Origin of the sequence: Paenibacillus sepulcri, from assembly GCF_042647105.1 — a bacterium.
Classification (GTDB): domain Bacteria; phylum Bacillota; class Bacilli; order Paenibacillales; family Paenibacillaceae; genus Paenibacillus_Z; species Paenibacillus_Z sepulcri.
On record NZ_JBHRUP010000001.1, the window covers coordinates 2,537,541 to 2,592,500 of the forward strand.

Here is a 54,960-nt window from a genome sequence, read left to right on the forward strand (position 1 = left end):
GTCGAAGCCGTGATACAGCGCATTTTCCACAAGCGGTTGAAGAATGAACCGCGGAATCGGAACATCAAGGCAGTCCGGGTCTACGAGCAGCTTCACATTGAAGGAATGATCATACCGGATATTCTGGAGCTCGATATAATCGCGGACGGCGTCTACCTCTTCCTTCACGGTAACGATAATATTCTTCTTGCCCAGATTATAATGCAATACCCTCGTAAAAATCGATACCAGCCTCGCAATATTTGTCTGACCCTCCAATCTGGCCAGCCATTGAATCGTATTCAACGTGTTATGAAGAAAATGCGGATTGATCTGCACAAGCAGCTTCTCCACCTCGAGCTGGCCTCTTCGCTTTTCCTTGTCCTCCACATCCGAGATCAGCTCCGATATGCGCCGGCTCATTTGGTGAAAGTTAGCCAGTATGTGATTGAACTCCGCAAGCCCGGTTGCCGATACGCTCGTCAGAGACGGATTGTAGCTGAATCTCGTGATTTCCCTGTTGATGATGCGTATAGGTCTGTACACCATCCGCCAGATCAGCCAGGCGAGAACGATGCCCAGAATGAGCGAGAACGAAGCAAACAGGATAAACTGCGACAGCCATTTGTTCATCTCGCGGTTGTATGCATCCTTGGGAATAAGCTGGTATAGCGTCCAGCCCTGCCTTCCTGCAGCCTGAAAGGTCTGATACGTCCCTTCTGGCACAGCAAATGTTGTCCCGATATCAACCGACTCATCCGCCATATTGCTGAATGCAGCCTGCCCCGTCGGCGTCGTCAGCACATGATATACGGGATAATCCACCGTGGAATCCGGCTCGGCTGCAGCAGTGAACAGCGCTTCGAGTCCGACGACCTTCGTCTCAATATAGGCATAGATCGAGCGCCCATTCCCATATTCCAGCTTGCGGAGCAGAGAGAACACGAGCTCCTGCTGATTTCCTTGGTCCAGTGATTCATAAGGCCCATAATAAGTGAACAGCTTCTGCTTGAAGAACGCTTTCAGATTTTCCGGCTTGAAATTAATCTTCACACTGGCATTGGGAAATAATAAAGGCTCCGCCAGCTCCGGCGCGTAATAGAACATAACCCCCAAATTGGGGTTGGAGAAATTCACGTTCGCTACGGACTGATTAATATTGCGGAACAGGATCGAACGGTTGAACGAATCCTTGCTGGTTATGAACGTAACAACGTCCCGGCCGATCCCGCCCTCGATATCCATCAGCTGCGACACCCTGCCGAGTTCATCGAGCTTCCGTTCAAGCTCGTCCCGCTCCCGCTGCACCGTATCCAGCCAATCCGCCTCGATCTTCTGGGTTTGCACAATATAGATCCACCGGTAAGAGATATACCCGGTCAGCAATATAGGAATGATCGTCGCGATCGTCAATATAATGGCCAGTCTGCCCTTGAGAGACCTGATCAATGAAAAGCGGTGGTCCTGTTCCATGCGCCAGGCGCCTCCAATGCGATGAGTGTAGAGAACAGGATTATCTTATCACAAGGGTGGTGGGTAATGCAGTGTGGAACTTTTAGCATGAATTTTTGCAGCTGAATTGTTTCATGGTGATTATTGTTTCCGGCATACCGAAAAACCCGCCGTGTGAGGTCGGGCTTTTTTGGTGTGGAGGCAAGGGAGAGAATTGGATAAAATGACCCGAACGCTGCTTGCGCAGCATCGGAAGCGCCGCTCGTGTTACGTTTACGACACCGAAGAGGTTCGTCTCGATCTGGGTACGAAAGTCCTCCCCCTCCATTTCTTCAATCGGAGCACTATTGGCATAACAAATCACGGCTTTACCTGGTTCAAACGTTACATCGCCGTCTTCCCGGGATCCCATAATTCACGGGTAATACTATATATATTATGATGTTCCCACTTTCCATTAATTTTCAAATAATATTCTGAGAAACCCTCATAACGAAATCCTGCTTTTTCAAGAACCCGAATGGATCCGACGTTCCTGGGCATAACGGCGCCTTGTACCCTATGTAATGCTGCGTGCCCGAATGCAAACTGGACAGCCAAATAAACGGCTTCGGTGGTTAATCCCCTTCCGTTAAATGCTTCATCCAGAAAATAACCAATTGTACAACTTTCCCATGCGCCAAGAACAACATTGCTTAAATTAACCCTTCCGACCAAGCGACTATTATCATTTAAGAAGATTCCAAAACCATATCCAGATCCGTTCTCCCAGCTTTGATGCACTTTTTCAAGTAATTCTCTTTGTCCTTCTGGGCTATAGTGAGAATCCGCAATGATAGGTTCAAATGGCTGAAAAAACTGTCGATTTCGAACACGCAGATCAAGCAAGGAATTCATGTCCTCCATTTGAAGTCGACGAATAAAAATTTGTTTAGAGCTAAGCTGCATGTTATCCCTCCTATCAATATCATATCACTCAAACAGCCTTCCCGTTATACTCCCGCAGATGAAAGAAGAGGTGCTGCTTGGCACCCCCTTGGAGCTGAAATTTCGATCTTCGGTACCTGCACATTCTTGAAAAAACAACCTCAAACGTGTTCTGAATTACAATTCCTGTTAGTTATAATATCATTTGAGACAAAAAAAGCCCATTCTAGATGGACCGGCTCCTCTGAAGTAGTCGGCCACTGAACGGATTGTCTGCTCGCGGCAAATAGCCGGCTGCCCTGGAGTTCAGGACAACCGGCTTAATTCGTCGGGTCATCTTCAAGCGCTGCCCGTACCGGGCAGAGTCGGTTGCCGCAACACTTGTAAGTTTATCCGACTCGGATTTCATTTTAACTACAAGCGATCCTACAGCTCCGGACATCCACCATAACATTGGCTGTTCCAGCAAATTCAGTTACGGCCGTTAGTCTTGCATATTGCCGGTTAAACTCTCTTTAAGATAAATACGAAATACCGGTAAGGGACTCCGACACATCCCACAACTGTTTGGTAATCTGCGGATCATATAATTTCAGAACGGACGTGTCCACCTTCGGATACCCTTTGTTTCCGCCTTTTCCATCCGGACCGATGTATTCGCCTCCCTTGAGTACGGGATAAGTTGCCGCATACAAGGTCGGTAAAGCACCCATCTCCGCGGATTGCGGGGCTAAGAGTGCCTTAACAATTTTCATAAGGGGTCCTGTTTTTTCGGATCCAAGCGAGAACAGATTGGTATTCGCTCTTCCCGGGTGGCTGCCCAGACTGATGGTATTCGAGCCGCTTGCCCTCAACCGTACATTTAACTCTTGGGCAAATAATGAATTGGCTAGCTTGCTTTGACCATAAAATTTCACTCTGTTGTAGCCATTGCTGCCATCGAGATTATCGAAATTAATTTTGGCTCCTCTTATAGCGGTACTGCTTAGAGTGACGACGCGAGAAGAAGGGACATGACTCATCATCGGCAACATAAGTCCAGTAAGCGCAAAATGACCGAGATGATTACTGCCGAACTGGAGCTCGAAACCATCCTTGGTTTTTTGAAAAGGCGGGGTCATGACGCCGGCATTATTGATGAGAAGCTTAAGCGAATCATAAGATTGCTTATACTCTTGGGCAAATCGGCGGACGCTGGAAAGATCGCTAAGGTCCAGCTTCATCATTTTCAGCGATGCGTTCGGATACTCTTTTTTAAGTTGTCTGGCGATCTCCTCTCCTTTTTCTAAATTTCGAATGGCAAACACCACCTCGGCGTCTTTCGATGCAAAAGCCCGAGCGGTTTCATAACCGATACCGCTGCTCGCGCCGGTAATCACCACTCTCGTCCCTTGTTGATTCGGCATTTTTTCGGCTGTCCAAATGTTTTCCACAATGATTCCCCCCGTCATATTATTAATTCAACTATCGTTGTTTATTTAACTTATGTTGATTATTATATAGAATTGACAAGCTAATTCAATCGCTAATCAACGCAGTTTTGTTTCATATCCAACAACTTCGCCGGAAATGTTCAATAATAAAAAAGAAGGAGTCCCTAAAGGCTCCTTCTTTCGGCTAGATGCTGGTCTGTGAATATGAAACTCACATTTTTAGTAAATAATTACCATATTTCCAAAATCGATAAACTTCACTATAAAAGACTCACATAAACCAAATGGCAGCAAACCCTTGTGGTACAAGGATCTGCTGCCATCCAGCCGTTTCATTTTGATATTATAAACAGTCGCAAACTATCTTATAAATCAGTTTCCATTTTACCTTATAATTCACAGCGGACAGGAATTATTATTCGTTTAAAATTCCCGCTGTCTCAGCGCCTCATACAGCAGCACCGTGGCTGCCATAGCCACGTTCAGCGACTCCGATTGCCCGCGCATGGGAATAATAACGCTGGTGCTGACCGATTCAAGCGCAAGCGGCGACAAACCGTGCGACTCGCTGCCCAGCAGCAGCCACGTCGGCACCGTCCAGTTATGGCTGTAGCAGCTCTTCTCCGCCTGCAGACTGGTGCCAACCAGCTGAATTCCTCTGCTTGCCGCCTCCGGCAGATAGTCCGACAGACTTCCTTCAACAATAGGCAAATGAAACAGCGATCCCATCGTGGAACGGACGGTCTTGGGATTGTATAAATCCACACTGCCATCGCCTATCAGCACCGCATCCGCTCCCACTGCATCCGCGCTGCGGATAATGGTCCCGACATTGCCGGGATCGCGGACGCCGTCAAGCACCACAACCAGCGAATGCTCCCGGTATAAAGCGGACAAGTCGGGCTTAAGCTTGGCAACGATGCCGAATACCGGCGGCGGGCTGTCGGTTCCCGTGCATTTGGACATAACTGCGGAAGAAGCGGCAATCAGCTCGCAGCTGCTTTGTTCCAGCAGCTCCCGAAGCTCGGCCGGGATGCCGCGTGCAGCATCATAGACAACCTTCAGGACGTCAGCGCCGGCAAGCAGCGACTCCTGGACAAGATGAACACCCTCAACCAGAAAAGCATCGCTGCGGTCACGATGCTTCTTGTCCAGCAAGGCGGCCATCGCCTTCACGGTATCATTTTGTATGGAAGTAATATGGGATATTGGTTTATTCACAGATTGGTTCAGCCTTCCGCATATACGATTTCAAGATCTGTCAAATCCTGATTTTTACCGACGATAACCAGAATATCGTTGTCCTTTATAATATCGTCCGCATAAGGAGATATATTCATGTGATTATCGGTTTTTATCGCCAGCACATTGCATTTATATTTAGCCCGGATATCCAGCTGCTTCAGGTTCTTCCCAACCGCTTGGGCAGGCGCCTTCATCTCGACAATGCTGTAGTCATCCGACAGCTCGATAAAATCCAGAATATTGGGCGAAATCAGATGATGTGCAACCCGAAGGCCCATATCCCGTTCCGGAAAAATAACCTTGTCTGCGCCAATTTTGCTGAGTACCTTGCCGTGCAGCTCATTTTGCGCCTTGACGATCAGCTTGGGCACGCCCAGATCCTTCAAGATCAGGGTGGTCAAAATGCTCGCTTGGATATCCGCTCCAATCGCGACGACAACCACGTCAAAGTTGCGGATGCCGAGCGCCCGAAGCGCGTCCTCATCCGTCGTATCCGCCGAAACGGCATGAGTCACTATACTCGCGACATCCTGCGTTTTTTGTTCATCCGAATCGATGGCCAGCACTTCAAAACCCAGATTGGACAAAGCGCTGGCGACACTTGAACCGAAACGTCCCATTCCAATGACTGCAAATTGCTTCTTTGCCAAAAGTCCGCACACTCCTTGTATTCAGGTGAACACACTTTTCTTATTATACCACAGCTTTCCTCTATATCCGATACGAGGGAGGCGGGATGAAACCAGACGCTGCGGGATATATTAAACCCGAAATCGATAATGGAGGGATCCCCTTGAACATACTTGATTTGCGTCAGGCCATCGTCCAGCGCGTACATGACAAAACAGGTGAAGAACTTACGGAGGTTATCGAAGGGTCCATCGGCACCGATGAAAAGGCGCTTCCAGGTCTAGGCGTCCTGTTCGAAATGATCTGGAAGAACAGCCCTTCTCCCGATCAGAACCGAATGGTGCAAACCTTATATAACCATCTGCGTTCCGCAGAAAACGCTCCTCCAAGTCCGAGTTAAGGATCGAATCCAGTTCCATATCCGGTGTTTTCTGCCGCCAGTAAAACAGAATTGATTCCTCTCCTTCTTCATGACGGGCCGCGCCGGCTATGATTCTTTGGCGCGCCCGGATATACATAACGAACCGCCATAACGCCAATTCTTTTTCCATATCCTATGCTCCTGAGTCATACAAAAAAACCAGCTTGCCGGGAAGGCAAGCTGATTGATTGTTTGCTTATTTGGATTGGGTTTCAAGCGCCGGCATCGGCTGAGGACGCTCGCAGGTGCTCTCCATGTTGTAGTGCTTGCCGTCACGGGAAGCATCATGGAACCCATGCATAGCCTCAAGCACATGATAGGCAAGCTCCCCGTTCGCACGATGCGGTCCGCCTTCATTGATGGCCCGGGCCATATCGGCAACGCCGATTCCCCTGTTGTTGTCGGTGTAGCCGTGAGTCAACGCAATCTCTTCCCATTCTCCGCCCGCTTTTCTCAGCTTCACTTTGCCGCCGAAACCGTTCGGGTCCGGCACCAGCAGGGTCCCTGCGCTGCCGTGTATTTCAATGTTCGGCAGCGATGTTCCTCCCTTGGCGTCAAAGCTGGTAATCAGCGTTCCGACCGCGCCGCTTTCAAAATCCAGCACACCCGCGATATGCGTCGGCGTCTCGACCTTGATCTTCTGGCCGCGTTTCTTCTCGCTTGTGATGGTGCGCTCCGGATAAGAGATAACGGCAGAGCCCGTTACGCGTCTGATCGGCCCCAGCAAATTAACAAAAGCGGTCAAATAATACGGTCCCATATCAAACATCGGACCGCCGCCAACCTCATAATAAAACTCCGGATCCGGATGCCAGCTCTCATGTCCGCCGCCAATCATAAACCCGCTAACCGCGATCGGCGTTCCGATTGCGCCGTCGTCGATCAGCTTGCGGCAGGTTTGAATGCCCCCGCCCAGAAACGTTTCAGGCGCGCTTGCAACGCGCAGCCCCTTCTCCTTCGCCAGCTTGAGCACCTGCTGCCCTTCTTCGCGGGTTACAGCCAGCGGCTTCTCTACGTAAACATGCTTGCCGGACTCCAATGCCTGAAGACATACCGATGCATGCGCTTTGGGAATCGTCAGATTCACGACAATTTCAATCTCGGGATCGGCCATCAGCTGATCGACGGTATAGGCTTTATCCAGATTAAATTCCTGCGCGCGCTGCTCGGCACGGGATAGATCCAGATCAGCCGCAGCGACAAGCTCGAGCTCTGGATATTTTTGCAAATTGGTGAAATAAATTTTGCTGATATTACCGCAGCCGACAATACCGACTTTAACCCGCTTCATAATAGGGAACCCTCCTAAGGTTATGACAATGAATACATGCCGTGAAGCCGCGGCGGCCTGCTCCGTGCAGAACGCCGCAAGTATAAATGAAGAAACGGCTGACCCCGTTAGACATTAACTAACCGCGCGCAGCCCACAAGAAGCCGCGGCGCATGAGCTCAAGCACCTGCGGGATTTCCACAATACTGGCCTGATGTCCCAATGTGTTATGGAATACGCGGCCCTCTCCCCAGGTCTTGCTCCAGACAATCGGCATCTTGACATCGCCGAAAGAGGTTGTCGCATGAACCCGGACTGCAGGGTCGATATGCATATAATATTTCTCCGAAGAAACTTCAAAATCGCCGATTCCCTGCGTAAGCGGATCCTCGGCATCCACCATATTCACCTCATACAGCACCCCGTCATTGCCCGGGTGAGCCACCCATTGGCCGCCGACCATGTACTGGTATTCCACCTCATTGCGGAAGGAATCCGACATCCCGCCATGACAGCCGGCAATCCCGCAGCCGGCTTGAACGGTATCCAGCAGCGGACGCAGCTGCTCCTTCTCAATCGTCCCCATGGTCCACACGGGAACAATCAGATCCAGCTGCGCCATTAGATCGGCATCCTTATAGGCGTCAAGCGTATCGGACACGGTTACCTCGAAGTTCTCCTTGCGCAGCAAATCGGCGAAAATAGCCGCTACTTCCTTTGGCTGATGGCCATCCCATCCACCCCATACGATCAATGCCTTTCTCATTTCAACACACCTTTCTTCATCTGACTCGTTTTCTAGCGCAGCTCGGAAATCGCGACCCAGCGGCGTTCCTCAATTGATTTGTCTACGGCCTCCAGTACTGCCTGGCACGCTACCCCGTCATGGAAATTCGGAACCGGCTGACGGTCTTCCGACAGAGCCAGCATGAACTCATGCAGCTCATGCGTGAAGGTATGCTCGTATCCGATCGTGTGGCCCGGCGGCCACCAGGCTTCGCTGTACGCATGCGCCGGATCGGTTGCCAGCACACGCCGGAAACCCTGAACATCTGCGGCATCATCCGTGAAATAAACCTGAAGCTCGTTGACCCGCTCGAAATCGAACTTGATGCTGCCCTTGCTGCCGTTGATTTCAAAGGAGTTCGTGCAGCGGTGTCCGGGAGCAAAACGCGTCGCTTCAATGCTGCCAAGCGCCCCGTTATCGAATCGTGACAGGAACAGCGTGGCATCATCGACGGTAACAGGACCGCGCGGAGCATCCTTGTCGCCTTTGGCGCTGAGTCCGGTCATGGCGGATGGAAGCGGACGCTCTTTAATGAAAGTTTCATTCATGCCGATCACTTCCTGAAACTCACCTACCAGGAAGCGGGCCATATCGATCACATGCGCGCCAAGATCGCCAAGCGAGCCGGAGCCGGCAATTTCCTTCTGCAGACGCCAGACAAGAGGAAAGTCCGGATCCACGATAAAATCCTGCAGAAACATGCCGCGGAAATGATAAATCTTGCCGATCCGCCCTTCCGCGATCAGCTTCTTCGCAAGCTGAACCGCAGGCGCAAACCGATAGTTGAAGCCAACCAGATGCTTGATTCCCACTTTCTCCGCAGCTTCCAGCATTTCCACAGAATCAGCCAGGTTAAGCGCCAACGGCTTCTCGCAGAAGATATGCTTGCCCGCGGCCGCTGCAGCAAGCGCGATCTCCTTATGGGCGTCGCTTGGGGCGTTGATATCGATCAGATCAATATCATCGCGGGCGATCAGAGCGCGCCAATCGGTCTCGGACGATTCCCAGCCGAATTGGGCTCGTGCCTGCTCCAGCCCTTCCGGATCGCGGCCGCAGATCGCCTTCATCTCCGGCTTCGGCACATTCGGGAAGAACATCGGCAGCGCCCGGTAGGCGTTGCTGTGGGCTTTGCCCATAAATTTATAACCAATCATACCGACACGAATATTACTCATACATTGTGCCCTCCTCATTCAATTGGATATCTAAGTCCGGGTTCCGCCGCAGATAGAAAGTGGCAGGTTCCGCATTAAGAATCAAACACGTTTATGTCGGAGTCCTGGATGATGCCCGTACCACGAGCCGTACGGGCAGTTTGACATGAATAACCTCCTGCCGGTCCTGATCATTGCTATCCGCCGTAATAATACCTAGCAGTTGGGAAGCAGCCTCGCACCCGATCTGATAAAAAGGGACCATAATGGAGGACAGCGGCGGATCCGTCAATCTTGCGCCTTCGGAGTCATCGCAGCCAATAATGGCGGCATCCACGCCGGCGCGCATTCCGCGCTCCTTCAAGCCTTGCAGCAGACCAATCGCCATCCGGTCATTGGCGGCGATAACCGCGTCCGCGAGACCTGCGCCTATCATGGCGGCAACGGCTTCCGCATGCTGATAGCCGCTTGTCCGGCTGTAATTGCCGGTCAGCACCATCGCGGGATCGAAGGGCAATCCGGCTTCTTCCAGCGCCTGCTTGTAGCCGTCCAGACGATCCACGCTGTTGGAGTACACATCCGGACCATTCAGAAACAGGATTCGTCTGCAGCCCTGTCCGATGAGAGTTCTCGCAGCCTCATGGCTGCCCATGCCCTGGTCGGCGTCAATCGTATTATAGGCTTCGCCGTCGAACCGCTGATTCACCAGACAAAAAGGATAATTCCCCTCCTGCAGCTCTGCTAATGCCGCACGCTCGCCCGGTACATCCTGTGCGCCAAGAATAATACAGCCGTCCACCTTCTGAGTGCGGAACAAGTTCGCGTAATCCCTGGACTCATCCGGTTTTCGGAACAAGAGCAGCAGATCGTAGCCGCGTTCCTTGGCCGTTACGCCGATCCCGCTCAGAATTTCCGAGAAATAATAGGTCGAGAACAGATTGACCTTGGGCAGCAGAGGCAGTATGACGCCCAGATTGCCGCTTTTGCTGCGTGCAAACCGCTGCGCCAGCGCACTGGGAACATAATTCAGCTGCCTGGCCGCGGCCAGCACCCGCTCCCTCGTGTCCTCCTTAACCGGTCCGACCCCATTAAGCACCCGCGAAACGGTAGCTTCCGACACACCCGCAAGCCTAGCGACCTCTCTTCTGCGAATAAGTCCTTCCTCCCAATTCTGCTTGGGTTTAATCCGCGATTAAACCTCGTTTCATTGTGTCTTGTCAGATGGAAAACCCACGCAGTGTACACGCGTACATTTTCTCATGTAAGCGCCTCCCTGTCAATCCTAAATAAGGCGTCCGCTCCCGGCAGTTTCATGCCTTCTCGCGGCCCTGGTAAGCATGTCAAGAAGAAACGGCTCCGCCGTCCTTTGCGGCAGAGTTATGAATTCAATTAAAGAAGCGGAAATCCGGCACTGCGCCTGATTCCCGCTTCTCATGTTTATCTTTGAACCCCGGTCTGATGCGCCCGGGGTTTCATTTGAAACGGTTCACCCAGCCCACAAGCCTCTCCTGCTCACTGATGCTCAACTGGCCCTGCTTCAATATTTGCAGGTTACCCCTCACATATTCCGGTTTGCGCATGGAAACGATCACTTTATCGACAAGCGTGCTTTGCGCAACCCAGCGCAGCAGAATGCCTGGAGCATTCTCTTTCTCCCCGATCTCCTCCAGCTTCCAGCCGCGTATGAAGGGAGATAGGGCAAGCACCTCCATACCCGCAGTCCTGGCCAGCTTGAAGACTTCCTCCGCGCCCAGGTTAAACGCGTTATAAGGCGCAAGCACACAGGATACGGGATGCTTGTCCGGCAGCCCCTTCAGATCCTCCGCACGAGCCATGCCCAGAGCCACACGCTTGATCTTGCCCGCGGACAGCCATTCCTGCGCCAGCTTCAGTTCTTGCCCGAACCTGCTTCTATCGTTGTGTACATGAATCACAAGCGTGTCGATCCGGTTGGTTCCAAGCTCCTCCAGCATAATATCGATATGCTCCGCCTCATAAGGCGTCGGCCCCGGAAGCTCATCTGATTCAACTGCGGGCTTGAAGAAATTCCAGGCCATAATATGCGCCTCATCCCGCCGGCCCAGCTGCTCCAGAACTCTGCCCAGCGCCACGCGCTCCTGATAATAGGTCGTATCGATAACCGCGATGCCGTTATCCAGACAAGCAGCGACGATAGCGCACTGCTCCTCGAAGGAAGCAAGCGGATCGCTTCCAAGCGCTTCGATAAACGAGTGGCCTCCAAGACCCATTCCAAAACTCCGGTTCATCGGTCATCGTCCTCTCGACTATCTGTATTTTCTATACAAAAGCAAGCGCGCGCATCGGCGCGCCAGAACCTTGCTTTACCTTAAGCGGCGCTACCATAACATAGGATTCACCAAGAATCTGATCCAGCCGGGTCAGATTTTCGATAATGTTCACCCCATTGCCCAGCAGCACATAATGGGCAGGTGATTTATCGGCGCTGCTGCCATCGATGGCAATAGCGTCACAGCCGACAACTTTAATGTCCCGCGCCACCAGAAGCTCAGCCGCTTCTTTATTAATACCCGGCCAGGCAACGCTGAAATCAAGACTTTTGGTCCGGGGAACCCAATAACGGTCCCAGCCGAAGCGGAAGAATACAATATCGCCCGCTAGAATCGGCTGATTATCCCGCTCCCACCGCTCAATTTCCTCTGCTGTTACTTCATCCTTGGCTGTGTAATGGGAGAAATCCAGCGTCAGCGCGCGGCCGTAAAACTTGGCGACCGGCGTTTCATCCATATACAGGTGGGCGGGGTGCCCTTCCTGAATAAAATGCGCAGTCGCATCCATATGCGTCCCGCAATGCTCGCTCATCATCAGCTGATAGGCCAGGGCGATGCTTCCCGTTTCGAAAGAATCCAGAAGCGTGTGGTAATAACGGGAATGAGACTGAACGACCGGCATATTTTCCTCCAGCGTGTGGGACAGATCCACGACCTTCATCGTGGACAATAGCTCCGCCAGCTGGCTGACTTTAGACATATTGATCCCCTCCTTGTAAATATTGTGGCATGGATCAGATTTGCGGAATCGTGATCGGCACCTTGCGGCTTCTCTTCAGGCTTCTCATGACGCCATGCAGCAAGGCAAGACTTTTAGTTTGGAAAAAAGCCCTCTCAGATCATGTTCAATTTCCCCGTCGCTTTGACGGGATGAGATGAATTCACGCCTCGCCAACTTTGATATAAAGTCCGGTATACTCATAGATTTTCGGAATTGCGATTCGCAGCAAGAGGCTGCCGTCATCCCGGGTATCGGAGGAGATGAGCTGAACCGGCGCATCCTCATGCAGGCTGCGGAATTCCTGAACCCGCGAGCCCGCAAGCGTCAGCGAAACCTCCACATCCGTTACGGGAATCGTCTCCAGAATGGGGCGTCTTGGCAGCGATGTTGTGTTCACCGCATGCAAAATGTAGGCATCCCCGTCTGAACCGCTGCGATTCAGGCTGAAATGAACGCTGGATGGCGCAGTCGTGCTGACTTTATAATGGCTGCCAAGCAAATAATCCACGCTGCCCGCCAGCAGCCCGGCAAAATCGGCATGGCCGTGCAGCCAGATATTCCGGTCCGCGCCATACGGGAAGAACACCGATTCGCCAAGTCCATAACGGTTCAATAGAAGCGTCGGATATTCGGTATCGTAGCTTCTCAGCCAGGAGCGCTCAGGCGGCTGAGGGAAAATTTGCGGCACATAGGTTACGATGGACTCTGCGGTATCCGCCGTTCTGCGGACCAGACGCTGCGGTCCCCAGCTTGCCAGCAGCTCCGTATCCTCGAACCCTTGGGTCAGGGGATGACGCTCTCTTATCTTCTGGTAGCCGAACGTCGAATTATCCTTGACAATCCCCGTGAACGAGCAGCCAAACACATCGCCAAGCGCGTAATCATGGCGTTCCGATCCATCTTCGCGGAGCAGCGAGGTGCGGTCGGTCGAAATCAGCTTGCCCCCGGCCTTCACATAGCTGCGGATCGTCTCTGTCTCCCTATCGGACAGACAAGCCGCATTGGCGAGAATCAGCACGCGGGTTTGAGCCAGCGTCTCCAGGTTCAGCCGGTCATCCGTCAGCAGCCGGTATTGAATCCGGCGGTCGGTAAGCACCTGCTCCAGCCCGATCAGATGCGTCATATAAGCGTCCTTGGAACGGTCATGGTTACCCAGCGCCGCATTGGATGCTCTTGAATAGAGAACCGTTACTTCAGGGTCTGTATTCTGAATGGTCAGAACATCCTCATGGCGTTCCATATAGTCATAAATATCCGCGGAAAGCATGGCGTTGCGGCGGTCATAGGTCGATCCGGGATGCGCTCCGTTGAAGATTACATTCCAGAACGAACCGCCGGCGCTGATGGCTTCCCACATCCACAGCCTCGTCTCCTGCTTCGGAGAAGAGATGTAGCGCAAATTGTTGTTGGTGCCCAGGTGGCCGAACAGCATGACCGGCGTTTTGTCCGGCGACAGGCTCTTCAGAAATTTGATCAGCGTGGATGGCCCGTTAAGCGGTTCATGATCGGCAGTGAACAACGGCGTGACCAGGAAATCAAAATGCTCCCTGATGGCGTACAGATCATGGCTGCTGCCCTTGAACTGGTCATGATACAGGCCGAATATCTCCGCAGCGAAAGCTTTGTCCTCTCCGTATTTCTTCACAACGGCGCGGCAGTCGCGCAAATGCTCCTCGACGCAGGCCGCTTTCCAGACGCGGTACTCGTCGTAATGGGGATCGAAGAAATCCCCGCCGCGCGGCAGCTCTTTGCCGATTTCGCTGCGGTAGCGGTCCGAGCAGCTTTTGCAGTAACAGATGCCCCACTGGTTATAGGAATTTTCCCATACCCCGTCGATATCGTAATTCTGAAACAGGTAATCTATAAAGGCATAGGCATGCTCATTGCGGTATTTGCTCTGATAGCAGGGTTGAAAAATAGCCGAATGCAGCGGATTGTCGCGGATAAGCGGCTCCCCCTGCGCATTGATGCTGAACCAGTCGGGACGCAGCTCATAAATCCTTTTGTCCACGCCGCGAAAATCAACCCGGACAACCACTTTGATGCCTTTTGCATGACAGGCATCCGTGAGGTCCTTCAGAATATCTTCGCCTTGCATAAAGGGATTGGGATTGGCGGTGACCAGATTATGCCGGAAGAAGTCGACAATCCCGCCGCCGTTAACAATAATGCAGTTGGAGTGAATGCTCTCCAAATACGCCACCACCGATTGGGCGTCATAATCGACGATATCGGGCTCGCGAAGCACGGTCTGCAGAATGCGCAGCTGCTTCTGGTACCAGAAGGTATTATCCGTCATGGGTCATTTCCTTTCCTTAGTAACCATAGTAGCCTGTATATCCAACGTCCCGTTCAACTTTTTATCGAAGCCTATACGTAGCGGCTGTGCAGCTCATCGAGGCTGATCCGCCCTTCGAAATCATTGCAGATGTTCACATTGCTGCGCACAATCTCCGCATCGCGCATGCCCATGAGGGCCACGTCCACATAAGGGTTGGACAGCACGAACTGGATCAGCGCTGGCGTATAGTCGAAGGTATTGCCGGGGTTCACCATTTGAATCCAGCGCTGGAAGGTGCCCGAGGTCGGGGTGCGCATCGTCAGAATGCCCATCCCGGCCTTCTCCGCTTCCAGCAGGCTGCCGAAGGGTCGGCTAGGCTCATAGGGATGCTGGAAAATAAAATTGTAGCAGAGCTGTACCGTATCAAAAGCGCCGCTGCGGATCAGACGGTACACCGCGTCATTATTATCTTCGCTTGTGAAGCCGATATGGCCGACAAGCCCTTCTTCCTTTAACCGAAGCATCTGCTCTGCCATGCCGCCGCTGCTGAGGATATCGTCGGTCTGCTCCGGCTTGAAGGAGTCGCCGTGGATTTGCAGCAAATCAATCCGGTCCCGGCGAAGCCGCTTCAAGCTTGCCTCAAGCGAGGCGCGCAGCTCCCCGCGCTGGCGGTAGGCGATCTTGGTAGAGAGGAACAGCGGATAAGAGCCGCTCGCCTTGACTCCTTCAAGAGCCTCGCCCAGTATCGCTTCGCTTTGACCATCACCATAGGCAGGCGCTGTGTCGTAATAGTTAATGCCCGAAGCAAGCGACTCTTCGATGGAAGCGATGATGCGGCGCCGGTCTTCGGTATTTTCCGGGTCAAAGGCATGCAAATAATTTTTCAGTCCGGCCGCCGCCCCGCCATAGCCGACGCGGCTGACGGTTGCACCTGTTTTGCCAAGTTTCGTGTACTCCATATCAGCTGGCTGCCTCCTTACATATCGCTTTTCCAGGTCTTCAGCAAATAATCCGACATGCTTGCGCCCTGGCTGAACGCAGGTGAATTCATATAAGCCGCCAGAAGCCGTTCGTAATCGTCAACAGGCAGCTCAAGCCCCTTCGGAAAGAAGGTCACATTGCGGTTCCTGCGGAACTGCTCCTCTACCCATCCCGGAATTTCGATCGCCCGGGATGCCGGAGGCTCGCCGGAGAAGAACTGCTCATTCGCATTAGTACCGGCGATCAGGCGGAACTGCTCCTCGCTGCATGTGTCCATAAATCCGCGGAACAGCTCAAGCGCCGCTTCCGCGCGCTCATTGCGCCAGAAGAGGACAGGATACTCGCTGCCCCACATGAGATGCTCCGCTCCGCAATGCTCCAGCACATAGTTGATCCACGCTTTATATTCGTCATGCGGGGGAATAGAACCGCACATCCCCAGGTTCCGTACCAGAATACCGTAGAAACGCGGATGACCCATCAGCTCCGTGATGAAACCTCCTGCACGCTCGGCATCATTTGACTGAAAGCCGGCGTACATGAAGTGCGGCGCAGCCAGCCTCGCATCCGGATAACGGGCCAGCCATTCCAGATAAAGCTTCGCTATCCGCTGGTCGCGGCATGCGTCGATTCCGTAAGCCCACCGCCCCCTTTCCCCGACGATATCCAGCACCTCCGGGTCTTCCATCGCTTCGCGGTATTCGAACCGGATCGCCATCGCCCCGGCATCCAGCTGGAGCCGGATAATCTCCTGGCGCTGCGCCTTCGTTTCCCCGAAAGGGATGCCGACACACCGCAGACGATCGGCATGCTCCGCGCTTGCCCGTGCCAGCGACTGAAGGTCCGGCACAAGCGGACCCAGCACCGTGACCGCGCGCTCTATCTCATGAACATCCATATAGTGAAGCAGCTGCTCAACCGAACCGAAACGAGGCAGACCGAAATGAGAGTATGCATCTGTCGCTTGCCATTTCATCATCTATTCCCCCTTCAGACATGATTCCATCTACTATGAAATTCTTTTATGGAAAAATAGCTCTAGCGTATCTTCGGGGCAAGCTCTGCGGCATAGCGGATTGCCGCGATCATGCTGCGTTCGTCAGCCTTGTTCGTGCCCGCGATATCGAACGCCGTACCATGATCGACCGATGTGCGGATCACGCCGCCCTTCAGTCCGACGGTAATATTAACCCCGGCCTCGATTCCGAGCACCTTGATCGGCGCATGCCCCTGGTCGTGATAGCAAGCCACCACCATCTGAAAATCGCCGCGGGCCGCCCGGTAGAACAGCGTGTCCGCCGGATAAGGACCGGATACCTGAATACCCTCTTCAAGCGCACGCTTGATGCCGGGAACCAGCTTCTCTTCTTCTTCGCCGTATCCGAACAATCCGTTCTCCCCGGCATGAGGATTAATGCCGCACACCGCGATCGTCGGATTAGGGAAGCCCGCCTGCTCCAATGTGTCGTGTGCCAGTTTGATTACGCGGTAGGTCCGCTCCGGATTGATACTTGCGATCGCATCGATAAGTCCAAGATGCGTTGTCAGATGGATAACTTTCAGATTTGGCGTGGCCAGCATCATGGAGTAATCCTCGGTTTCCGTTAAATGGGCCAGAATCTCCGTGTGCCCCGGAAACCGGTGGCCGCCCATATGGAGCGCCTCTTTATTGAGCGGAGCCGTGCAGATGGCATCGATTTCCCCAGCCTGCGCCAGTTCCACCGCCTTGGCGATAAAGCGGTATGCGGCATCGCCCGCGCTTGCCGACAGAACGCCGAAGGGCAGATCATCCGGCAGCACATTCAGATCGATGCAATCGATGCTCCCCTTGTCATATAACGCCTCGCTCATGTACTGGACGCGTCTGATCACCACGGGCGACCCTGTTACCCGAACGGCCCGCTCCAGAATTCCGGCATCCCCGATAACAACTGACCGGCACAGGTCGAACACCTCTTGGGTTGCCAGTGCTTTTACAATTACCTCCGGGCCCACACCCGCCGCATCGCCCATCGTAATACCAATAATCGGCTTCATATCCGACTCGCCTCCTTAATTCGTTTCATTGCCTGCAGCAGCACTGCCTTCGTGCCAAATCCGCCCGCCTTGGTCACTGCCGTCCATTGCTTGTCCCTGCAGATCAGACGCCCCAACGGAACGCCCGTCTCCACTTCGCCCAGCAGGTCGAATCGTTTCGCCCCGATCAGCGAGCAGATATGTCCCGCGGTATCGCCGCCAGTCATGACAAAGCCGGCCGGCTCACACTCTGGCAGCGCTTCCACCAATGCCTCGGCAAGCCCCTCGGCAATGACAGCCCCCACCTCTGTGGGACGCAGTCCCTGCCGCTCTCCCATCGCCTTCGCGCGAATGATATCTTCTTCACTGGCGGAGCAGTACAATACGGTGTCCTTCCCGCTTGACAGGGAAGCTCCAACTTCAACCGCCGCACGGTGAATCTCCTGATTGCGGGCGCCGCCGCCGCCAACAAGCAAATCGGATTGAACGGCCACACCGTTCACTCCCGCTTCCAGCATATAGGTCAGTTGTCCTCTGGAGATGCCGCTGACACTGCCGATAACGGCAAGCGCCGGCTGTGTCCCCATTCCGGAGGATGGGCCTTGTCCGGTCCCCGGTTTCTGTGACTTCAATCCGGCCCCGCCGCCCCATGCCCGATCCGCAGCTTGCAGCGCCAGGCTGCGGGCAAGCCCTGCCGAGCCTGCCCAGACGATGCGCAGACCGCTGCCCGCCATCGACCTTGCCACATGATCCAGATCCTCATCATATAGGGCATCGAACAGAAGGTACGCAACCGCGGCCTTGTGCAGCAGCTCCAACTTTACGGTCAGCGCAGACTGATCCATCAGCTCATCGCGGGTGATGAGCGCACACGCCCGCTGGCTTTGCATTCCCACCAGCTTTGGTATATAGGATTCCGTCACCGGCGTTACCGGGTCATGGGCTGCTTCTGTATTATGAACAAGCGTCCCGCTCCGGTACTGGTACCCGTTCTCGGTTGTCCGGCCATTGCCGGGGTATGCCGGCGCAAGCACAATAAAATCCGGCTTGAACGCGTCGTACACCGCATCAAGCTCGGCTCCGATATTTCCCCGAAGCGTTGAATCGAGCTTCTTGTATACGATTCCGGCGGATAGCCTGCTCACATAATCGGCAGCATTCCTCACCTTGGCGTAGGCAGTTTGGGGCGAATCCGCACGGCTGTCCGTATTGAGCACAACCGCATCAACACTGCCCGGGGCTTCCTCGTCAAGCCGGAACAGCACCGACGCGCTGTAGCCGCTCGCTGCCAGCTGCACGCCGCTGTCGTTAGCACCTGTAAGATCATCGGCGATCATAGCAAATTCCATAGCTTCTCCTTTCGTAATCAAAGAGGATCACTTGCCCGCAGCCCGGTTGGCTTGCAGGCTCAAAAAAGTCGGCTGCGCATGCTGGTAAATTCGAGGAACAAAGCTCCGCAAGCGCAATGCTGCTAATTCGAGACACTTTGCTCGCAAGCGCAATGCTGCTAATTCGAGGCACTTTGCTCGCAAGCGCATGCTGCTAATTCGAGGCACATTGCTCGCAACCAGAAGCTTACAAGGCAGCTTTCCACAGGCAGCTTGCAGCTTTACCATTCTGTTTCCGCCTGCTTCACCGGATTATCACCGGCCTGTTAGAATGACGGTAAATTCCCGTCCTCGTCGAACCGGAATTCCTCCCACCCGCCTTCGGTCTCGATGTTCGGCGAAGCTTGAATTTCCTCATAAACGGACTCCGATACATAGACATGCTCGACGTGAAGCGTGCTTACGATACGGGCAATTCTCGCCCGCTCCTCCGGTACGTTCCAATTCGCCCGCAGCGCCGCCGTCAGCGCCGCCCGGTCATTGTCCAGGGTGATCGGTACCGATGCCCGGGAGAGAAACGTGCTGGTAATAACATTCTCATTCATTATCTTCCGGTCGATTTTATCAACCAGTCGGGTCGTGGTCAGATCTGCAAGTCCGATACCAAGCGCATTGCCGTGGGATTCCTCGCTCAGATCGCCTGCGATGACGTATTTGATCCGGGGCGACACCGGCTCCGCTTCTCCCTGAATCCGCATTCGGCCGATGATGTTCGTATCCATCCCGGTGCCGCTGTGGTTTTTGCCGATTTCATCGACAATGAGAATATCCAGCTCATCCGTCGGAAGCTTCGGATACATGGCTGCAGAAGCAAGCAGAAGCGCTTGCTCGCGTTCATTGATCCTATCCGGTTCTATGGCTTCCAGTATGGAGGTCTGCTCGACGGCATTTTCCACAATCCCGAGACCGAACACAATCCGGCCCGATTCAATCACAACCTTGCCAACTTCGGGCATAATATCCCGGATGCCGGGCACTCCGTAGGAGTGAAGCAGCAGCGCCTGCTTATGCTTGCCCAACCCGATCGCCGCCATTTTCGTCAGGCCGCTTTCAATTCCGACAGGCGACTTGAAATCGGTATGCAGCTTGATGCGTGCGACCAATACGACGCCATCCGCCTCAGACGCATGGCGGTCCATGTAGACGGCGGTTCCGCTTTGCGTCTGCCCGATTTCTACCACGTCCATGGAGCTGATCACAGGCGCCCCGCATTTCTCCTCGGTAACGCCGAGACTTTCCAGCACCTCAATCTGTCCTTCCGCGGTCGCTCCTCCATGGCTGCCCATAGCCGGCACAATAAAAGGATGAGCCCCGTATGACTTGATTTCAGCTGCGACTGCTGCAATAATCCGGGATATATTCGCAATTCCTCTGCTGCCAGCCGTAATCGCAATCCGCTGACCTGGCTGAATTCGCCAGGCAATCTCCGGTTTCCTGATCTCAGCGGCAACTGTCGCCTCTATATTTTCGACTGCTGGTGCATGAAAATGCTGACGGATTTTTATCATTTTCGGCAAGGCCATATGCTCAACGCCTCCTCATGAAATAAGTATAATTCAGCCCCTCATCCCAATCATCATAATAAAGGACGGATTTATCACAAAATCCGCCCAATGCTTTGCAGGTAGTCCAGAAGCTCAATATCAGCTTTCAACATTTTTAATGATTGGATTCGATCTCCGGCGAAGCACCGACACCAGCCACGCTCCAAACAGGAGGGCCGCCAGGCCGTAACCCATGTAATCGAAATTCAGGCGGTTCACCCAACTGAAGAGTGGATTTCCTTGCGCCATCTCTCCGGAAAACGTCTGCAGCAATTCTACAGCTCCGATGATAAGAGCAGCAGCTACCGAGACTGCGGTGATCGTCGTATTATAATACAGCTTTCGCATCGGCGTGATGAGCGCCCAGTTGTAGGCTCTCGTCATAAATACGCCGTCTGCCGTATCCAGCAGGCTCATGCCTGCAGCGAACAGCAGGGGCAGCGAAAGCAAGCCCCATACAGATGCGGCGTTCTGCACGGCTGAAGCAGACAGCGCAAGCAGTCCGATCTCCGTAGCGGTATCGAAGCCCAGACCGAACAGGAACCCGAGCGGGTACAAATGCCAGCTGCGGCTTACCAGCTTTAATGCAGGCTTGGCCAGCCGGGCGATCAGTCCCCGCGATTCAAGCAGCTGCTCAAGCTTCGCCGGATCCGTCCTGACATGGCGGCCTTTGCGAATGATGGCAACCAGCTTCACCAGAACCACCAGATTGATAAGCCCCACGATCAGCAAAAAGATCCCCGATACGCTCATTCCGATCACACCGCCGACCCGCTGCATATCCGGCATGAAGCCCTGCGCCCACTGGAGCGATATGCATAAAGCGACAACCATCAGAAAAACAACCGAAGAATGGCCAAGGGAAAAATAAAATCCTGTCCCCAGCGCATTCCGCTTCTCCTGCACCAGCTTCCGTACCGAATTGTCGATAGCCGCAATATGATCAGCATCAAAAGCATGGCGGAGACCAAGCGTATACGCCAACAAGCCCATGCTCCAGAAAGCGGGAAGATCATGCACAACCGTGAGCAGCCCTGCAAGACCGGCAATATGAAGGACCGCGATAATAATGGCGTAGTGGATCCATGAGCCTTTTTTTACCTTTTCAGACATGGTCGGTCTTTCCTCTTTTCCTCTTCGAAATGCGGGCCTGCCTCCCTTGGGCAAATTAAAATCTGCGGACTTATGTAGAAGACAATTCAAGCTGCAGCTGCGACAAGCATCCCACATCCATTGTAACGAATTGATCGCTATAAAGTAACCTGTCTCCCGGAAATTTCTCCGTGCTGCAAGGGCTGCATGTGGTCAAACGACCGCCGTCATGCAGCGAAACACCACGCGCGGCGAGCTGCCCAAGGTGCGAAAAGCGATCCCTGCCGCTCCCCGCGCCCGCTGCCTGCGCCGCTTAACATTTACAGGCGGAGCGCATTTTCGCGCTCCGCCTGATAAACATGTTCCAGCGCCGCTTGCTGTCATCGGCCGCCAAGACGCTGCACCAGAGAATCAGATGAAGGAATATCTGTTCCAGGTCTGCAAGTTCATGCCTCTAAAAATATCCTTCTTGCCGATTCCTCTGTCTGCTATCCTACAAATAACGATAACCGGGCAGTGTCAGAAACTCCTCGAAATCCTCCGCTTCGCTCATCTCGGCGAACAAGCGGCTGGCCACGTCGAATTTTCCGCTCTCATAAGCGCTTTCCCCGATTTTCGTACGGATTGCCTGCAGCTCCTCGTCAATCAAGGTACGGGTCAGTTCAACCGTTATGCGGCGTCCGTCGCTGAGAACGCCTTGGGGATGCTTGATCCACTGCCATACCTGCGCCCGCGAAATCTCAGCCGTCGCCGCATCCTCCATCAGGTTATTGATCGGTACGGCTCCGATTCCCCTGAGCCATGCCTCGATATACTGGATGCCGACGCTGATATTGGTACGCAGCCCGGTCTCGGTAATATCGCCGGCAGCGGGAGTGAGCAGATCGCTTGCCGTAATGGTGACATCCAGCTGCTTGGACACCTGATTGGCTTCCGGCATCAGCTCGTCGAATACCGCGAGCGCTATCGGCACGAGGCCGGGATGCGCCACCCATGTGCCGTCATGGCCATCCGAGGCTTCCCGCCATTTGTCCGCTCTGACCTTGCCAAGCGCTTCTTCATTGGCTTCAGGGTTATTCTTGATGGGAATTTGCGCCGCCATCCCGCCCATGCAGTGAGCGCCGCGTTTGTGGCAGGTTTGGATCGCCAGCAGCGAGTAGGAGCGCATGAAAGGAACCGTCATTGTGACAACGCTGCGGTCAGGCAGGATGATGTGCGGCTGCTTGCGCAGTTTTTTGATGTAGCTGAAAATATAATCCCAACGGCCGCAGTTGAGCGCCGCGATATGATCTTTCAACTCATACAGGATCTCATCCATCTCAAAAGCCGCCATGATCGTCTCGATCAGAACCGTTACCTTGACGGTTCCTTGCGGAATACCCAGCGTCCGCTGCGCCTGAACGAATACGTCATTCCACAAACGGGCCTCCTGATGGCTTTCCAGCTTCGGAAGGTAGAAATAAGGACCGCTGCCGCGGGCCAGCAGCTCTCTGGCATTATGATAGAAATAAAGACCGAAGTCGAACAGGCTTGCCGATACCTCCTGGCCATCCACCAGCATATGCTTCTCCGTCATATGCCAGCCTCTCGGGCGGGCAATCAGTACAGCAGCCTGCTCGTTCAGCTTGTAAGCTTTTCCCTCCGGACTCACGAAGTCGATGCTTTTGCGGATCGCGTCTCGAAGGTTGATTTGTCCGCCGATTGAATTATCCCAGGTGGGGGAATTCGCATCCTCGAAATCGGTCATGAAGGCCTTGGCGCCCGAGTTAAGCGCGTTGATAACCATTTTCCGGTCGCCGGAAGGCCCGGTTATTTCCACACGGCGATCCTGAAGATCAGCAGGCACGGAGGTGATTTTCCAATCTCCCTGCCGGATGGCAAGCGTCTCGGGAAGAAAATCAGGCAGCTCGCCCGCATCAATCCGTTTCTGCCGCTCAATGCGGACCTTCAACAGTTCTTCGCGCGTACCGTTGAACGACCGGTGCAGTTCGGCGACGAAGCCCAGCGCCTCAGGGGTCAGGATTTCAAGCTGTTCCCGGGTCAGGTCGGCGGTCAGTTGAATCCCTGCATTTTGCAAAGCCTGGTTGTTAGCATTCATGTGTTCTCACGTTCCTCTCTGATTTGAAATCATTTTAGAAAACCTCATCGGCCGCGACCGGCTGGCGGGCCGACTGCTGCAGCTCACGCGGTATCCGATTCGCAGCGCCGGTCCGGATAGCCGCCTCGATCACGGCATCCCGCACACGCGGAACCACCTTGTCATTGAAAATGCTTGGGATGATATACTGTTTGCCCAGTTCGTCATCGCTTACGATGGCGGCAATGGCATAGGCGGCTGCCAGCTTCATTTCCTCATTGATTACCTTGGCCCGGCAGTCCAGCGCCCCGCGGAAAATGCCGGGGAAGCACAATACATTATTAATCTGATTCGGATAATCGCTTCGACCCGTTGCCAGTACCGCAACCAGCGGCTCCGCAACCTCCGGATCGATCTCCGGCTCCGGATTAGCCATCGCAAAGACGATCGGTTCAGGGGCCATGCGCCTGACATCGTCCGGCTTAAGCAGATTGGCGCGGGACACGCCGATGAAGACGTCAGCTCCATCAATCACATCGGACAGCGAGCCGCGCTTGCTTTTCGGATTTGTCTTGGCGGCAATCCGCTTATGCGCCGGATGGTCATCATGCTCGCCGGCGATCAGAGCGCCCGCTTGATCCACCGCCACAAGCTCGGTCACTCCCGCCGCCAGCAGCATATCGATGCAAGCCGCACCGGCGGCACCGACGCCGCAGACGACCACCGATACCTCCTCGATACGTTTGCCGGTGAGGCGAAGCGCATTCAACAGACCCGCCAGCAGCACGACAGCCGTACCGTGCTGGTCATCATGGAAGACCGGAATATCGAGCTCCTCCTGCAGGCGCCGCTCAATCTCGAAGCAGCGGGGAGAGCTGATATCCTCCAGATTAATGCCCCCGAACATCGGCGACATCGCTTTGACAATCGAAATTATTTCCTCTGTATCCTTTGTCGCCAGGCAAATCGGGAACGCATCCACATCGGCAAATTGTTTAAACAGCACCGCTTTACCTTCCATGACCGGGATAGCCGCTTCCGGCCCAATATCCCCAAGGCCCAGCACTGCGGTGCCATCCGTGACAACCGCTACCAAATTGCGTTTCGCGGTGAGAGTAAACACCTTGGACGGATCGTCGCGTATCGCCATGCATACCCTGGCCACCCCAGGTGTGTAAACGCGGGAGAGATCCTCCCTGTTCTTGATAGGGATCTTGGGAGTGACTTGAATTTTGCCGCCCAGATGAGCCAGAAAGGTGCTGTCCGACTCATTCACGATCCGAAGGCCGGGAAGAGCCCGGAGCGCCCCGGCGAGCTGTTCGTGTACGTCTACATTCAACTGCACGGTAATGTCGCGGACCGTTACATCCCTGGAAGCGCGGATCACATCGACTGCGACAATATCGCCGCCTCCTTGATGTACAACTGCAGCGATATCACTGAACTTGATGAGCGACAAATCCATCTCAATACGAAAAATAATCGTTGTGCTGATCGCCATCGACTGCTGTACACCTCCTGTTGTTCATTATTATGAACAACGTTTATTATTATGATTGAGATTATTCTTTCATACATCCTACTCTCTGTCAATATAAAAAAAGATCCCTTTTCCGGGGCGCTTCCGAAAATGGGATCCGCGGGCTCGCCTGCAACCACCATGCGCCTGCCTCGCGAGCGCCTCAGACGGCAATGGACAGCAGCTGGGCGAGGGCCTTAACCTCGCGTATGGCTTCCATCTTCTTGCCTTCCCAATGGTGAATGGGCATGGAGCAGCTGATCGCTGCGGCAGCCTGCCGGCTGCGGTCGAATATGGGCGCGGCTACGCAGCAGAAGCCCATAACCCCTTCCTGAATATCCATGGAGCAGCCGCTTGCGCGCACCTCCTCCAGCTCTTTGAGCAGCGCTTCGCGCGAGCCGATTGTATGCACCGTGATCTTGCTGAGCGTCTCCTGCGGCAGGATTGCCCGCACCTCCTCCTCGCTCCTGAAGGCCAGCAGCGACTTGCCAAGCCCGGTCGCATGGGCGGGGAAGCGAATGCCGGCGCCCGATACCATCTGCACCGGGGATGGCGCTTCGACCTTCGCCAGATACTGCACATCCCCGCCGTCCAGCCTCGCCAGCTGGATGGACTCCTGCAGCCGGCGGACAACCGGCTCCGCATTGCGCTTGAATTGGTCGATCAGATCATATTGGCGGAAGTAAGCGCCTCCGAAATCGCCCATGACGCTCCCTAGCGCGTAGGTTTCGTTCCGGTCGCGGTCAATCCACCGCAGCCGCTCCAGCGTGCTGAGCAGCGAAAACAGCGTGCTTTTGCTGATTTCAAGCCTTCTGGAGAGATCCGACAGCTTCCATACATACGGCTCCTCCGCGAGCAGCGCCATAACGGCATGTGCTCGGTCAAGAGCCGGCACAGCATATTTTTGATTCATAATCTCGTTCCCTCTTTCTTCCGTCTCATCTCTAACGCTGTACACTCTGTATGCTATCCTTGCATGATGGGCATTCGCTGATTATGCAGATTAAATAGGCGAATAAATTATAAACCCTTGTTCCGTATTTCGAACAAAGCCATCGTATCATGCCGGCCCAGTTCAGTCAATTCACCTTCTTGAACTTGAATCGTGATTTTTCCAAGAAATAGACAGTCTTCGACCTTCGGCGGTGCAGCCTGGTTTCTCCCCTCAGAAATATAAGCAGCGCATCATGAAATTTTATACGTTCATATATTTTAAGACATTCACAACTTCTTAAGATGTAATCTGGATGAACGCTCAGGTATAATAATAAATGCTGGGGAATGCTACATATAAAATTCCAAAATCATTCAGGAGGAGATCGAATTATGAACACATTCGTTTACCATAATCCAACCCGGCTGGTTTTCGGCAAGGGGACGCTTGAGAGACTTTCTGATCTGGTCAAGCCATACGGAAGCAAGATACTTGTCGTTTACGGAGGAGGCAGCATCAAACGCAATGGCATCTACGATAACGTCATGCAGCAGCTCCGCAGCATCGGTGCCGAAATTCACGAGCTCGGCGGCGTGGAGCCAAACCCGCGACATACCACGGTGAACAAAGGTGCGGATTTGTGCAAGAAGGAAGGCATTGAGTTCATCCTTGCCGTCGGCGGAGGAAGCGTCATCGATTGCGTAAAAGCCATTTCGGTCGGAGCCAAATATGACGGCGATGCCTGGGATATCGTCACGCGCAAAGCTGAGCCGAAGGCCGCGGTTCCTTTCGGAACCGTGTTGACGCTCGCCGCAACCGGCTCCGAAATGAATAGCGGCTCCGTCATTACCAATTGGGACACACAGGAGAAATACGGATGGGGCAGCAATTTGACATATCCGCAATTTTCTATCCTTGATCCCGAATCCACCAGCTCCGTACCCAAGGACCATACGATCTACGGCATCGCGGACATCATGTCCCATCTGTTCGAGCACTATTTCAACCATACCGCCAACGCACCGATCCAGTCGGCGTTTGTTGAGTCCCTGCTGCGCATCGTAATTGATGCGGCTCCCAAACTGATCGCCGACCTGCACAGCTACCAGCAGCGCGAAACGATTTTGTACAGCGGCACAATGGCTTTGAATGGCATGCTCTCCATGGGTACAGTAGGCGACTGGGCAAGCCATAATATCGAGCATGCGGTCAGCGCGGTCTATGATATCCCGCATGGCGGAGGACTTGCCATCTTGTTCCCGAACTGGATGGGGCATGTCCTGGATGCCGGCGTTCCCCGCTTCAAGCAATTTGCCGTAAATGTGTTCGGAGTCGATCCTGCTGGCAAATCCGACCGTGAAACCGCGCTTGAAGGCATACAGGCGCTCCGCGCCTTCTGGAACTCGATCGGCGCCCCAAGTCGGCTGGCTGATTACGGAATCGGCGACGACAAGCTTGACATCATGGTCGACAAAGCGATGATTAACGGTCCTTTCGGCAACTTCATGAAGCTGGACCGCGAGGATGTCCGGGCTATTTACGTGAGCTCCTTGTAAAAGTTCTTTCATAGGATTCGGCAGTATTTGGAGGCAATAGTTTTAAATATAATTTTTGGAAAAAGAAAACTTGCACACCGGGTGTGCAAGTCAGGCTGTCGAGAAAGTCTCGACAGCCTTTTCTATCCCCATTTAATTTAACACGACACCGCGTTAATATGATATAATATAGGTAACTTATACCGAACGGATGGTGCCTCCTATGTTACGTTCTAACCGTGATAAACAACAGCATTATGAGTTGGTTTCCATTGAAGATTTAGTCCCAGCCGACCATCTGCTGCGGAAGATCGAGACGTACATCGACTTCTCCTTCATTGATGAGAAGGTTCGTCATCTTTACTCCCAGGATAATGGACGACCTGCCATTGATCCGCTTGTTTTATTCAAGATGATTTTTCTCGGCTATTTCTATGGCATTCGTTCTGAACGCCAGTTGGAGCGTGAAATTCAGACGAACCTGGCCTATCGCTGGTTTCTGGGGCTTGGCTTAATGGAACGCGTTCCTGACCATACAACGATTAGTTGGAACCGCCGGACACGATTTAAAGATACGTCGATCTTTCAAGATATCTTCGATGAGATTGTACTTCAGGCCGTCTCCCATCGCATGGTTGGTGGCCGTGTACTCATTTCCGATTCGACGCATGTAAAGGCAAACGCCAACAAGCACAAGTACACAAAAGAGCATGTACAGCAAAACACGCGCGATTACGTGGAGGAACTCAATGCGGCCATTGAAGCAGACCGGAAGGCACACGAAAAAAAGCCTTAAAACCACGGGAGGAGGTGAACGAGGACAAGGAAGTGAAGGTCAGTACGACGGATCCGGACAGTGGTTATATGATCCGTGACGGGAAGCCGGAGGGATTCTTTTATTTGGACCATCGTACCGTCGATGTGAAATACAACCTGATAACCGATGTCTTTGTTACCGCTGGCAACGTGCATGATTCCGTCCCGTACCTCTCCCGTTTGGACCGTCAACGTGAACGATTTGGTTTTGCCGTAGAAGCTGTGGCACTCGATTCCGGCTATTTGACGGCTCCGATTTGCAAAGGACTTGAAACCAGAAAGATATTCGGCGTGATTGCCCATCGTCGTTTCCATTCCAAACAGGGCTTGTTTCATAAATGGGAATTTACCTACGACGCGGAGCGCAATGTCTACCTGTGTCCGCAAAAGCAAGAACTACCCTACAAAACGACAGACCGTAAAGGCTACCAACACTATGCTTCCGATCCAAAGCAATGCGCAACCTGCCCGATGGTGGAGAAATGCACCCACTCCCGCAACAAGCGAAAAGTGGTGACGCGCCACGTTTGGGAAGCAAGTAAGGAACAGGTGCGGATGAACCGGCTCAGCAAATCCGGTAAACAGTTGTACCGCAAACGAAAAGAGACGATCGAGCGAAGCTTCGCGGATGCTAAAGAGCTCCATGGGTTTCGCTATTGCCGTTTGCGGGGGCTGCAGAATGCGACCGAACAAGCACTCATGACCGCAACGGTCCAGAACATGAAGAAGATTGCTCTCCAGCTAGAAAGGAGGGCTTCGAAGGGATAATGCCCCCTTCGAAGCCCTAGGAAACAGAATATATTCAAAAAAAAGAAACCCAGCGTTAAAAATGATGGGTTTCTCGACACTCTGACTTGCACACCGGGTGTGCAAGTTTTCTTTTTTTATTAACAGCCCATGAAGCGGACGCCCCCATTAAACTCCGATCGTCCTGCGACAAGATCTGACTTCTAAAAAAATCCCCCCTGGAATCGGAATCCAGAGGGGATGAGACGACTATTATCATTTGACGAAGCTGAAGCTATTCTTAAATACGGTTCCCCGCATTATTCGATGACCGGTCACCGACCGCACTGATCAAGAGAATGATGGCGCTAATGATATGCATAATCATCCCGACAATAGGTATCCATGCAATCAAGGAAGTAACAATTCCCACTATGCTTCCGATCTTCCCTGAACGTTCTCTGAAACAGAAGAACAAGGTAACTAGATGCAGCACAAACATAAAGATCAACGGGGAATAGGACATTGAGATAACGAATATACCCCCGATAATCGGAATTCCCAGACACGCTTCCAAAATGGCGGAAATAAATCGCAAGACCCGTGAAATTTTCATTGGCAGCTTCACCTCCAATCTATGGCGCCATCTCCAGAAACTTGGATGTCGGATTCTTATCTATCGCGGTACGCATGGCATACTCATTCTCGAATAAAGCGACGTAATTATCCTTCTTATCCTTAACCAGCGAAGAGTTGATCCGGAATTTGGAAGGGTCAATCTTGTCATCCACGATCCAGCGGGCAAATTGGAACTGCATCCGGTGAAGCTGAATCTCCACACCGTACTCCGCTCTCATCCGGTATTCAAAAACCTCAAACTGCAGCTGGCCGACCACACCCAGAATCGTTTCGTCAAAACCGCTTGTGGAATGAAAGACCTGAATGGTCCCCTCTTCGGTCAACTGATCGATTCCTTTCTGGTACTGCTTGTGCTTCAATGCGTTCTTGACGGTCACCTTGGCGAAAAGCTCCGGCGAGAAGGTTGGAAGCTCATCGAAGATAATCTCGCTTCCTTGGGAAAGCGAATCTCCAATCCGGAAAATACCGGGATCGAATAGTCCAATAATATCGCCCGGATATGCCGATTCGACAATATCCCGATCCTGAGCCAGAAACTGCTGCGGCTGCGCGAGCTTGATTTCTTTACCCACGCGCGTGTGTCGAACGCTCATTCCGCGCTCGAAGCGGCCGGAGCAGATGCGCAGGAAGGCGATCCGGTCACGGTGAGCCGGGTTCATGTTGGCCTGGATTTTGAACACATATCCGGAAAACTTCTCATTCGTCGGGTCAAGCGGCCCGTCTGTCGTATTGCGAGGCGTCGGGGACGGCGCAAGCTGCAGGAAGTTCTCCAGAAATGTCTGCACACCGAAATTGTTAACTGCACTGCCGAAAAACAGCGGCGTCAGTTCGCCGGCGCGCACTTTCTCAAAGTCGAACTGGTCGCCTGCAACATCCAGCAATTCGAGATCCTGAACGAGCTGGTTATGCAAATAATCGCCGGCCATCTCACGAATGATCGAATCATTGTAATCATCCACTTTGCGCACAGAGATGCTGGAATGATCATCATTGCCCTTGAACAGCTCAACCTGGTTCTTCATCCGGTCATAGACGCCGCAGAGCTCACGCCCCATACCGATCGGCCAGTTCATCGGGACCGCCCGGATACCGAGAACGCGTTCCAGTTCCTCCATCAAGTCAAAGGGGCTTTGGCCTTCGCGGTCCAGCTTGTTGATGAACGTAAAGATCGGAATTCCCCGCTTGCGGCAGACCTGAAACAGCTTGATCGTCTGCGCCTCGACGCCTTTGGCCACGTCGATAAGCATTACTGCGCTGTCCGCGGCAGTCAAGGTCCGGTAGGTGTCCTCACTGAAATCCTGATGGCCCGGGGTATCCAGAATATTGACCCGGTGCCCATTGTAGTCAAATTGCATGACGGAAGAGGTGACGGAAATACCACGCTGCTTCTCGATTTCCATCCAGTCGCTTGTTGCATGACGGCTTGCTTTACGCGCTTTAACCGTTCCGGCAAGACGTATTGCACCACCGAACAGCAGCAGCTTCTCCGTCAAGGTAGTTTTCCCCGCATCCGGGTGGGAGATAATGGCGAAGGTCCGCCGCTTATCCACTTCTTGCTTGATTTCGTCCTTTAAACTTTTACTCATTACCCTGTTCCCTTCGTTTTTACGTAACGCTGCTTGCCTTCAACTAACATATGCAGCAAAGCATCGATCCGTAATATCACATAAGGATATTGGGACCGATGCGAGTGGACTTTTATGGTGAAACTACTATTTGGAGCTTCCCGATATCCAGATGACGTTATCCTCATCCTGGCCGTTTACCGGCCACCAATGATAACCGTCCTCGGCAAGGAGCTTGTCCGTTTGCTCGGGTCCCCATGAACCGGCCGGGTAAAACTGCAGACTGTCGTCATCTTCTCTCCATGCCTCGGCGATCCGGTCAACGAACGACCAGGCCTGGGCCACTTCATCCCAACGGGTGAAGTAAGTCGACTCGCCGCGCGCAGCATCATAGATGAGACGTTCATAAGCCTCCGGCGTATTCAAGCCGACCTGGCAGCTTTGGCAGAACTCCATTGCAACCGGCTGTACAACATTGTCGACGCCCGGTTTTTTGGCATTGATTTTGATGTAGATGCCTTCCATCGGATTAACGCGGATGACGAGCAGGTTTGGTGAAAGATCATGGCGCCGCGCGAACAGAATATTGTCAGGCACGTTTTTGAATTCGATGACGATTTCTGTTGTCTTGACCGGAAGCCGTTTGCCGGTGCGGATGTAGAAGGGCACGCCAGCCCAGCGGAAATTATCCGCAAACACCCTGGCTGCAAAGTAGGTCTCGGTTTTGGATTCCGGATTCACGGAGTCTTCCTGCCGGTACCCGCTCAATGACTTCTCCTTGGCTGAGCCCTCTGAATATTGGCCCCGTATAACATTCTGCTTCACTTCCTCGCCGCTAGCGAAGCGGCGGAGCGAGCGGAATACTTTAACCTTCTCGTCGCGGATATCCTCGGGATGAAGCCTGCTCGGCGGCTCCATGGCAATCATCGCCAGCATTTGCAGCAAATGATTCTGCACCATGTCGCGCAGGGCGCCGGATTTATCATAATAGCCTCCCCGTTCTTCAACGCCGACGGTTTCGGACAATGTAATCTGCACATTGGCGATGTGCTTGTTATTCCAGAGCGGCTCGAAGAACGCGTTGGCAAAGCGGATAACCTCGATATTCTGAACCATTTCCTTGCCCAGGTAGTGGTCAATCCGGAAAATTTCCTCTTCCTTGAACACATGACTGAGCTGCTCGTTCAGCTCGCGGGCAGATTGCAAATCATAACCGAACGGCTTCTCGATAACAAGACGGTTCCATCCCTTGGATTCCAGCAGGCCGCCATCACGCAGATTGAGCGATACCGGTCCAAACAGCTCAGGAGACAAGGCCAGATAGAACAGGCGGTTGCCGGGAATGTCGAATCTGGCGTCAAGCTCTTCCGTCAGGTTGTTCAGCGCCCGGAAGCCGTCCAGATTATTGATGTCGAGCGACATATAGACAAAATGCTGCGCAAATTTCTGCCAAGTCTCATCGTCGCCCTGCTTGTACCGACAAAATTCGCCGATGGAATCATAAACGTCAGTACGAAATTCTTCATTCGTACGTGGTCTGCGGGCCAGCCCCACTACGGCAAAATCCTCGGCCAACTTGCCTTCTTTATATAAGCTGAAGAGCGCAGGAAAAAGCTTCCGCCGCGCTAAATCACCTGTAGCGCCAAACAAATAATAAACCGCGCCCGCTGCGGCAATTGATTCATGGTTGCTCACGTCGGTCATTCCTCATTCTCTCTTATGTATTTTTAAGCAGCAAAGCCGAATTCCTACATCGATCATGTTATGTAGTTTAGCATATCAGAACGAGAGATGCTATTCATCAGCCCATAAAAAAATCTGATCCTAGCCTCAATAAATCCTAATTCCCTGCGGAATAATCACCCGTTATGAGCGGCACTCCGATTACCAGCTCTCCTTCGTCCCCGGACATAGAGTGGACCTGGGCAATCTGCATATTCACACTTTGAGTGCCGCTCATGATTTCCGAGCGCAGCTTCGGGCTCAAGTAGGTGACGCTCCGCGTATTTCCGTCATCATAGGATTCGATTTGCTTGGCAGCAGCAAGCCTGGCGAATGCTTTCGCCGAAGCGCCCGCGGCAGGCATGGCGCGGACGGTAAAGCTCCCCTTTAGCGGAACTTCCTCTTCCACTGCCATCTCCTCGATTTCGGCGGCCGATGCTTTTATGATATCCAATTTGCTGCCTTTATCCGGCTGCAGCAAAATAATTAATTGCACGGGTGCATTCCCGTCCTCTTGGATAGACGCTCCCTCGGACGGATTCTTCTGACGATCCGCCTGTTCCTGATACCAAATCGTAACGGCCGGGTTGTCCGTCCCGCCGCCAATTGATCCTTGATATGCTTCGCCAAGCGGGGAGCTAATGGGGGACATTACTATATGAAGCCTTTCCGCCAAACGATTGGCAGTGTCTGCAGCAGCTTCTCCATCCCAGCGAAATGTCCAGCCCGCCTGCTGCGCCCCCTCTGCGAATTCGCGGTCACCCCATCCCCAGAAGGCAGTGAAATCCGCGAGCAGATGGCTGCTCTCAGAACCATCAGGCTGATTCTGGCTGGCCTGCCATAATCCTGCCGCTGCCGCCAATGTAACGACAATCAGAGCGGCAAAAATGCCTGTCCGGTTTTTCAATCCGGGTCCTTGGTCCTTCTTCGTATGCGTCTTGACTCCCATGAACAAATTCCTCCTTAAGCATCAGCTTCAAAACGCGTCTGGAGTGGGTAAGTAACCATACACATCCGTACCTGGTTGAATACACTGTTGAAAAGCAATCAGGGAGGTATCAATCTAAGGATGGGATTCAGTTTCCCGCTTCATGAGGAGCATGTCAACCGATTTTGCGGAATGCCCGTATGCATTATAACCCACGATGGCAGTCGGCATGTCGGCATTTTGAGCAGATGCGAAGGCGGCAGGGTATATTTAAACGAAAGACCCGACCAAGTGCTGAGCACTTCAGCAGAGTTACAGAGCGGACTCCTGAACGTACCCCATATATCCAAGAAAAAAGGCAAATCCACAAAATTGAAAACAAAGGCCGCAATCCCGCAGACAGCCAAGGCGCAAGTCAAAGCTTTCGGCCCGTACGGTTACGGATATGGCTACAATCCATTTGTTGAATCATTTATTGATTTATCATTGATTGCGTTCTTGTTTCTTCTTATATAAGAATGTCAAGCAGCAGATGAATGGCCAGAAACAGACAGCCCGCGCGCCATCTTGCACAAAAGCCGCGAGGGCTGTCTTCTCTCGCAGGCGCTTAAAATATTCAAATATTCCCGGAGGTGATGGTTCATGATCGATCCTGTGTCATCCATTTCGCGTAATCAGCTTTATGCCGTGCAGCCAGCTATTGAGGCTGATCAATATCCATTTACATATGATGGAGAGACTTCTACTTATAACAGGGGCGGCTCTTTCCATAATAGCAGATCCTTCCAGATTCCGCCTCATGCAGGGAAAACAATGAAGCATGCGGCTGATTTTGCCTCATCGTGGCTGAGACAGAGCTTCGAGCTGAGGGCTGCCGCCAATACGCTGGCTAACAAGAGCACCTCTGCTTTTGAGCAGCGTTCGGTTATTTCTACCGATCCTGATGCCGTAACGGGACAAGCCTCATTCGAAGCAAGTCGGGCCTCCTTCGAGGTTCAGGCACTTGCCATCGCCAAACCGCAGCGTAATACCGGTTACGATCTGACCCGATCAGCGCCATCTATTGTCAGCGCCGGAACCCATACCTTTGTTATAGCTGTTGATGGCCGTCAGCGTGTTATTGCCGTATCGGTCGGCACTTCCAGCAGCAACGCCGCTTCGCTTGGCAAGATACGGGATGCACTCAACAGCGCTAAGTTCGGGATTACCGTGCTGGTTAGGGAAGATACAGCCGAAGGCACCGTCAGACTCGAGGCGGAAGCAGATAAGACAGGTGCGGAATATTCTTTTTCATTGACTGATCTTGGCGGCAGCGCGATTGCGGCAACCGGCATCGGCACTGTTGCGGTCCCCGGAACAAACGCGGAGTACCGTCTGAATGGCGACCAACCCCGGAATTCCCATAGCAACGAAATTCTGCTTCAGGACGGCAAGGCCTCCATTCAGCTCAGAGATACAACCAAGTCTCCTGTGAAGATCAGTATCGGCTACAATGAGAAAGCCATATCTGAGCAGCTGACAGCTTTGTTAAATCAAGCCAACAAGCTTAATTCGGCCTATGACGACGCCTCCGATTATTTGAATAAATCGCTCAAGCAAAGCGTGGATCAGCCATTAAAAGAAGCTGCGTCGGCCCGCATCGGAATCTGGCAATCTGCCACCGGTGAATGGAAATTGAATGAAAAAAAACTCAGTGCGGTTATTGCCGGGCAGCCGGAAGAGGTTCGGCGGATCGTCACCGGGCTGGACGGGATAGCACCGCGGCTGGCCAAGTCTCTGGCCCGCTTCGAGCAGCTGCCCGCCGATGCCTTATTAAGCCCTTCCTCCCCGGAATTCCAATCCTTTATGGCCTATCAGGCCTCCATGCAGTCCTACCTGCAGCTGCAAATGAATGGAGTGCTCGTCAATTCCACCATTTGAAGAGTGAAAAGAACATGCAGGTGGTCCGCCCCCAAGCAGATTATATTAGAGATAAGTACATTAATGAATTTTCACCGTGCGCAGCTCTCGGCGCGCGGTGCGGCGCTGCATGACGGCGGTCGGCCACATGCTGCCCTCAAGCGCCAGCTACAGAAGCAGCACATCAACAAGCGTGCCTGCACGCGGTCCTGACGGTCCGGCCGGAATCCGGATCAGTCCTTCCGCGTCCGGGATGGAAGCCATCATGCTCGACTTTCCGAAGGCAAGCGGATCGGCATGCAGCATTCCCTGATCCACATACAAGCGGGTCCGCACAAACCGCTCATGCGGAGAGCCTTTCTCATAGGAGGCAGCAAGCCTGGCCGTCATGACCTTAGGCAGCGCTGCTTCCCTGGAGGCGCCCTGCATATGCAGAATCGCCGGCCGGACAAATAATTCGAAGCCTACGAAGCAGGCTCCGGGATTGCCTGACAAGGCAAGCAGCAGCTTGCCTTGCACGATGGCTGCGGAAGTCGGGCTTCCCGGGCGCATCGCCACTTTATTGAACAACAGCCTGTCACCTGCCTGTCCGGACCCTTCATTGGAAGGGTCTTTGTCAGGCTCACCGGAGCGAAGGCCGTGCATAACGGCGGCCATGATATCGTAGTCACCCACCGAGACGCCTCCGGTGGTTACCACGATATCGGCTTGGGCAAGCGCCGAAGCAAGCGCTTGGACGACCGTAGTCCGGTCGTCCGCAAGCCTTCCGAGCGGCAGCGCAACCGCGCCGCTCTGCTCCGCCATTGCCGCGACCATGGCGCTGTTGCTGTCGCGGATGCTGCCCGGCGCAAGCGGAGCTGCAACCGGCAGCAGCTCCGCGCCGGTTGCGAGCACCGCGACGCGCGGGCGCGCAAACACCGGCACATTGGCGTAGCCGAATGTGCCGAGCAGAGCCAGATGGCCCGGCCGCAGCAGCGCGCCGGCCTCAGCAAGCAGGCTTCCCCGTCGGAATTCCTCGCCGGGCGGCGCAATGTTCTGACCGGGCGCGGCGGCGCGTTTCACCCGCACCACCGGCTGCCCGCCCTCCCAGGCGTCCTCCGTCTGCTCCAGCATGACGACGGCGTCCGCCCCTTCGGGAACTGCCCCGCCGGTCATGATGCGCACGGCGGTTCCCTGCTCAACGGCCACTGGGGCAAGCTCCCCTGCGGCCACGGCGTAAACCACGCGCAGCGCCGCCGGAGCCTGCGGCGAGGCTTGCGCCGTATCGGCGCTGCGAACGGCGTAACCGTCCAGTCCCGACCGCGCAAAGGGCGGCCAGTCGCAGCTTGCGCGCATCTGCTCCGACAGCCGCCGGCCGGCAGCCCGTTTAAGCGGCACGATTTCGTGCCCGCCAGTCCGGACTGCCTCAAGTACAAGACGCGCCGCTTCATCCACCTTCACCGCGCGCCTGTCAAATCGCGACGATCCCTGCAGGTCCTGCACAATCGTCCTCCTCCTGCTGCTGTCATCCAGGCTAGGCTGTATAATGATGACGCTACCAATTGATTTTGCCATGCATGCGTGCTAACCCTTCAATTGTATCATTACCGGCAGAACCGCTCCATAGCTGGAGCAGAAAAAGGGCTGTCCCCGCATTCGCAATATTATGATAAAGTAATGGTATGACAACTTCTAATTCGAATCCTTCCCGGACCACTTCGGTCTTTGTTTTGCAAATTGTCGGCTTCAAGAACAGCGGCAAAACTACATTAACCGCGGAAATGATCCGGCGCTTCAAGGGGCTTGGCTTCAAAGTCGGCACCGTCAAGCATGATGCCCATCATTTCACGATTGACACGCCGGGCACGGATACGTGGAAGCACCAGCAAGCCGGTGCGGATGTCACAGCTATCAGCTCGCCCGAGCGCAGCGCCATCATGAGAAACAGCCCGGAGCCGCTTCATGGGCTTTTGGCGCAGATGGCCGATATGGATATCGTTTTTGTCGAAGGCTTCAAGCACGAGCTATATCCCAAGCTTGTTCTGCTGAAAGAACCGGAGGATATAAAGCTTCTGCTTACGCTTCATGCCGTAGCGGCGGTCGCAGTTTGGCCGTCATTTTGCATACCAGCTGCGAATTGCGTTGTACCGTCGGATACTCCGCAACCGATTACCGATCATGTTTCCGCCGCCGCGTCATTCTCTCTGGAAGAAGACCGGAAGTTGTTCCAGCTGGAGGATTTAACCGGTATATTTCAATGGATTCATGCTCAATTGATGAAGCATCGTGAGTGAGAGTGAGTGAATACGGGGATGGGGCGATATCCTTGAGAATGGATAAAAGCCGCTTCCCCAACTAAACGGGAACGGCTTCCATGTTTTTCCTCTCATGCGGTCACAGCTTCAATGCGGCACAGTCCATAATTAAATTAATCCGCCAACCCCTGCTTATGCGCATAAATCGCGGCTTGCGTACGATCATCCACACCCAGCTTGGCAAAAATATTCGTCACATGAAATTTGACGGTCTTGATGCCGATAAACAGCGTTTCGGCAATCTCCTGGTTGGACTGTCCTCTGGCTACGCATTTCAATACGTCCATTTCCCGCTCGGTCAGCTGCTCATGCGCAGGGCGCACCGAGTCTGCCTTGGGCTGGCGAAAACGGTTCATCATCTTCGCGGCAACCTGCTGCTCCAGCACTGACTGCCCTCTTGCGGCAGCGCGGATCGCATCGGCGATTTCGTTTGCGCGCGAGGTTTTGAGCAGGTAGCTGAAGGCCCCTGCCTCTATAACCGGATACATTTTGCTGTCGTCCAGATAGCTGGTTAATACAATGACTTTACAGTCGGGATACAGCTCCAGCAGCTTGCGTGTCGTCTCGACCCCGTCCATCCCTTCCATAACCAGATCCATCAGAACAACATCCGGCTTATAGGCCTGGGCCAGACGGATGCCTTCCATGCCGTTGCTCGCTTCACCCACAACTTCGATGCCGTCCTCGGTATTAAGCACAGCAGCCAACCCAATTCTCACCATCTCGTGATCGTCAACAAGCAGCACTTTAATCGGTTGTTCCAATATATCCACTGAATTCGTCGCCTCCATCAAGGTGCGATTCCCCTCTCTTCATTGAACCGTAACCGGAACCTTAATGTCAATATGCACGCCTTGTCCGGGTGCAGAAGTCAGACGTATGGAACCCCCGAGCACATTGACGCGCTCTTCCATCGTCAGCAGCCCGTACGAGGTTTGTTTCTTCGCTTCCAGATCAAATCCGACCCCATTGTCCTGAAAGGTGAGCTGCACATCATTTCCATAACCCTTCAGCCGAATCAGAACCTGCTCTGCCTTGGAATGTCGAAGCGTATTGGATAATGCCTCTTGAGCGATCCGGAACAGATGATCCTCCGCCTCTGAGTCGAGCATAATCGAATCATCCACTTCCAGCGTAATGTGCATCGGCACCTTCTGTTTCAACTCCTCGACCAGACTGTATAAAGCCTGCCCCAGGTTCTTGCCGTCCAGATGAATGGGCCGAAGATGAAGCAGCAGCGCTCTCATCTCGGATTGGGCGACAGATGCCATTTCTTCAATCAGCTGCACCTGGCGTTTCGCCCGCTCCCAATCCTTCTCCAAGGTACGGCTGACCGCCGTTGCCGTCATCGAAATCGCGAATAACTGCTGGCTGACCGCATCATGAAGCTCCCGCGCAAGCCGTTCCCGCTCCTGAATAACAGCCGAGAAGCGGACCTGCTCGGTCCATACTTCCTGATCCTTGGTCATTTCATCCACAGTTCCCGCTTCATGATCTACGGAAGGAAGCGTCACACGCTGCTTCTTCCGCCGCTGCTGATCGGTTAACCGTTTGATAGCGGCCCGCAGTTTAATTCCCTGCAGATAGCTGTAAACCGCAGCAGCAGCAAGTCCAACCCCAATCACGGAAAGACCGATAGCGGCCGCCTTCGTTTGCAGAGCGAACAGCTGCACATAGTTCGTTCCCTGCATGACCAGTACAATCAATCCAAGAATGACGAGCAGCCATATGACTGTCTCGGCGGCATTTCCCCGTTTACCCTGATCCCGGACTCCCTGAGGAATTCCGCCATCATTGCGCAGCATGGATGGAGCTTGACGCTGCCCTTCCGTATTCGCGCTTTCCGGTTTACGTGAATGGCCATCCGGCGGCAAATCCGCAGGCGACTTGTCAGCCATTAAAGGTTGCTCCTCTCTATGTAAAGAGCATAAAGACAAGCCACAGCCGGCGCTTCTTTTTGAAGCCCCGACTGCAGGTTTGTTTATGCTTATTCTTCTGTAACACTTGCTTTCTCAAGCGATGGCGAGGATGAAGAAGGGTTCAGCTTGTTTTTAAGCGCCTGCAGCTGCTCTTCCACCTTCAATTGTTTCGAAGGATCCACGATCCCGGCAGAAGTGCTGCTGCCGTGCGTGCTGAATGGAACGCGCATTACATCGGCTTCCGCTTCCAGCTGCATAATTTTCTCTTCCATCCGGCCAAAGCCGCGCGATGCATTACCGCTTTCGATGGAATGAACGGTTGTTACCTGCGCCATTTGCTTCTTGGCTTTCGCCATTTGAGCGCGGGCCGCCAGTTCATTGCGTTTGTTGCGAAGCTGGTAGAACTCATCCTTCATGCCGTGCAGCTGCTGCATGAGCTCTTCTGCCTGCGCTTTTGCCCCGGCATGCATTTCACCATATTCCGTTACTTTTTGATCGAAGAAAATTTTCTCTTCCAGCAGCTTGCGTGCAAGCTCTTCCTGTTCGGCGCGAATGGCCGTTTCAGCTTTTGCCTCCCGGTCTGCCGCGCTGCGGACTGCTTCGTCCAGGCGCTGTTTCATGCGGCGCTCGTTGGCCATTTGCTTGGCGACGGTCAGCTCTGCCTGATGAATCTCGGCCTCCATATCCCGCAGATACTGATTCAGCATCACCACCGGATCCTCCATTTTATCCAAAAGCTCATGCATCGATGCCTTCGTCATATCTTTCATACGTTTAAATATACTCATTTTTAAAACTCTCCCTTCTCTTGCTTGGCTAGTTTGGCTTTCAGTTCGTCAATTTCACGGCGCAGCGCCTTGATTTCCAGCTCTTCCATCATCGCATCCAGATTGGATGCAGGCTGCCCCTGCTGCCAGTTGGCAGAACCGCGTTGGGGACCGGATGGAGGTATGTTCGGGTTCGGGTTTGTATTCGTATAAGAACCGTTATATCCCGGGCCTTGGCCTGGATTGGAGTAGTAGCCTCCACCATTATTCCAGCCACCGTTATTGTAGTTCCCGCTGCCATAACCGCCTGGACCGGGACCGAATCCGCCTGGGCCAAATCCATTATAGGGGATAGGCTCCTTGGGAACGACCAGACCGGCTAATATATAAACAACAATTAAAGCGCCGCTTGTAAACACAGTCAGGACAATCAGAAGAATCCGCAGCAGTGTCGCATCAACATTGAGCATCTCGGCGATGCCGCCGCATAATCCGAAGAGCTTCTTGTCCCGTCGCGACCGATACAGTTTCTTCATGACGATTTCCATCCTTCCTGCTGTAATTTGCGTTTCAGCTGTTCCATTTCCCGCTCGATGGCCGACTGGATCGTAGAGCCCGCTTCAGAGAGAAATTCTGCCCCGGCCCGGCGTATTTCACGCAGGCTTTTAGCTTCCAGCTCCATATCGGTGATGCGGTCCTCCAGCCTGCGGAACATGCCTGATGGCTGCTGCCCGGGAGCGGCTGCTGTAGGGCCTCCGGCATAGCGGGCATTCATCCGCTGCTGCAGTCGAAGCGACTCCATCCTTGCGGCGTAATACTCACGTTTATCGTAGACAGCCTGATACTCGCTGCGCAGCTCACGCAGCTGCTGCTCAAGGTCCTGAATGTTGTTAAGAGTCTGTTCATACAATTCGCGATACTGCAGGGCGCGTTCTTCGCTTCCCGCTTTATCCTGCAGCGCAATGCGCGCTACCTGTTCTTCGCCGGCCTTCAGAGCGATAATCGCTTGCTGCTCCCGTTTTTCCTTCATTTGCTCGGCTTGCAGCCATTGGTTTTTCAGGTGGTTCCCGTGCCCCATATATTGTTGATACAGCCGCTCGGCCTGGATGATCTCTTCACGCGTCGACCATAGAAATTGATCGATCAGCTTGACCGGATCTTCCGCTTTCTCCAGCCGCTCATTTAATGTCGCGACTGTCAAGTCACGAACCCTGCGAATAATACTCATCGGTATACCTCCTTAGTCCCGTTGTTCTTGCTTCCTTGCTGACAGCGCATGTATTTAAACACGTTTCTCACGTTTGAAAATGGATACGCCCCATACGATCAAGCCGATCGCCAGCAAAAGCGTAATCAGGCCCATCATTTTGCCAAGCAGCATGAATGCTCCAACTACAATCAGAATGCCGCCGATCACCTTGCTGTCGTTCTTCAAACCGACAACGCCCAACCCGATCAGTATGAATGGCATCAGGAATCCGATAATTCCTCCGAGATGAATACCGAAAAAATTCATTGCCACCAGACCGCCAACAATAACGAGTATAACACCAAGCGCCGATTTTCCGTTCATTGTTTGTGTCACCGCCTTTCGACCTTTTTTATATTTTTGTATTCGTTGATACCTCGCTGCGCTTGAATTTGTTTCACCGCTTTGCTTATGTACTCATTGTAGGTTATTTTCAGGGGTTTCAAAACGGACCCGCGACGGTTTTTGTTCCTAGACCTCAGTCGGGGATACGCCCCACCCGCGGACCGAAAACGGCTCACTTTTCAACTAAACAGCCTTTAAATCTGGGTTTTCATGCATAAGCCGAGCTTCTTAAATGGAAAGTAAACAAAAGTCGTTTGCCGGCAATTGCTGCAATTGATGGTCGGTGCGGTAATGATGGCATATACATTATAACTGATATGCTCTTAACATTTGATAATCAGTAAAAACCCGTGTCTCAAAGGGACACGGGCTGGATAGCTGGACCAAACAGTTATTCCCAGAAAGCCTTTTCTCGCTCGTATTTCTCGCTCGTATTTCAGGAAGGGCATGATCGGCTCGCATGAATTACTATTTCCCAGCCAGGAAGGCATCGAACTGCTCCTGCTTGGCTATGATGATTTTATCAACACCTGCCGCTTTCAATGCGGCCATATATTCCGGCATTACCTTGTCAATGTCAACGGATCCGGTTTCCAACGCTTTCTTATACTGCTTATCGACGTTTGCGATAGCGCCTACCTCGGACTTCACCTCCGCGCTGTCGAATACAAATCCAAGAGCAGGCGACGATTTGGCATTCCTATTAAACTCACGGAATTTTTCCCATTTGTCCGGGTCCTCCGAATCCCACACATAGTTCAGGAACTGGTTTCCAAGCTCCCAGGCTACGCCAGGCGCATACTGCTGGGAATTGGCAGAGGACGTAATAATTTCGCCATTGCGCGTATAATGATCTCCTTCGATGCCAAAGTTGATCAGATTGACGAGCTCCTTATCTGTGTGCAGCAGATTAATAAACATCATCGCGCGCGCCGGGTCCTTGGAGGTCGAGGAAATGGCCAGCATCGAGCCCGCCGTTTCGTCCGTGGACACCGTTTTGCCCGTCAGGGTGATTTGATCCAATTTGCCGGACAGTCCGGCCGCATTGGCTATTTCCGCCGCTTTGCCCGGCTTTATCGGTTCAACGGTAGAGAATACATTGCCGGCTTTATAGGCGTCTCCACTGGCGAGCTGTGTTGTCGCGGCATCGCTGTTCACATAACCCTTTACATAGAAATCGCGGGCCACCTTCAAATAACGTTTGTAGATGTCCAGCTCCTGTTCCATCCGTACTGTGGCATCATCCGAGCTCTTAATGATCGCCCCTGGGATCGTACTGTCACCGAGGAAATCGGTTTCGGCGAAAAAATGGGAAGTGAACAGGCCGCCGGTCGTATACAGCGGAATCATATCCGGCTTCTTTTCTTTGACCACTTTATAAATCGCATCCAGATCTTCAGCTGTTTTTACCGCACTCATATTCAGCCCCAGTTCATCCGCGATATCCTTGCGGTATACAATCCCGCCTGCCGCGGCAAGCTCCTTGTTCGTTGGAATCCCGTAATTCTTCCCTTTGATTTTGGAGCCCTCCAGAAATGCCGGGTCTAACGATTCCAAGATACCCTTGCCATATTCCTGCAGCAGATCATCCGCTGCCAGGTAGGCGCCCTTGGCCACATTCTTGGCGTATCCGTTCCATGCTGCAGTGAATAGTACATCCACCGGCTCGCGGGAAGCGATCATCAGGTTCATTTTATCGTCCCATGCCCCCCAATCAATCGGCATCAGATCGATTGTCGCATTGATTTTGACCTTCAGCAGCTTATTCATGGCCTCTTCCACTTTCTTCTCATCCGGCTGAGGCGGTCCTTCATAAACCACCTTCAGCTCATAGGGCTCCAAATCCGATGCAGGGGCCGCTGCGTTATCTTCTTTGCCTGCTGCATTATTACTGCTTATGGTTTCATTTGCCGGCTTATTTCCTCCGCTGTTATCGTTACCCCCATTATTGCTTGCTCCCCCGCACGCTGTGAGTATCAGAATGATGGCTAAAATCAATATACCTGTCAACGATATTTTACTTTTCGTCTGTTTCATGAGCGGATATACCTCCTTGAACTTTTTTATAGGCTAATCCGGCACCGCCGGTTGCAGCTGAATGGATTAATTGCTCTTATCAATAAATAGCCGAGTCGCTCCGGATTCATTTGAAGCGCATTCACCCTTTTACCGCTCCAACCGTCAGTCCTTTAATAAAATATTTCTGGAAAAACGGATAAGCCAGCACAATCGGCCCTACCCCGATGATCGCCATTGCCATGCGTACCGTCTCACTCGGAAAATTCATCATGCCGCCTGCCTTGGCAATCTCTGCAGCAGCTGTAGGATTGCTCGCCAGATACTGGATATTAGCCATCATTTTATATAACAAATACTGCACCGAGATATTCTCATTATTGGTGATGAACACCAGGCTAAGAAACCAGTCATTCCAATAGTTCAGCGTTTGAAACAGGGCGACCGTGGCAAGCACCGGCAGTGATAACGGCATCACAATTTGAATGAAGATCCTCATCTCGCCCGCCCCGTCGATCTTGGCGGATTCCAGAACGGCAGCAGGAATGGTGGTCTGAAAGAAAGTCCTGACAATAAGCACGAAAAAAGCGGATACGATAAGCGGCATGATTAACGACCATAATGTATCCTTCAAATCCAGCATTTGCACATACACCAGATACCACGGAACCAGCCCGCCGGAGAAGAGCATCGTGAAGAATACAAAGAAGGTGAAAAATTTGGCATGGGGGAAATTCGTTCTGGAGATGGGGTATGCATATAAAGCGATAATGAGCATGCTCAATATCGTTCCGATCACGGTGACCGAGATCGTAATCCCGTAAGAATGAACAATTTGATGAATATCCCGCATAAGGAACTTATAGGCGCTCATATCAAATTGCTCCGGGATGAATTTATAGCCTTCACGAACAACGGACTGCTCATTGGAGAAGGACACCGAGATGATCAGAAGCAGCGGAATAATACATAGGAATGAATAAATAACGAAGAACAGATTAATTCCCCATGATGCCGCAGCCGGCAGTCTATTTTGCGGATTGGACATGGACGGGAGGTTTGCTTTTACAGCTTCCATTCATTTCACTCCTTGGAGACTAGAATAAAGCATTGTCGCTATTAAACCTGCGGACGATCCAGTTGGCCAGAAAGACCAGCACAAACCCTACAACCGACTGCAGCAGTCCCGCCGCAGAAGAGAGCCCAATGTCGCCAACCGTGAGGAAAGTCCGGTATACATAGGTATCGATAACATTGGTAACCGGGAAAAGCACGCCCGAATCTCTTGTCACCTGGAAGAACAATCCAAAGTCCGCATTGAAGATCCTCCCGACCTGAAGCAGCGTCATAATTGTGAGAATCGGCATAATGAGCGGAATCGTAATGCCTGTCATCTGCTGCCACTTGCCTGCTCCGTCAATCGTAGCGGCTTCATAGTATTCATCGTCAATGCCGATAATGGCGGCCATATAGATGACGGTATAATAGCCTATCCCTTTCCACAGATTGACGAGCGGCAGAATGAAAGGCCATACCTCTTTGGTGAAATACCACCGTATGGGATCAAGACCAAGCGCCGGCAGCAGTGTCCCGTTTAAATAGCCATGCTCATCGCTCATAAATCCGAATACCAGGTATGCAATTATAATGTAAGAAAGAAAGTAAGGCAGAAACATAATGGTTTGATGCACCTTGGAGAAGAACCGGTTCTTCATTTCGTTCAGCATAATGGCGAAAGCAACCGGAAAAATCAGGTTCAGCACAATAAACAGGGAATTATAGAGAAGCGTATTGCGTGTAATGATCCAGGCATCCGAGGTTTTGAACAAATATTGAAAATTGGTCAGTCCCGACCAAGGACTGTTCAGGATCCCGTCGGTATAATTAACCGTCTTGAATGCGATAATAATGCCGAACATGGGAATGTAATTATTCAGTACGAGAAGAACAATTGCCGGCAGCATCATCAGATAAAACATCCAGAACTTTCTGATCGTTCGAAACAGAGTGAATTTCCGGACTGTCACACGTCCCGAACTGTAAGCGTTATCAATTACCTCCGGGGTTGCTGCACCTTCCACCGTCTTCATCCTCCTTCTCTTTCTTGATAATTCCATCATAATAAAAAACGATGCCGCGCTCTATCGGCATCGTGACTTGATTAACGCTGTGGTGACCTCTTACTGCACATCCTGATATTTCTTGCGGTATTCCTGCGGTGTGAGTCCGGTTGTTTTCTTGAACAGTTTGGAAAAATGCGAAAAATTGCAGTAACCGACTGACATCGCAATATCGCTGATTTTATGATTGGTTTGTTTCAGCTCAGACTTCGCTTTGGATAAACGCAATTCAACCATGTAATCCGTCAGGGATTGACTGGTTTCCTTCCGAAACAATCTCGACAGATAAGCGGGGTTCAGATATACATGCCTGGCAATCATTTCCCTGTTTAGATCCTTATCCAGATTAAATTCGATGAACTGCTGAACCTTCACAATAGTGTTCGATACCTCTTTTCCCTGAGTGAATAAATAATCCGCAGCTTCATCGATGAATTGCAAGCTCCATGCTTTCATGGTGACCAGCGTCTTCATGGCCGGCTCGCCATCTTTCCAATCCCCATGGGGATACACATCCGAAGGTGCCAGCTGCTTCTTCTGCAGCAGCTGAAACACCATCGTTACGAGACTGTAATAGTAATTGACCATGTAATTATGATCCACCTGCTCATTCCTCAGACACTCAAACAGCTCGATAACCCTTAGCCTGACGTCCTGCTTTTTGCCCTGCTCAATCAATACCGCCCAATCCTGGAAGCTTGGCACCGGTACCGTTAAGCTTTTGGGCTTGGTAAACGCCTCCAGACGTAATACACGGCCTGTCTGACCAACATTGCATCTTTCCATCTCCAATAAAAGCTGTGTGCCGAAGCGCAAATCACCAATCATCACCGGTTCCCCGATATAGCAGGACACCACCCCATACAAATATTTGCTGCATTTTTGAATATATTCCTCACTTCGGGCGTTCAGCTCAGCAGTATGGCTTTCATCCGGGGCATACAGCAGCACAAAAATCAAACCGTTCCGATCGCTGATGACATGCCCGCACCAGTCCTTCAGCAAAATCTCGGCTGCTGCATTCTTCAATGCATAAGCCATAATCTCCTCATCCTGCGCATTCCATTCCTGTTTCCATTCTTCCACACTGATCAGCATGGGCTGAATCCTCTTGCTCATATCCAGCTTCAACCTGTAAAGAGCGAACAAGGGCTCGAGCTTGCCGGCAGTGGCGGGGATCCGCATACTCAGCACATCCTGCCAGAGACGCTCAATCAGAAAAGGAAGCTGTCTGTTCCACTGCTCATAATAAACCTCATACGTTTTATGAAGGGATTCCTTCTGAGCCTGTTCGCGGACACTCTCTATTGCTTTACCCACACTATCCCTCAATAGCTCATGATCTATAGGCTTGAGCAAATAGTTAAAACTGCTCAGCTGAATCGCCTGCTGGGCGTACAGGAAATCGGCATGTCCAGTTAGGAAAAGAGTCGCCGTATCCGGTGAATGCTCATTGACCCAGGTGAGCAGGTCAATTCCGTTCTCATTAGGCATATCAATGTCCGAAATCAGAACATGAATCGGATATTTGGCGAATATCTGCCGTGCTTCTTCCGCATCGTAGGCCTTATAAATATTCAGGATGGGAAGAGCCGACCAGTCAATCCCCTCCACAATCCCCCGAATGGCAATTTCCTCATCGTCAACGACCAACAGATTGAACATCGTCATCCTCCTCGTGCTCTGCTTCTGAATCCATAGCCTGAAGGGGCAGCCTGATTCGTACGGCAGCCCCTCCGCTCGCCGACATATTGTCAAATGCAATATCCGCTTCGCCATGATAGCGCAGCTTGAGCCGCTGGATGACATTGAGAATGCCGAGCCTGCTTGTTTCCGCCTGGGGAAGTACTCCATCGCCGTTAAGCTGCTCCAACACATCATCGGGGAAACCAACGCCGTTATCCTCGACTACAATCGACACGAATCGATTCCCCCCATCAAATACGATGCAGCCTGTCAATTGAATGAAGAATGGCTCCTTCCGGTTGACAAAGCCATGGATAATGGCATTTTCTACAAAAGGCTGGAGGGATAATGCCGGCAGAGTGACCGATTTCAGGCGTTCCGGAATATCGTAACTGCAGTAGAGCTTGTTCGGAAACCGAAACTTTTGAATTTCGATATAGCTCTCAATATGCTTCAGCTCTTCCTCCAGACGAATAGAATCCTGATTTATCCTCATTATGAAGCGGAAATAATCCGCCAGATGGAGCGACATCTTCTTCACCGAGTCATAATCCTTCAACGCGGCGAAATTATAAATTATATTCAGGCTGTTCATATAGAAATGGGGATTGATTTGGGCCTGCAGCTGCTTCAGTTCCATTCGCTGCGCCCGGATTTGTTCTTCATACATTCCAATCTTCAGCAGCTTGATCTGCTGCGCCATATTATTGAAGGTATTGGCCAGAAATACAAATTCTATCGTTTCATTCGTGTGCAGGCGGACGTCAAGAATACCAAGCGACAGCTTTTTCATTCCCTTGATGAGCTGATGGAGCGGATTAAAAATCATTTGCCGGATAAATAGCAGATACAAAACTAACACCAGGATGAAACCGAACGCCATTATATAAGCAGCCTTCTGAAAATAAGGCAGTCCCTGCAGCATATAGCTCTCCGGTATAATGATGCTGATCGTCATATCGGCGACTTTACTGGATCGTTCTATAACCATATATTTCTGGCCGTCAACTTTATTTTTAATAATCTGATAAGGCTTGCTCAGCAGCATCATATCGTTGAGCGGGACCTTAGGGTTCGGGTTTGCCAGCGATTTGGCCAATTGAGTGCCATTGCGGCGGTAAATGGCACTCTCCCCGATGTCCCCGTGATCCCATTGAATCGACAACAAATCCAGCAAATCGGCAATATTGATAATAGCCCCTACATACAGGCCATCAGTAACCTGGAACACTTTGACGAGAAAATCACGCCCTGGCACCAGATCGTCCTCCCAAAGCATCCACTGGCTGACCTCCCCAGGCTTCTGCATGGCAACAATGCGTGCGGTATTATTTTTTAAAACCTGCTGTGTGCTCGTGTAAGGTCCGGAAGTGCTAAAAATGATATCGCTTTCATGAAATAGAAAGACAGTGTCAATCGGTTTGTAAAATCCGATATCCCGGTTAAGCTTATTTAAAATTCTGATCTTCGTCAGTACGTAATTATCGCTTCCATAGGGAAAGGACATAAGCAGACCGGCATCGGAATCCAATACGGCGAGCTTCTTCAAATAATCGTCTACCTCTAGCAGGCTTCGATCGGTTTGGCTGACGAAAATATTGAGGGTATTCTGATACGTTTCCGATACCTTGTCACGGACGATGTTTTTGGCATACCAATTATTGATGACCAAAAAGGCGACAACCGGCAGCATAACCGCAAAAAAGCTGATAATTAATTGGGTCTTTACAGAGCGTCTCAGCGTGGCCCATCCCCTTAGCTCCTAATTAGTGTAAGTCTATCAGGAGGGAATCGGTTAAGCAATAAAGAGTTCGCGGTTAGAACTGTGCGGGGCGTCAAAAAACGGAGGATCTACGGGAGAGTTTTTTACCCGATCGTTTCATTTTTACCGTAAATACGATCGGTTTGTCTTTTATTGTGTGATTGACACGTCTCTCTTATACCCCATAAAATAAGATAAACAATCGGGCTTAAAGGGAGAGACTAAAAATTCGAAAAGGTGAAAAAACAAAGCAGTATGTAATCGAGAAGACTTCTCTTTTACTTAATCAACGCGGCTATTTATCCACCTCTCTGGCTGAAATAACAGATGCTACCGGCTTGCAAAAGGGAGGATTATATAATCATTTCAGAGATAAGGAAGACCTGATGATTGAATCGTTCAAACACTGCTGCATCCTGGTTAATGAACGCGTAGAGTCAGCGATCGCATCTGAAATGACATCGATCGACCAGCTCCTTGCCTTTACAGAGCTTTACTGCAACCTGGATTTTCCCGGCGGATGTCCGATAACCAATGCGGCTGTCGAAGCGGATGCCGTATCAGCTCCCCTGTATCACCATGCACAGGAGGCTATGAAAGGATTATTGATTCGGCTTGAAGAGATTATCGTCACAGGTATAACCAAGAGTGAGATTCGACCAGACGTTAATCCACAAGATACCGCATTAGTCATCCTCTCGGCAATTGAGGGGGGCCTTCTGATGAAAAAGCTCTTTCCTTCCTCTACTTCAATGACAGCGGTCAAGAATCAGCTCGTTCGGTATATAAGTTGTGATTTGAAATAATCGTACGCCAAATGATCAAACAGCTCCGGACAATGATTCAACCATTAAGCTTTCGGGTTAAAGCCAAGTCCACTCATGAAGATGGGTACATCAAATTCTTCTGTACAAGAAAAAGAATTCGTACCCATCCATGATAACGGAACGGACATTATAATTGATGATACACGGGATCCGAAAATCGTTTCACTCGCCTCAGATCGCTCTTTACTGGCAAGACGGCTCTGTTTTTTAGTTCAGCCTGCTTTTAAGAGTACGGCTCCAAATATTCCAGAACACTGCCATCCGGATGCTTAACAACGATGAGCGTTCCTACAGGATTGGATATTGGACCACGGAGAATAGATACCCCATTTTCAGCAAAGAAATTCTGAAAGTCTTTAAGCGAATCCACATAGAGAATATTATGAATATCCGATACAAATGATAATGCTTCATCGGTACCTGCAACAAGAACAAATTGGCCTACTACAGAGAATTCAAGATTAATTTCAGGCGCATTCCAACGTTTTTCACAGGATTTACCGACTAATTTTTCATAATAAGGCAATGCATCATCCCATGTTATTCAAATGAACAGTGACGAATATTTCATTGATTTTCAAAATTACATCTCCCCAAAATACCTCAGCGATTATGTTATATCCTAAGATTCAATTCAAAGTACGTTTCAATAATCAATCCGCTATTTCCGATACCTTTTCCCATGCCACAACCTCATCGATTCTTTTGCTCAACGAATCGCGAATGCCATATGACGCCAATGATCCGACCGGGAAATGAAGGGGCGGTTTCTCGCTGTTGATCATGGTGATTATTGCTTTTACCGCTTTATCCTGCTTCCCTTTTTCCAAGGCATCATAACCTTTGTAGAATGCCTCATATACAGGAGCGTATTCCGGTTTTGACTCGCTCAGCTTTCTTGAACTTCCCATAAATTCTGTTTCGAATACACCTGGTTCTACAATCGTTGTTTTGATGCCAAATGCCGCAAGCTCGTCAGCCATTGCTTTTGAAAAACCTTCTACTGCAAACTTGGATGCAGCGTACATGCTGAATGCAGGGACTGCCCAGACTCCAAAGATGGATGAGATATTGACATAATGCCCTGACTTTTGCTTCTTAAAAATAGGGAGTGTTTCACGAATCACATCAATCATACCAAAAACATTTACATCAAATTGATCTCTAATTTGCTCATCCGTGTATTCTTCAAGCATGCCGAAAAGTCCATATCCCGCATTATTGACAACAATATCGATTTTTCCGAAAACCTCCAAAGCCTCTGCGACCGCAGATTGAATCTGACCTTTTTTAGTCACATCCAGTGCCGCAATATGGACATTCTCAGGTGATTTTTCCTTCAAATCAGCAATTGAATCAATATTACGTGCAGTCGCGACAATTTTATCACCCGAATTGATCAATTGCTCCACAAACTCACGACCGAATCCTGTGGAGGTTCCTGTAATAAACCATACCTTACTCATGAAAATCTCTCCTTTTTTGTTTTTTACTGATACCAGTCTTATATTGATTAGAAATATACATTTCAAAATCAATTAAAGACAGACCGTTCGTTTTTTTATTATATTCATTGCAAGCAGTTAAGTCAATATCTGCTGCAGATAAATAAAATAACCACTATCAAAGAATGGATTGGCCGGATTCATGCAAAACGTATTTGAAATCTATACAAAAACTTGATCGTTAACGAAATCCGAGAGTGTTTGACGCAGCAAAGGAACTTCTCCTTGTAACACATGCTGGTAAAATTTATAATAAATTTTGTTGGTCAACTGGCAGTAAGTCTTCCATAACATTTCTAGAATACTCCCACTATCGAGCATTCTCAAACGCGAATTAATCCAGCCCTTTCTCTCAGCATTTACTTAATAATTACATCACGGTACGACTAATAAACTTCTTGAATTCCTTTGAGTACGCCTCTTTAGGATCTCGTACACACCGATTTGTATGCACCAAAAGGAACTCTCTGCTCACACAAAGAATTAATCCCAGGAGAATGACGTTTGTCCTGATCCCAGTAAGGATTAATCAGCTAATTTGACATACTTACGGTAAAGGGAACGTTTTCAGAAACCGGGTATGCAATACTCCCCAACCAGTAAGTCGCAATACATTTTTGTCTTATGGCCTTAATTAAGAAGTATTATAATAGTGCGTGGGTTCATCAGATATAATTTCAAAAAGCTGAAGGGAGGACTATTGTATGTTTGAAAATAAGGAAATACTGGAGGAAACAATCGGATAATTTAGCCGAAATTAAGTTGAGCATTCATTATGAAATAATTAATCAGTTATTTTATTATAAACGTGAGAACTTGCAATAAAGTCTGCCGGTACCTATCCATCTTCGTTAATTCCATTCTTATGGACATGCCTAAATTTCCAACAAAAAAAGTCTAAAGGATAATCTCCTTTAGACTTTGTAATATTCAATATGGTGCCGGCGAGAGGACTCGAACCTCCACGGTTTCCCTCACGATTTTGAGTCGCGCGCGTCTGCCATTCCGCCACGCCGGCATGGACATGGCGTGCCCTAAGAGATTCGAACTCCCGACCTTTTGATTCGTAGTCAAACGCTCTATCCAGCTGAGCTAAGGGCACATCAATTATAAAACAATGGTGGAGGCGCCACCCAGATTCGAACTGGGGGTAGAGCTTTTGCAGAGCTCTGCCTTACCACTTGGCTATGGCGCCAAAAAAAATGGAGCGGAAGACGGGAATCGAACCCGCGACCCTCGCCTTGGCAAGGCGATGCTCTACCGCTGAGCCACTTCCGCATATAAATGGCTGGGGATTCAGGGATCGAACCTGAGAATGACGGAGTCAAAGTCCGTTGCCTTACCGCTTGGCTAATCCCCAACATTTTCTTTTCTTTTTTTTGGATAAAAATGGGGCGGACGAGGGGAATTGAACCCCCGAATGTCGGATCCACAAACCGATGCGTTAACCACTTCGCCACGACCGCCACGGTATTAAGTTTTGGCAGGGGCAGCAGGAATTGAACCCACACTAACGGTTTTGGAGACCGCTGTTCTACCTTTAAACTATGCCCCTAAGGTAAACTGGTGGAGGATGATGGATTCGAACCACCGAACTCGTAAGAGAGCAGATTTACAGTCTGCCGCGTTTAGCCACTTCGCTAATCCTCCATGAGTGGTGCCGTCGAGAGGACTTGAACCCCCAACCTACTGATTACAAGTCAGTTGCTCTACCAATTGAGCTACAACGGCATATTCAATTCTTTAAAGAATGGTGGCTCGGGACGGAATCGAACCGCCGACACGAGGATTTTCAGTCCTCTGCTCTACCGACTGAGCTACCGAGCCATCTGGTGTAAATGGCGGAGCTGACGGGATTCGAACCCGCGGTCTCCTGCGTGACAGGCAGGCATGTTGGGCCACTACACCACAGCTCCACAATATGGATCTCGGATGACTCCGAAGGTAAAGTTGGTTGCGGGGGCAGGATTTGAACCTGCGGCCTTCGGGTTATGAGCCCGACGAGCTACCGGGCTGCTCCACCCCGCGTCAATATAATACTGCTTATGCAGTTAATGGTGGAGGCTGACGGGATCGAACCGCCGACCCTCTGCTTGTAAGGCAGATGCTCTCCCAGCTGAGCTAAGCCTCCATAATGCGCGACATTTAATACTATACATCATATTAAGTGTGCTTTGCAAGTCTTAATTCTAAGTTTTTGTAAAAATAATTTGGTGACCCGTAGGGGAATCGAACCCCTGTTACCTCCGTGAAAGGGAGGTGTCTTAACCGCTTGACCAACGGGCCATGATAAGATTTCTCATCGATCAGTATGTAATATTGAGTAATAATGATGAGATTATGGCGGAGAGAGAGGGATTCGAACCCTCGAGACACGGTTAGCGCCTACACGATTTCCAATCGTGCTCCTTCGACCACTCGGACACCTCTCCATATGGCTCCCCGAACAGGACTCGAACCTGTGACAACTCGATTAACAG

46 protein-coding genes, 16 tRNA genes and 1 pseudogene (2 of these 63 running past the window's edge) are annotated in these 54,960 nt (G+C 51.7%); 7 read left to right on the forward strand and 56 right to left on the reverse strand.

The window, feature by feature from the left end; translation table 11 throughout:
* From ACFOLF_RS11265 to ACFOLF_RS11290, 6 genes are all read right to left on the reverse strand, one after another.
* Positions 1–1,452 carry the 5' portion of a histidine kinase gene (locus ACFOLF_RS11265; RefSeq protein WP_210038147.1) on the reverse strand. The gene continues 315 nt to the left of window position 1, outside the view, so only the first 1,452 of its 1,767 coding nucleotides appear in the window; its start codon is at positions 1,450–1,452; its stop codon lies off the left edge, out of view.
* Positions 1,453–1,534: 82 nt separating this feature from the next.
* On the reverse strand, positions 1,535–1,843 hold the full coding sequence (locus tag ACFOLF_RS11270) for an SDR family NAD(P)-dependent oxidoreductase (RefSeq protein WP_210038146.1): 309 nt from the start codon (positions 1,841–1,843) through the stop codon (positions 1,535–1,537).
* Complete coding sequence (locus ACFOLF_RS11275) at positions 1,816–2,379, reverse strand: GNAT family N-acetyltransferase (RefSeq protein ID WP_210038145.1); 564 nt, start codon at positions 2,377–2,379, stop codon at positions 1,816–1,818. The genes ACFOLF_RS11270 and ACFOLF_RS11275 overlap by 28 nt, the downstream gene beginning before the upstream one ends.
* A gap of 494 nt (positions 2,380–2,873) precedes the next feature.
* Positions 2,874–3,791: an oxidoreductase gene (locus tag ACFOLF_RS11280; protein WP_210038144.1), complete on the reverse strand. Its 918-nt coding sequence runs from the start codon at positions 3,789–3,791 to the stop codon at positions 2,874–2,876.
* 423 nt (positions 3,792–4,214) lie between these two features.
* On the reverse strand, positions 4,215–5,012 hold the full coding sequence (locus ACFOLF_RS11285; RefSeq protein WP_379113918.1) for a TrmH family RNA methyltransferase: 798 nt from the start codon (positions 5,010–5,012) through the stop codon (positions 4,215–4,217).
* Positions 5,013–5,020: 8 nt separating this feature from the next.
* On the reverse strand, positions 5,021–5,686 hold the full coding sequence (locus tag ACFOLF_RS11290) for a potassium channel family protein (protein ID WP_210038143.1): 666 nt from the start codon (positions 5,684–5,686) through the stop codon (positions 5,021–5,023).
* 86 nt (positions 5,687–5,772) lie between these two features.
* Here ACFOLF_RS11290 and ACFOLF_RS11295 point away from each other — a divergent pair, with 86 nt between their 5' ends.
* On the forward strand, positions 5,773–6,066 hold the full coding sequence (locus tag ACFOLF_RS11295; protein WP_379113916.1) for a small acid-soluble spore protein SspI: 294 nt from the start codon (positions 5,773–5,775) through the stop codon (positions 6,064–6,066).
* Between the two features lie 217 nt (positions 6,067–6,283).
* Here the strand turns inward: ACFOLF_RS11295 and ACFOLF_RS11300 are convergent, their stop codons facing one another.
* The 16 genes from ACFOLF_RS11300 to ACFOLF_RS11375 form a co-directional block, all read right to left on the reverse strand.
* Positions 6,284–7,378: a Gfo/Idh/MocA family protein gene (locus tag ACFOLF_RS11300; RefSeq protein WP_210038142.1), complete on the reverse strand. Its 1,095-nt coding sequence runs from the start codon at positions 7,376–7,378 to the stop codon at positions 6,284–6,286.
* 118 nt (positions 7,379–7,496) lie between these two features.
* On the reverse strand, positions 7,497–8,123 hold the full coding sequence (locus ACFOLF_RS11305; protein WP_210038141.1) for a ThuA domain-containing protein: 627 nt from the start codon (positions 8,121–8,123) through the stop codon (positions 7,497–7,499).
* A gap of 32 nt (positions 8,124–8,155) precedes the next feature.
* Positions 8,156–9,319 (reverse strand): Gfo/Idh/MocA family protein, encoded by a 1,164-nt coding sequence (locus tag ACFOLF_RS11310; RefSeq protein WP_210038140.1) that lies wholly within the window; start codon positions 9,317–9,319, stop codon positions 8,156–8,158.
* 91 nt (positions 9,320–9,410) lie between these two features.
* Positions 9,411–10,484 carry a LacI family DNA-binding transcriptional regulator gene (locus ACFOLF_RS11315; RefSeq protein ID WP_379114075.1) on the reverse strand — a complete coding sequence of 358 codons (1,074 nt, stop codon included), beginning with the start codon at positions 10,482–10,484 and terminating at the stop codon, positions 9,411–9,413.
* A 286-nt stretch (positions 10,485–10,770) separates the two neighbouring features.
* Entirely contained in the window at positions 10,771–11,565 is a 795-nt protein-coding gene (locus tag ACFOLF_RS11320) for an aldo/keto reductase (RefSeq protein ID WP_210038139.1), read from the reverse strand.
* A gap of 31 nt (positions 11,566–11,596) precedes the next feature.
* Positions 11,597–12,307 (reverse strand): cyclase family protein, encoded by a 711-nt coding sequence (locus ACFOLF_RS11325; protein WP_210038138.1) that lies wholly within the window; start codon positions 12,305–12,307, stop codon positions 11,597–11,599.
* 181 nt (positions 12,308–12,488) lie between these two features.
* Entirely contained in the window at positions 12,489–14,627 is a 2,139-nt protein-coding gene (locus ACFOLF_RS11330; RefSeq protein WP_210038137.1) for a hypothetical protein, read from the reverse strand.
* A gap of 71 nt (positions 14,628–14,698) precedes the next feature.
* Entirely contained in the window at positions 14,699–15,568 is an 870-nt protein-coding gene (locus ACFOLF_RS11335) for an aldo/keto reductase (RefSeq protein ID WP_210038136.1), read from the reverse strand.
* A 17-nt stretch (positions 15,569–15,585) separates the two neighbouring features.
* Positions 15,586–16,569 (reverse strand): amidohydrolase family protein, encoded by a 984-nt coding sequence (locus ACFOLF_RS11340; RefSeq protein ID WP_210038135.1) that lies wholly within the window; start codon positions 16,567–16,569, stop codon positions 15,586–15,588.
* Between the two features lie 59 nt (positions 16,570–16,628).
* Positions 16,629–17,627 carry a 4-hydroxythreonine-4-phosphate dehydrogenase PdxA gene (gene pdxA, locus ACFOLF_RS11345; protein WP_210038134.1) on the reverse strand — a complete coding sequence of 333 codons (999 nt, stop codon included), beginning with the start codon at positions 17,625–17,627 and terminating at the stop codon, positions 16,629–16,631.
* On the reverse strand, positions 17,624–18,955 hold the full coding sequence (locus tag ACFOLF_RS11350; RefSeq protein WP_210038133.1) for a four-carbon acid sugar kinase family protein: 1,332 nt from the start codon (positions 18,953–18,955) through the stop codon (positions 17,624–17,626). Before ACFOLF_RS11350 ends, pdxA begins: the two co-directional genes overlap by 4 nt.
* 305 nt (positions 18,956–19,260) lie before the next feature.
* Positions 19,261–20,517 (reverse strand): lactate racemase domain-containing protein, encoded by a 1,257-nt coding sequence (locus ACFOLF_RS11355; protein ID WP_210038132.1) that lies wholly within the window; start codon positions 20,515–20,517, stop codon positions 19,261–19,263.
* Positions 20,518–20,637: 120 nt separating this feature from the next.
* Positions 20,638–21,651, reverse strand: coding sequence for a HoxN/HupN/NixA family nickel/cobalt transporter (locus ACFOLF_RS11360; protein ID WP_210038131.1), 1,014 nt, complete (start codon positions 21,649–21,651; stop codon positions 20,638–20,640).
* A 472-nt stretch (positions 21,652–22,123) separates the two neighbouring features.
* The gene (gene aceB / locus ACFOLF_RS11365; protein WP_210038130.1) at positions 22,124–23,728 is read right to left on the reverse strand and encodes a malate synthase A; all 1,605 of its coding nucleotides are present in this window, start codon (positions 23,726–23,728) and stop codon (positions 22,124–22,126) included.
* Positions 23,729–23,762: 34 nt separating this feature from the next.
* On the reverse strand, positions 23,763–25,208 hold the full coding sequence (locus ACFOLF_RS11370; protein ID WP_210038129.1) for an NAD-dependent malic enzyme: 1,446 nt from the start codon (positions 25,206–25,208) through the stop codon (positions 23,763–23,765).
* 181 nt (positions 25,209–25,389) lie between these two features.
* Positions 25,390–26,139, reverse strand: a complete 750-nt coding sequence (locus ACFOLF_RS11375) for an IclR family transcriptional regulator (protein ID WP_210038128.1) — start codon at positions 26,137–26,139, stop codon at positions 25,390–25,392.
* A gap of 413 nt (positions 26,140–26,552) precedes the next feature.
* Between ACFOLF_RS11375 and ACFOLF_RS11380 the strand changes: the two genes are divergently transcribed.
* Together ACFOLF_RS11380 and ACFOLF_RS11385 are read left to right on the forward strand one after the other, a co-directional pair.
* Complete coding sequence (locus ACFOLF_RS11380) at positions 26,553–27,716, forward strand: iron-containing alcohol dehydrogenase (RefSeq protein ID WP_210038127.1); 1,164 nt, start codon at positions 26,553–26,555, stop codon at positions 27,714–27,716.
* 202 nt (positions 27,717–27,918) lie between these two features.
* Positions 27,919–29,279, forward strand: a protein-coding gene (locus ACFOLF_RS11385; RefSeq protein ID WP_210038126.1) for an IS1182 family transposase whose coding sequence is annotated in 2 segments (ribosomal slippage) — positions 27,919–28,489 and positions 28,489–29,279 — 1,362 coding nt in all. Because the reading frame shifts where the segments join, the coding sequence is not laid out codon by codon here.
* Positions 29,280–29,538: 259 nt separating this feature from the next.
* On the opposite strand, the gene ACFOLF_RS11390 is transcribed toward ACFOLF_RS11385, so the two are convergent.
* The 4 genes from ACFOLF_RS11390 to ACFOLF_RS11405 form a co-directional block, all read right to left on the reverse strand.
* Positions 29,539–29,853: a hypothetical protein gene (locus ACFOLF_RS11390; protein WP_210038125.1), complete on the reverse strand. Its 315-nt coding sequence runs from the start codon at positions 29,851–29,853 to the stop codon at positions 29,539–29,541.
* A 19-nt stretch (positions 29,854–29,872) separates the two neighbouring features.
* Positions 29,873–31,462: a peptide chain release factor 3 gene (locus ACFOLF_RS11395; RefSeq protein WP_210038124.1), complete on the reverse strand. Its 1,590-nt coding sequence runs from the start codon at positions 31,460–31,462 to the stop codon at positions 29,873–29,875.
* 126 nt (positions 31,463–31,588) lie between these two features.
* Positions 31,589–33,145: a glucose-6-phosphate dehydrogenase gene (zwf, locus tag ACFOLF_RS11400; RefSeq protein WP_210038123.1), complete on the reverse strand. Its 1,557-nt coding sequence runs from the start codon at positions 33,143–33,145 to the stop codon at positions 31,589–31,591.
* A gap of 136 nt (positions 33,146–33,281) precedes the next feature.
* Entirely contained in the window at positions 33,282–34,112 is an 831-nt protein-coding gene (locus tag ACFOLF_RS11405; RefSeq protein WP_210038122.1) for a YwmB family TATA-box binding protein, read from the reverse strand.
* A gap of 621 nt (positions 34,113–34,733) precedes the next feature.
* Here ACFOLF_RS11405 and ACFOLF_RS11410 point away from each other — a divergent pair.
* Complete coding sequence (locus ACFOLF_RS11410) at positions 34,734–36,011, forward strand: hypothetical protein (protein WP_210038121.1); 1,278 nt, start codon at positions 34,734–34,736, stop codon at positions 36,009–36,011.
* A 147-nt stretch (positions 36,012–36,158) separates the two neighbouring features.
* Here ACFOLF_RS11410 and ACFOLF_RS11415 read toward each other — a convergent pair whose 3' ends face one another.
* Positions 36,159–37,544, reverse strand: coding sequence for a molybdopterin molybdotransferase MoeA (locus ACFOLF_RS11415; protein ID WP_210038120.1), 1,386 nt, complete (start codon positions 37,542–37,544; stop codon positions 36,159–36,161).
* Positions 37,545–37,651: 107 nt separating this feature from the next.
* Between ACFOLF_RS11415 and mobB the strand changes: the two genes are divergently transcribed.
* A complete protein-coding gene (mobB, locus tag ACFOLF_RS11420; protein ID WP_210038119.1) occupies positions 37,652–38,263 on the forward strand; it encodes a molybdopterin-guanine dinucleotide biosynthesis protein B in 612 nt (203 codons plus the stop codon).
* Positions 38,264–38,397: 134 nt separating this feature from the next.
* On the opposite strand, the gene ACFOLF_RS11425 is transcribed toward mobB, so the two are convergent.
* The 11 genes from ACFOLF_RS11425 to ACFOLF_RS11475 form a co-directional block, all read right to left on the reverse strand.
* Positions 38,398–39,075 (reverse strand): response regulator, encoded by a 678-nt coding sequence (locus ACFOLF_RS11425; RefSeq protein ID WP_210038118.1) that lies wholly within the window; start codon positions 39,073–39,075, stop codon positions 38,398–38,400.
* Between the two features lie 21 nt (positions 39,076–39,096).
* Positions 39,097–40,182, reverse strand: a complete 1,086-nt coding sequence (locus ACFOLF_RS11430) for a sensor histidine kinase (protein ID WP_379113911.1) — start codon at positions 40,180–40,182, stop codon at positions 39,097–39,099.
* An 89-nt stretch (positions 40,183–40,271) separates the two neighbouring features.
* The gene (locus ACFOLF_RS11435) at positions 40,272–40,991 is read right to left on the reverse strand and encodes a PspA/IM30 family protein (RefSeq protein WP_210038117.1); all 720 of its coding nucleotides are present in this window, start codon (positions 40,989–40,991) and stop codon (positions 40,272–40,274) included.
* A gap of 2 nt (positions 40,992–40,993) precedes the next feature.
* Positions 40,994–41,506 (reverse strand): PspC domain-containing protein, encoded by a 513-nt coding sequence (locus tag ACFOLF_RS11440; RefSeq protein WP_210038116.1) that lies wholly within the window; start codon positions 41,504–41,506, stop codon positions 40,994–40,996.
* Positions 41,503–42,198: a PspA/IM30 family protein gene (locus ACFOLF_RS11445; RefSeq protein WP_210038115.1), complete on the reverse strand. Its 696-nt coding sequence runs from the start codon at positions 42,196–42,198 to the stop codon at positions 41,503–41,505. Before ACFOLF_RS11445 ends, ACFOLF_RS11440 begins: the two co-directional genes overlap by 4 nt.
* A gap of 54 nt (positions 42,199–42,252) precedes the next feature.
* Positions 42,253–42,543 (reverse strand): LiaF transmembrane domain-containing protein, encoded by a 291-nt coding sequence (locus ACFOLF_RS11450; protein ID WP_210038114.1) that lies wholly within the window; start codon positions 42,541–42,543, stop codon positions 42,253–42,255.
* A gap of 489 nt (positions 42,544–43,032) precedes the next feature.
* On the reverse strand, positions 43,033–44,601 hold the full coding sequence (locus tag ACFOLF_RS11455; protein WP_210038113.1) for an ABC transporter substrate-binding protein: 1,569 nt from the start codon (positions 44,599–44,601) through the stop codon (positions 43,033–43,035).
* A gap of 121 nt (positions 44,602–44,722) precedes the next feature.
* The gene (locus tag ACFOLF_RS11460; protein WP_379113909.1) at positions 44,723–45,658 is read right to left on the reverse strand and encodes a carbohydrate ABC transporter permease; all 936 of its coding nucleotides are present in this window, start codon (positions 45,656–45,658) and stop codon (positions 44,723–44,725) included.
* Between the two features lie 19 nt (positions 45,659–45,677).
* Complete coding sequence (locus tag ACFOLF_RS11465) at positions 45,678–46,661, reverse strand: ABC transporter permease (RefSeq protein ID WP_379113907.1); 984 nt, start codon at positions 46,659–46,661, stop codon at positions 45,678–45,680.
* A 99-nt stretch (positions 46,662–46,760) separates the two neighbouring features.
* A complete protein-coding gene (locus ACFOLF_RS11470; RefSeq protein WP_210038111.1) occupies positions 46,761–48,365 on the reverse strand; it encodes a response regulator transcription factor in 1,605 nt (534 codons plus the stop codon).
* Positions 48,343–50,058 carry a sensor histidine kinase gene (locus ACFOLF_RS11475; protein WP_379113905.1) on the reverse strand — a complete coding sequence of 572 codons (1,716 nt, stop codon included), beginning with the start codon at positions 50,056–50,058 and terminating at the stop codon, positions 48,343–48,345. Before ACFOLF_RS11475 ends, ACFOLF_RS11470 begins: the two co-directional genes overlap by 23 nt.
* 350 nt (positions 50,059–50,408) lie before the next feature.
* Here ACFOLF_RS11475 and ACFOLF_RS11480 point away from each other — a divergent pair.
* Together ACFOLF_RS11480 and ACFOLF_RS11485 are read left to right on the forward strand one after the other, a co-directional pair.
* Positions 50,409–50,528: pseudogene (locus tag ACFOLF_RS11480) on the forward strand (TetR/AcrR family transcriptional regulator); the annotation flags it as partial.
* 6 nt (positions 50,529–50,534) lie between these two features.
* Positions 50,535–50,954: a TetR family transcriptional regulator C-terminal domain-containing protein gene (locus ACFOLF_RS11485; RefSeq protein ID WP_379113903.1), complete on the forward strand. Its 420-nt coding sequence runs from the start codon at positions 50,535–50,537 to the stop codon at positions 50,952–50,954.
* Positions 50,955–51,198: 244 nt separating this feature from the next.
* Here ACFOLF_RS11485 and ACFOLF_RS11490 read toward each other — a convergent pair whose 3' ends face one another.
* The 18 genes from ACFOLF_RS11490 to ACFOLF_RS11575 all read right to left on the reverse strand — a co-directional run.
* Positions 51,199–51,501, reverse strand: coding sequence for a hypothetical protein (locus tag ACFOLF_RS11490; protein WP_210038109.1), 303 nt, complete (start codon positions 51,499–51,501; stop codon positions 51,199–51,201).
* 127 nt (positions 51,502–51,628) lie between these two features.
* On the reverse strand, positions 51,629–52,441 hold the full coding sequence (locus ACFOLF_RS11495; RefSeq protein WP_210038108.1) for an SDR family NAD(P)-dependent oxidoreductase: 813 nt from the start codon (positions 52,439–52,441) through the stop codon (positions 51,629–51,631).
* Positions 52,442–53,416: 975 nt separating this feature from the next.
* Positions 53,417–53,498: transfer RNA gene (locus tag ACFOLF_RS11500), tRNA-Leu, on the reverse strand.
* A 7-nt stretch (positions 53,499–53,505) separates the two neighbouring features.
* Positions 53,506–53,582 (reverse strand) — tRNA-Arg (locus ACFOLF_RS11505).
* 19 nt (positions 53,583–53,601) lie between these two features.
* A tRNA-Cys gene (locus ACFOLF_RS11510) sits at positions 53,602–53,675 on the reverse strand.
* 8 nt (positions 53,676–53,683) lie between these two features.
* Positions 53,684–53,758: transfer RNA gene (locus ACFOLF_RS11515), tRNA-Gly, on the reverse strand.
* Positions 53,759–53,765: 7 nt separating this feature from the next.
* A tRNA-Gln gene (locus ACFOLF_RS11520) sits at positions 53,766–53,840 on the reverse strand.
* Positions 53,841–53,870: 30 nt separating this feature from the next.
* A tRNA-His gene (locus ACFOLF_RS11525) sits at positions 53,871–53,946 on the reverse strand.
* Positions 53,947–53,961: 15 nt separating this feature from the next.
* Positions 53,962–54,035: transfer RNA gene (locus tag ACFOLF_RS11530), tRNA-Trp, on the reverse strand.
* 9 nt (positions 54,036–54,044) lie between these two features.
* Positions 54,045–54,130: transfer RNA gene (locus ACFOLF_RS11535), tRNA-Tyr, on the reverse strand.
* A gap of 5 nt (positions 54,131–54,135) precedes the next feature.
* Positions 54,136–54,211 (reverse strand) — tRNA-Thr (locus ACFOLF_RS11540).
* A gap of 20 nt (positions 54,212–54,231) precedes the next feature.
* Positions 54,232–54,307 (reverse strand) — tRNA-Phe (locus ACFOLF_RS11545).
* A 12-nt stretch (positions 54,308–54,319) separates the two neighbouring features.
* Positions 54,320–54,396, reverse strand: a tRNA-Asp gene (locus ACFOLF_RS11550).
* 35 nt (positions 54,397–54,431) lie between these two features.
* Positions 54,432–54,508, reverse strand: a tRNA-Met gene (locus ACFOLF_RS11555).
* A gap of 27 nt (positions 54,509–54,535) precedes the next feature.
* Positions 54,536–54,611 (reverse strand) — tRNA-Val (locus tag ACFOLF_RS11560).
* Between the two features lie 80 nt (positions 54,612–54,691).
* Positions 54,692–54,766, reverse strand: a tRNA-Glu gene (locus ACFOLF_RS11565).
* A gap of 55 nt (positions 54,767–54,821) precedes the next feature.
* A tRNA-Ser gene (locus ACFOLF_RS11570) sits at positions 54,822–54,912 on the reverse strand.
* A gap of 3 nt (positions 54,913–54,915) precedes the next feature.
* A tRNA-Asn gene (locus ACFOLF_RS11575) sits at positions 54,916–54,960 on the reverse strand (it continues 31 nt past the right edge of the window).

Bases quoted from the DNA above. Each gene is read 5' to 3' on its own strand.
- aceB (WP_210038130.1), bottom strand. From the start codon at position 23,728: ATGAATGCTAACAACCAGGCTTTGCAAAATGCAGGGATTCAACTGACC.
- ACFOLF_RS11310 (WP_210038140.1), bottom strand. From the start codon at position 9,319: ATGAGTAATATTCGTGTCGGTATGATTGGTTATAAATTTATGGGCAAA.
- ACFOLF_RS11380 (WP_210038127.1), top strand. From the start codon at position 26,553: ATGAACACATTCGTTTACCATAATCCAACCCGGCTGGTTTTCGGCAAG.
- ACFOLF_RS11470 (WP_210038111.1), bottom strand. From the start codon at position 48,365: ATGTTCAATCTGTTGGTCGTTGACGATGAGGAAATTGCCATTCGGGGG.
- ACFOLF_RS11455 (WP_210038113.1), bottom strand. From the start codon at position 44,601: ATGAAACAGACGAAAAGTAAAATATCGTTGACAGGTATATTGATTTTA.
- ACFOLF_RS11390 (WP_210038125.1), bottom strand. From the start codon at position 29,853: ATGAAAATTTCACGGGTCTTGCGATTTATTTCCGCCATTTTGGAAGCG.
- ACFOLF_RS11370 (WP_210038129.1), bottom strand. From the start codon at position 25,208: ATGGCGATCAGCACAACGATTATTTTTCGTATTGAGATGGATTTGTCG.
- ACFOLF_RS11300 (WP_210038142.1), bottom strand. From the start codon at position 7,378: ATGAAGCGGGTTAAAGTCGGTATTGTCGGCTGCGGTAATATCAGCAAA.
- ACFOLF_RS11450 (WP_210038114.1), bottom strand. From the start codon at position 42,543: ATGAACGGAAAATCGGCGCTTGGTGTTATACTCGTTATTGTTGGCGGT.
- ACFOLF_RS11275 (WP_210038145.1), bottom strand. From the start codon at position 2,379: ATGCAGCTTAGCTCTAAACAAATTTTTATTCGTCGACTTCAAATGGAG.
- pdxA (WP_210038134.1), bottom strand. From the start codon at position 17,627: ATGAAGCCGATTATTGGTATTACGATGGGCGATGCGGCGGGTGTGGGC.
- ACFOLF_RS11325 (WP_210038138.1), bottom strand. From the start codon at position 12,307: ATGTCTAAAGTCAGCCAGCTGGCGGAGCTATTGTCCACGATGAAGGTC.
- ACFOLF_RS11435 (WP_210038117.1), bottom strand. From the start codon at position 40,991: ATGAGTATATTTAAACGTATGAAAGATATGACGAAGGCATCGATGCAT.
- ACFOLF_RS11295 (WP_379113916.1), top strand. From the start codon at position 5,773: ATGAAACCAGACGCTGCGGGATATATTAAACCCGAAATCGATAATGGA.
- ACFOLF_RS11440 (WP_210038116.1), bottom strand. From the start codon at position 41,506: ATGAAGAAACTGTATCGGTCGCGACGGGACAAGAAGCTCTTCGGATTA.
- ACFOLF_RS11320 (WP_210038139.1), bottom strand. From the start codon at position 11,565: ATGAACCGGAGTTTTGGAATGGGTCTTGGAGGCCACTCGTTTATCGAA.
- ACFOLF_RS11270 (WP_210038146.1), bottom strand. From the start codon at position 1,843: ATGGGATCCCGGGAAGACGGCGATGTAACGTTTGAACCAGGTAAAGCC.
- ACFOLF_RS11340 (WP_210038135.1), bottom strand. From the start codon at position 16,569: ATGATGAAATGGCAAGCGACAGATGCATACTCTCATTTCGGTCTGCCT.
- mobB (WP_210038119.1), top strand. From the start codon at position 37,652: ATGACAACTTCTAATTCGAATCCTTCCCGGACCACTTCGGTCTTTGTT.
- ACFOLF_RS11415 (WP_210038120.1), bottom strand. From the start codon at position 37,544: ATGGCAAAATCAATTGGTAGCGTCATCATTATACAGCCTAGCCTGGAT.
- zwf (WP_210038123.1), bottom strand. From the start codon at position 33,145: ATGACCGACGTGAGCAACCATGAATCAATTGCCGCAGCGGGCGCGGTT.
- ACFOLF_RS11405 (WP_210038122.1), bottom strand. From the start codon at position 34,112: ATGGGAGTCAAGACGCATACGAAGAAGGACCAAGGACCCGGATTGAAA.
- ACFOLF_RS11360 (WP_210038131.1), bottom strand. From the start codon at position 21,651: ATGTCTGAAAAGGTAAAAAAAGGCTCATGGATCCACTACGCCATTATT.
- ACFOLF_RS11305 (WP_210038141.1), bottom strand. From the start codon at position 8,123: ATGAGAAAGGCATTGATCGTATGGGGTGGATGGGATGGCCATCAGCCA.
- ACFOLF_RS11375 (WP_210038128.1), bottom strand. From the start codon at position 26,139: ATGAATCAAAAATATGCTGTGCCGGCTCTTGACCGAGCACATGCCGTT.
- ACFOLF_RS11485 (WP_379113903.1), top strand. From the start codon at position 50,535: ATGATTGAATCGTTCAAACACTGCTGCATCCTGGTTAATGAACGCGTA.
- ACFOLF_RS11410 (WP_210038121.1), top strand. From the start codon at position 34,734: ATGATCGATCCTGTGTCATCCATTTCGCGTAATCAGCTTTATGCCGTG.
- ACFOLF_RS11495 (WP_210038108.1), bottom strand. From the start codon at position 52,441: ATGAGTAAGGTATGGTTTATTACAGGAACCTCCACAGGATTCGGTCGT.
- ACFOLF_RS11330 (WP_210038137.1), bottom strand. From the start codon at position 14,627: ATGACGGATAATACCTTCTGGTACCAGAAGCAGCTGCGCATTCTGCAG.
- ACFOLF_RS11335 (WP_210038136.1), bottom strand. From the start codon at position 15,568: ATGGAGTACACGAAACTTGGCAAAACAGGTGCAACCGTCAGCCGCGTC.
- ACFOLF_RS11395 (WP_210038124.1), bottom strand. From the start codon at position 31,462: ATGAGTAAAAGTTTAAAGGACGAAATCAAGCAAGAAGTGGATAAGCGG.
- ACFOLF_RS11445 (WP_210038115.1), bottom strand. From the start codon at position 42,198: ATGAGTATTATTCGCAGGGTTCGTGACTTGACAGTCGCGACATTAAAT.
- ACFOLF_RS11430 (WP_379113911.1), bottom strand. From the start codon at position 40,182: ATGGCTGACAAGTCGCCTGCGGATTTGCCGCCGGATGGCCATTCACGT.
- ACFOLF_RS11460 (WP_379113909.1), bottom strand. From the start codon at position 45,658: ATGGAAGCTGTAAAAGCAAACCTCCCGTCCATGTCCAATCCGCAAAAT.
- ACFOLF_RS11355 (WP_210038132.1), bottom strand. From the start codon at position 20,517: ATGGCCTTGCCGAAAATGATAAAAATCCGTCAGCATTTTCATGCACCA.
- ACFOLF_RS11425 (WP_210038118.1), bottom strand. From the start codon at position 39,075: ATGGAGGCGACGAATTCAGTGGATATATTGGAACAACCGATTAAAGTG.
- ACFOLF_RS11350 (WP_210038133.1), bottom strand. From the start codon at position 18,955: ATGGAATTTGCTATGATCGCCGATGATCTTACAGGTGCTAACGACAGC.